This is a genomic window from Streptacidiphilus melanogenes (assembly GCF_000787835.1).
In the GTDB taxonomy this organism is placed as follows: domain Bacteria; phylum Actinomycetota; class Actinomycetes; order Streptomycetales; family Streptomycetaceae; genus Streptacidiphilus; species Streptacidiphilus melanogenes.
In genome coordinates, this window is the sequence record NZ_BBPP01000014.1 from 108,548 (window position 1) to 165,126 (window position 56,579).

The following is a 56,579-nucleotide window of genomic DNA, read 5'->3' on the forward strand; positions in this document are numbered from 1 at the left end:
CCCACCGGGCGGCGGGGAGCAGGCCCTGGCGCCTGCTCCCCGCCGCCCGGGGATTGGCCCCACCGACATGAGCAGCGTCAGCGTCGTCGTCCCCTGCTACAAGTACGGCCACTACCTGGAGGACTGCGTCCGCAGCGTGCTCGACGAACAGCCGGGCGTCGACGTCCGGGTCCTGATCATCGACGACGCCTCCCCGGACGACTCCGCCGAGACCGCCCGCAAGCTCGCCGCGCAGGACGAGCGCATCGAGGTGCGGGTGCACGAGACCAACCGCGGGCACATCGCCACCTACAACGAGGGCCTGCTGGAGTGGGCCGACGGGGACTACTGCGCCCTGCTCTCGGCCGACGACCGCCTGGTCCCCGGCGCGCTGAGCAGGGCCGCGGCCCTGTTGGACGCCCACCCCGAGGCCGGCTTCGCCTACGGCCGCCCCCTCCACTTCCAGCACGGCCGCCCGCTGCCGGCCGCCCGCACCGGCAGCGGCGGCCAGGCCGTCTACCCCGGCCACTGGTGGCTGGACCGCCGCTTCCGCGAGGGCACCGGCTGCATCACCTCCCCGGAGGTGGTCGTCCGCACCTCGCTCCAGCGCGAGGTCGGCGGCTACGACCCCGAGCTGCCGCACGCGGGCGACATCGAGATGTGGATGCGCCTCGCCGCGCACGCCGACGTCGGCTATGTCAGCGGCGCGGACCAGGCCTACTACCGCGTCCACGGTCAGAACATGTCCACCACCGACTTCGGCGGCCAACTCGACGACCTGCGCCAGCGGCTGGTCGCCTACGACTCGGCCCTCGCCAAGTGCGGCGACCGCCTGCCCGACGCGGAGCGCCTGCGCGAGACCGTCCACCGCAGGCTGGCCCGCTACGCGCTGCGCCGCGCCTACCGCGCCTACGACCGCGGCCGCACCGCCGTCGTCCCCGTCGACGAACTGGTCGACTTCGCCCGCGCCTGCACCCCCGACGCGGACACCCTCCCCGAGTTCCGCGCCCTCCGTCTCCGCCGCCGCGTCGGCCCCACGGCCATGCCCTACCTGCAGCCCCTCGTCCTCTCCGCGCTCTACGAGCGCGGCCGCGAGTGGCTCTGGTGGCAGTCCTGGAAGCGCCGCGGCCTGTGAACCGATCAGCACTCCCCGCGCCGCCCACGCAGCGCTCCCCGCAGCGGCCGGCCGCACCCGCTGCTCCGGGCGCGTGCGTCCGGGCGAACCCGCCGGGGCGTTCCGCTGCACCGGCGGGCCTGCGTGAGCAGGGGTGGGTGAGCCAAGGTATCCGCTCGCTGGGCGGCGCCTGCCCCGGCGGGAAGGCGTCAGGCCGGGGCGAGGGCCGGGCGGCGGCGCTTGGCGCGGGTGAGGAGCCAGCGGTCGGTCCAGAGGGCGGCCGTGATGCCGCCGAAGGCGCCCAGCATGGCGACGCCCACCAGGCCGCGGCTCTTCGTGCCGCTCAGCAGCGCCGCGTTCGGCGGGACCAGCACCGAGACGGTCATCCGGGCCGCGGACGGCACGTGCTCGCCGTTCTGGAGGGCGACGACGTGCGCCGTGTAGACGTCGATGACGCGCTGCGCCACGGCGTCCGCCGCGTTCGGGTCGGACTCGTCGGCGGTGATCTGCAGCGAGGGGATCAGGTACTGCGGCGTCGCGTTGGTGCCGCTGTTGCGCGGGGCCAGCGTGTAGACGCCGTGCACCCCGGCCGCCGCCAGCTCGGCCAGCCCGGCGGGCGTGCCGAGCTGCTGGACCACGTCGAAGGAGACGGTCGCCAGCGTGGGCTGGAGATTGGCGAGCTGGTTGGGCTGGTTGCCGGTGACCGGCGGCTTCAGCACGACCACCGCCGACGCGCGGTAGAGCTGGGTGGGCTTGAGCACGTGGTACGCGCCCGCGGCGGTCAGCAGCAGGGCGAGCAGCAGCACGTACCAGCGTCGGAGCAGGGCACCGACGAACGCTTCGGGCGACACGGGCTGTCCTTCCGTCAGGATCGATACTGCCAGTGCCACTTGACCACACGCCAGGCGATCGATGAGTCTGATCCCGACTTCCGGGGGGAGGAGCGACGGTGAGCCTCGCCGAGATCCTGGCGACCCTGCGCCGACGGTGGTACCTGGTGGTGCCGATCTGCGTCTTCAGTCTGCTGGCGGGCGGCTATCTGTACCGGACCGTTCCGGTCAGTTACGAGTCCGAGAGCTCCATCAGCCTGCTCGACTCCACGGACGTGGCCAAGCTGGCGCCGACCTTCGGCAATCCGATCTCCAACGCGGGCGGGCCGCTGATCGTCACCGCCGACGTGCTGATCCGCACGCTGCAGTCCGCGGACGCGGCCCGCTCGCTGCAGGACCTCGGCGTCACCGACACCTACAAGGTCGGCTTCGCCGTCGACGCCCCCGGACCGCTGCTGACGCTGAGCGTGACCGGCGTCGGCCGGACCCGGGTGCTGGACGAGACGACCACGCTCACCCGATTCGCGGGTCAGCAGCTGCACGCGCTCCAGCTCCAGGCGGACGTGCCCGCGGCGTTCCAGGTGCAGTCCACGCCCGTCGTCCTGCCGCAACAGCCCGTCTCCCAGCTCAAGACGAAGATGCAGGACGTCGCCGGAACCATCATCGTCGGGTTCACCAGCGCATTCCTGCTCTGCTTCGTCGTGGACGCCTTCGCCCGCGCCCGGCGCGCCCGCCGCGGCGGGGAGTCCCGGGTCACCGCTCCCGCACCACGCCGCCGAGGGCTGCTGCACCGCCCCTTGGACGCGACCGCCGTGCTGACGGTCTACCTGTACCTGGCGCTGTTCATCCCCTCCAACCTGGCCGTGCCCGCGCTCGGCGGGGTGGGGACGCCCGCGAACGTCTTCGCGCTGCTCGGCCTGCTGTGGTTCCTCGCCTCCTGGCTCGGCGGCCGGATCACCGCGCCCGCCGGGACGCGCTCGGCGCGGCTGGCGATGTGCGTGCTCGCGGCGGCGGTGCTGCTCAGCTACATCGCCGACGCCGCCAGGGACAGCTCGCACGAGGAACAGCTCGGCGCCGACCGGGGCGTGATCGGCCTGCTGGTCTGGGTGGGCCTGGTGGTGCTCACCACGGCCGGGATCCAGGACCGGGGCCGGCTGGAGGTGCTGATGCGCCGTCTGGTCGTGCTCGGCGCCGTCGTGGCGGCCCTCGGCTACTACGACTTCTTCTCCGGGACCAACATCGCCGACTCGATCCAGATCCCTGGTCTGCACGCGAGCGTGTCCGGGATCGAGGCGATGGACCGCGGCGACTTCGTCCGGCCCCGCTCGACGACGGCGCAACCGCTGGAGTTCGGCGGGATGCTGGCGATCCTGCTGCCCTTCGCGATCCACCAGGCCCTCGACCCGGTCCGGCGCGGGCAGCGGCTGTGGCGCCGCTGGGCGCCCGTCGCGCTGATGGCGGGCGCGCTGCCGCTGACCGTCTCGCGCACCTCCATCATCGGCGCGGCGCTGATCGCGCTGGTGATGCTGCCGCGCTGGAAGCCGCAGCGGCGCTGGACCTCGATCGCGGTGATCGGCGTCGGCGTCGCCGGACTCAAAGTGGTGATCCCCGGCCTGATCGGGACCATCATCAACCTCTTCTCCAGCTTCCTGTCCAACTCCGACAGCAGCACCCAGGCGCGGACGGTGAAGTACGCCGAGATCGTCCCCTACCTGGAGCAACGCCCGTTGTTCGGGCGCGGGTTCGGCACCTTCACGCCGGACCTGTACTTCTACACCGACAACCAGTACATGCTGATCCTGGCCGAGATGGGCGGGCTCGGCCTGGTCGCGCTGCTCGTGCTCTGCCTCACCGGGATGCACCACGGTGGCACGATCCGGCGGCTCACCCGCCGCGAGTCGGACCGGGAGCTCGGCCAGGCGTTCTTCGCCTCCTCGGTCGTGACGCTGGTGATCAGCGCGACCTTCGACTCGCTGAGCTTCCCCATGTTCGCGGGCGTCTTCTTCCTGCTGCTCGGCGCGGGCGGCCGCTACGCCGCGTTCGTCCGCGCCGAGGCCGCGTCCCGCGACTCCTTTGTCGCAGATCCTGACCCCGACGTCTCCGTTCCGCCGTCGGCCTCGGCCGAACCCGTTCTCGTGGAGGCCTGATGACCCCGACCCCCGCAGCGCCCGTGGCCGTGGTGGCCGTCACCTGGAACAGCCAGGCCGTGCTGCCCGGCTTCCTCGCTGCGCTGCCCGAGGCCATGGGGGGCACCGAGTGGCGACTGGTGGTGGCGGATAACGACTCCGCCGACGACACCGTGGCCGTGATCGAGGAGCAGGCCCCCGAGGCCACCGTCGTCCAGACCGGCCGCAACGCCGGCTACGCCGCCGGGATCAACGCCGCGCTGGCGGCCGCGGCGCAGTGGCCCGGTGGCCACGGCCCCGTCCTGGTCTGCAACCCCGACATCCGGATGGAGCCCGGCTGCGCCCGGATCCTCCTGGACGCGCTGGACGTGCCGCTGCCGGACGGCTCCAGCGTCGGCATCGCGGTGCCGCGGCTGGTCGACGAGGACGGCACCGTGGCGTACTCGCTGCGGCGCGAGTCCAGCGTCACCCGGGCGCTGGGCGAGGCGCTGATCGGCAACCGCAGGGCGGGGCGTTTCCCGCGCTGGAGCGAGCTGGTCACCGATCCGGCCGCGTACGCTGCCCCCACCCGCGCCGACTGGGCGACAGGCGCGCTGCTCGCGCTCTCCCGGGCCTGTGCGGACGCCTGCGGGGCCTGGGACGAGTCCTTCTTCCTCTACTCCGAGGAGACGGAGTACTGCCTGCGCGCTCGCGACCTGGGCTTCGCCACCCGCCTCGTTCCCGAGGCCGTCGCCTCGCACCTGGGCGGCGACTCCAAGGTCTCGCCCCGTCTGTGGACGCTGCTCACCCTCAACCGCGTCCGCCTCTTCCGCCGCCGCAACAACGCCGCCGCGTCGGCCGCGTTCCACGCGGCCGTCCTCCTGCGCGAACTCTCCCGCGCCGCCCTGGCCCGCCCCCAGAGCCGCATGGCCGCCCGGGCCCTGCTGTCCCCGGCCAAGCTCCGGGAGACACCAGGGCCATGAGACGCGCCCCGTCGGGCGGGAACCCCCGCCGGAGGGAACGCGCCGACGCTGCGGCCCAGCCGCCGACGGCGACGATCCTCACTGCGCCGGGGTTGGCCTCCGACGTGAGGCCCGCCTTCGGGCCGGGGCGGGGAGGGGCGATCCGCCGCCGCCCCTGCCCACCTGCGTGCGGGCGTCCGAGGCTCACGCCTCCGACCGGTCGCCGACGGGCCCTCGCCGGGCGTTCGGCCCCGGAGGCCCCGCGCGTCTCCGGGGACGGCTCCGGGCCCCGGGGCCTCCGTTCCGGGGCCCCGCTCCGCGGGTCAGTGCGGCTTGCGGCAGATCATCGCGGTGAAGTCGTGGCCCAGTTCGGGCAGCGCCTTGTCCTCGAAGGCGAAGCAGAGGTCCAGCAGGTCCGTCGTCTCGGCGTCGTCGGTGAGGAAGTTGTGGGCGATGCCCGAGAGGGCGATGTGCAGGACCGTGCCGCCGTACGGGCGTTCCTCGACCACGTCGAAGACGCGGCGCAGGCCCGGGAGGAGGGCGGCGGCGTCGACCGCCTCGGAGGGGTCGTCGAGGACCATCGACATGCGGCTCGGGCGGATCACCCGGTGCTTGGTGCGGCCGTCGGCGAGACGTCGGCGAGAGGCCGGGAGCTGCGCCAGCAGCTCGTTCGCGGCGGCGAGCTGGGCGTCCGTCCACTGGAATCGCGTCGGGCCGACGAACTCGTCGACGACCAGCAGCCCGTCGGGGTGCAGGAGTTCGGCCAGGCGTGGCAGGGTCGCGTCCAACTCGGCGAAGTGGTGGAGCGACTGGAGCCCGAGCAGCACGTCGAAGCGCTCGCCCTGCCGGGTCATCTCCTGGACGTCGGCGACGCGGAAGCGCAGCACCTCCGCGAGGTCCGCCTCGGCCGCCGCCTCGGTGGCGAACTCGATGCGCTGCGGGGCGACATCCACGCCCTCCAGCCGGGCGAACGCCCCGGTACGGGCCCACAGGATCTCGTTGCCGCCGGTCCCGCAGCCGAGGGAGAGGCCGTGCAGGCCGGTCCGCGGCGCGAAGTGCGGGGCGAAGTGCGAACGGGCCACGTACTGCGGGAAGGTGAGGTCCGCGTCGCCCGTCATCAGACGGTTCCATCGCCGGATCACGGCGGGTATCGCCCACCACTCCGTCATCGACGGCGCGACCTCCGACCAGTGCTCCACGACCCGGCGGCTGCCGCGCACCTTGAGTTTCGCCAGCACCGGGTCCAGGTCGAGCCGGCGCACCTTGCGCAGCAGCCGGTCGGCGTCGTGACGGTTGACCAGGTTGTTCAGCATGCGTCCCTCCAGTCGGAGAAGAAACTCGCGGGGTTGACCAGGTAGCGCACGGTCGCCTCGGGGACGTGCCGGACGCGGTGGCGGCGGGCATAGCGGCGGATCATTTCCCAGTCCTCGCGCGGCAGCACCTCCGGACGCCGCCGCAGGCGGCTGAAGTGCAGCGCCGGGGTGCGGCGGGCGACGAAGGCGTTGGTGTCCAGGAACGCCTCGTGCGCGGCGCGGCGCCGGTCGAACGGCACCGACAGCACGTCGTGGTCGCGACCGTCCGGCAGCACGCGCCGCAGCGCGGTGTAGACGCCGTCGGCGGCGGGGGAGCCGTCCCGCCCGGTGAGGGCGGCCAGCGCCCGGCTCAGGTGGTCGGGCTCCCAGAGGTTGTCGTCGTCCAGGAACGCCACATAGCGCGAACGGGTCAGCCGCACCCCGACGTTGCGCACGATCCCCGCCACGCCGATGTTCCGGGCCAGTGAGACGGCGAACAGGCGCGGGTCGTCGGGCAGTTCGGGCAGGCCAGCGCCGTCGTCGACGACGATGACCACCTGGTCGGGGACACTCTGCGCGAGGGCGGAGGCGATGGCGGCGCGCAGCGGCTCGGGACGCCGGTGGGTGGCGATCACCGTCGCGACCAGCCCTTCCGGGGGCCTGCGGAGCTGGGCGGCCAGCCGGCGCACCTCGGCGTCCTCGAAGCAGCGCAGCGGGATCGACCCCGGGGCGAGGAGGAGCTTGTTGCGCCATTCGAACAGCACCATCCAGCCGAAGCGCCGCTTCAGCGGCTCCCACAGCAGGCGGCGTGCGGTCGGGCGGGGCACGTGCGGTCTTCCTTCCGGTCAGGAGGAGGGCGGGGGGACGGGCGTTCCGTCGGAGAGGCGGTTGCCGCTCCACTGGTTGCCCGACCCCGCGCCGTTCCACGCGGTCGCGGTCCCGTAGGCGCCGCAGGAGGGGTGGTACTGGGTGGAGAAGAGGTTGTCGGCGACAGTGATGCCGGTGGCCCCGGCACCGCCCCCGTAGAGCGCGTAGGCGCCGCCCGCCAGCCAGTTGTGCTCGACGACCGTGTTGTGGACGGTGGCCGAGTCCGCGTACAGGCCGATGCTGGCGGACGCGCCCTGGGTGATGCCCACCGGGTTCAGCAGCGTGTTGTTGCGGATCACCAGCGCGCCCGCGCCGCCGCCGTCGCTGATGACCGCGTCCGCGTGCTGCCACTCGCCGCCGGCGTTCACGAAGGGCCGGATGTCGTGCACGTAGTTGTCGTGCAGGTAGCCCTGGCCCATCGACAGCGCGTTGCCGAAGACGGAGATGTCGCTCCAGCCGACCTCGACGGAGCTGGTGCCCATGTTGGACACGGCGTAGTCCTCCCCGCCGTTGTCCGGCCCCTTGCCGGGGACGCCGGTGATCGTGGAGTGCAGGACGCGCAGACCGTGGTGCCCCGGACGGAGGTTGACGCCCCACCAGTTGCTGGAGGTGATCCGGCTGTCGACGACGGTCACGTCGTCGGCGTACACGTCCAGGGAGCCGGTGATGTCCCAACCGCGGATCACGGTGCCGTTGGTGGTGATGTCGGTGGTGGCTCCCGGAAGATGATGAGGTGTCAGCGTGATGCGCGGGCCGGTGCTCGACGCGTCGGGGAAGCCGCAGGCGGTGGGGGAGGCGCAGCCACCGGCCGGGAGCGCGGTGCCCTGCGGCCCGGTACCGGACGTTCCCGAGGCCGACCCGCTCGGCTTCGGCGAGCCGGACGAGGAGCCGGAGGCGGACGCGGACGCCCCGGGAGTTGGCGAGGAGGAGGCCCCGGGCGAGGTGCTCCCGCCGGGTAACGAGTCGCCGCCGCTGCGGCAGTGGGCGGCTCCGCCCGTCGGCGTCGCGGCGGGGGAGCAGTCGGCGGCGTTCCGTCCGGCGGTGCTGGAACAGGCGGCCTCGACGGCCAGGACGAGCAGCCCGACGACCACACCGATCAGGAGCACCCGGCGAAGGCTCGGGCCGGGCCGGGCCGGTCTGCCGGGAGGGGCGGGGCTCAGGGACATCGGGATCTCCTCGCATCGGGGCGAGCGGGTGACGGCGGGCGGGCTGGGACTGGCTGGTTCCGGCTGGACCGGGTGTCATGGGAGCGGCGTGAGCGCCGCGTTCAGGGGCGGACGCCGTCCGGGCCGGTGCCGTCGAGCAGCGGCTCCGGCTCCTGCTCAGGGGAGCGCCTCGGCGGCGGCAGGGGCGTCCGGCTCGGGCCGGGCAGCAGGGCGCGGGGGCGGGCGTGGCGGCCGTGCCGGCGCTCGACCCCGAGCAGGGCGTGCCGGGTGGGCAGCACCCCGAGCGCGTAGACGGCCAACGCCCCGGCGGACGCCACCGCCAGCGCGGCCAGCGAGTGACCGAGCGCCCGGGGGAGCCCGAGCAGCACGGCCGCCATCGCGGCCCCGGCCAGGAACGGCCAGGCGCAGGCCCGGGCGACCACGCCCACGCCGATGCCGCCGCGCCGCAGCGCCAGCAGGAACGCGGGCACCACCAGGCCGCCGGCCACCACGGCGTGGCCCGCGGCGACGCCCGCGATCCCGTCCAGCCGCGCCCCTTCGAACAGCGTCGGAATCAGCGCGACCAGCCACAGCCCCTGCACGGCGAGCAACGCGTGCCGCGCGCCGATCGCGACCAGGCAGTCGTAGGCCAGCTCACAGCCGATCCGGGTGAGGCCCAACGCCATCAGCCACGGCAGCGCGCGTGCCGCGGGCAGCCACTGGTGCCCGTAGACCAGCCCGACGACCGGCGCGGCCAGCCCCGCCAGCAGCACGCACATCGGCACGGTGCCGGTCACCAGCACCCGCAACGCGCGGCCGAAGCCGTCGGCCAGGGCGGGCCCGGCCGACTCCGCGAGCCGGGAGAAGCCGGCGAAGGAGACCCGGCGGGCGGCCTCGGAGACCACGCGGACCGGCCAGCCGGACATGTTGAAGGCCAGCACGTAGAAGCCCAGCGCCACCTTGCCGAGGGTGGCGCCGACGATCAGCGTGTCCACGTTCACCACGCCGAGCGCGAGCAGACTGGCACCGGCCAGCGGCAGGCCGAAGCGCAGCAACGCCCCCGCCTCGGCCCGGTTCCACCCGAAGCGGAACGCGCCGGGCGCCGCCACGACCGCGCCGAGCAGCGACGCGGCGTTCCCGGCGAGCGCGCCGACGGCGAAGCTCATCGCGCCCCACCCGGCGAACGCCAGGCCCAGCGTCACGCCGGTGCTGAGCACGAAGTTGACGGCGTCCAGGACGAGCCGGCGGATCTGCGCGAACTCCCGGGTGATGACGCCGTTCGGCACCTGCGCCAGACCGTCGAGCACCACCGAGACGCACATGATCCGCAGCACCCAGGCCGCGTTGGGCGAGCCCAGCGCGTGGGCGAGAGCGGGCGCGGCCGTGAACAGCACCAGGTAGAGCAGGCCGCTGGAGAGGGTGCTCAGCGTCTGCACGGTCGGCGCGAAGCGCCGCAGGTCACCCTCCCAGCGGACGACGGCCAGGCCGACGCCGAGCTCGTTGGCGGACAGCAGCACCATCAGGACGGTCTGCGCCACCCCGTAGACGCCCCACTCGGCGGGGCCGAGGGCGAAGCGTGCCAGCACGATCCCGGTGGCGAAGTTGCCGAGGCGCAGCACCACCGTGTTGACGAGGCTCCACCGCGCCGCCGACCGGACCTTCCGGCCCAGCGACGCGGACTCGGCCGAGGCCATGGGGACTCCTTCGCGCCCCGTCGCGACTCGACGGGGCGGCTGGGCTCGGTCAGCTGAACAATCCAGCTGACGTCAGCTGAACCAGGACGAGGCGCGCTGCTTGGGCGGCTTCACCGCGGGGATCCGCATGGTCGGCGTGTCTCCGGCGTCACCGGCCCTCTCGTCGTCGGCTTCCTCGGCCCCGTCGGGACCTTGGGAGCCTTCGGCCGGGGCTGACGCAGCCGGAGCCGACTCCGCCGGAGCGGTCGCCGCCGCGGGGTCCTTCGCCTTGCCGCCCTTGCGGCGGCGCGAGGTCCCGTTCGCCCCGGCGAGCGTGGCTCTCCGGTCGGCCTCCGCGACGAGGGAATCCCCTGCCGGTCCGACGGTCGCGATCGGCTCCGCCGGCCCGGAGGAGCCGACAGCCTGGTCGGCGTCGGCTGCGTCCGCTGACCCCGCCGGCCCGGCAGCTTCGGCCCGCCCGGCAGTCCGACCCGGCTCCGCGGGGCCGGCCGGCGCAACCGTCGATCCGGCGTGGCGCGGGCGGCGCTTGGCTTCAACGTAGAAGGTGGCGACCAGGCTCAGGGCGAGACCGCCGAGGCCCAGCAGGACCACGTACTCGATCTTGGTCTTGAGCTGGGCCGCGGGCTGCTGTGGCGGCACGATGACGGTCATGCGGATCATCGCCGCCGGGGGCACCTGCTGGTCGCTCTGGAACTGCTGGAGCTTGCGCCCGGTGTAGTCGACCAGGATCTGGTCCGACTTCAGCACCGACTGCGGACCGGTGCCGGTGATCGTCAGCCAGAGCAGCGGCGCCTGCGCGTTGTCGGCGATCTTCGCCTCGGAGGTGCCGGTCATGCCGAGCGCCTTCAACTCCGCGAGCGACGTGTCGGAGTTGACGTTGCGGGCCAGCGAATCCGCCATGCCGGTCAGCGAGGTCTGCGTGCTCAGGAAGGGATTGCCGTTGAACGGCACCGTCGCCTTCTGCGAGTTGAGCAGTTCGACCGTCGCCTGCGACTGGTACTTGGTCGGCGTCAGCAGGTACAGCCCCGCCGCCAGGGCGAGGGTCAGCAGCAAGCCGGGCAGCAGCACCAGCCAGCGCCGCCGCATCACCCGGGCGATCTCGGCGAGGTCCACTCCGTCTCCTTGTCCGTGTGTCGGTCGGCGGCTACGGGGGACACGCGACTGACGAACGAGCTTATGGGCTAAGGCGGTCAGCCGAGAGGGCTTCGCCGCGGTTGATCCTGTGAATCGCCGGGACCGGTGGCCACGAGATCCGTCGGCCGAGGGCGACTCCCGGCGGGGCCGCCGTTCAGCAGCACCTCGGCGATGCGCTCCCCGGCCCTGCCGTCCCACAGAGCGGGGCGGCGCGCGGGCGGCGGCGCGTCGAGGACCGCCAGCGCGGTGCTGAGGATGCCCTCCGGCTCCACGCCCGCAAGGACGTTGGTCCCCTCGGTCACGGTGATCGGACGCTCGGTGTTCTCCCGCAGGGTCACGCACGGCACGCCCAGCGCCGTCGTCTCCTCCTGCACGCCGCCGGAGTCCGTCAGCACGATCCGGGCGGACGCCTGCAGGGCGAGGAAGTCGAGGTAACCGGCGGGCGGCACCAGGCGCACCCCCTCCGGGACGCCCAGCGCGGTGAGCTTGTCGGCCGCGCGCGGATGCGCCGGCAGCAGCAGCGGGCACCGCCGTGCGATCTCGCCCAGGGCCTTGAGCATGCCCCCGAGCACCGCCGGGTCGTCCACGTTGGCCGGGCGGTGCAGCGTCGCCAGGCCGTACGCGCCGGGCTCCAGGCCCAGCCGCTCCAGCGCGCCGCCGCCGCGCGCCCGCGGCAGGTTGGCCAGCAGCGAGTCGATCATCACGTTGCCGACGAGGTGGATCTGGTCCTCGCGATACCCCTCCGCGCGCAGGTTCTCCACCGCGTCCTCGGACGGCGCCAGCAGGTAGTCGCTGAGCCGGTCGGTGACGACGCGGTTGACCTCCTCCGGCATCCGCCAGTCGCGGCTGCGCAGGCCCGCCTCGACGTGGGCCAGCAGCGGCCCGGCCTTGGCGGCCACCAGTGCGCAGGCGACCGTGGAGTTGATGTCGCCGACGACGACCACGGCGTCGGGGGCGACCTCCGTCAGCAGCGGCTCGAAGCCGGTCATCACCCGGGCGGTCTGCTCGGCGTGGCTGCCGGATCCCACGCCGAGGCTGCGGTCCGGCCGCCGGATGCCGAGGTCCTCGAAGAAGACGTCGTTCATCGCCGCGTCGTAGTGCTGGCCGGTGTGGACGAGCAGGACCTCGGCTCCACGCCGTTCCAGCGCGTCCATCACCGGCTTGATCTTCATGAAGTTGGGTCGGGCCCCGACCACGCACACGATCCGCATCGGTCTCAGAGCACCTCGACCGTCGCGCAGCCCGCCGCGTCGGGCTGCTCGCCCGAGGCGTCCTGCGTCGTCAGGCGGCGTCGGCAGTCCAGCACGTAGCGGGCGTGCGCGTGCACCAGCGCGTAGTCGAAGGAGTCGTGGTCGGTCAGCAGCACCACGGCGTCGGCGGCGGCCAGCTCCTGCGCGGTCAGCTCGACCCGGGCGAGCCGCGCGTCCACCTCGGGTGGCTCGACCACATGCGGGTCGGCCGCGTGCACCTGCGCGCCCAGGTCCAGCAGGAGCTGGGCCACCCGCAGCGCGGGCGACTCCCGGGCGTCGCCGGTGTTCTTCTTGTAGGCGAGGCCGAGCAGCAGCACCCGGGAGCCGTTGACGGAGCGGCGGCGCTCGTTGAACGCCTCGATCAGCCGCCGCGTCACGTACTCGGGCATGTGGTTGTTGATGTCGTTGGCCAGCTCCACGAAGCGGAAGCTCTGGCCGAGTTCGCGCTGCACCCGCCAGGACAGGTAGGACGGGTCGATCGGCAGGCAGTGGCCGCCGACGCCGGGGCCGGGGGTGAACCGCATGAAGCCGAACGGCTTGGTCGCGGCCGCGTCGATGGCCTGCCAGACGTCGATGTCCAGATGCCGCGCGAACATCGCGATCTCGTTGACCAGTGCGATGTTGACGTGCCGGAAGGTGTTCTCCAGCAGCTTGGCCAGCTCCGCCTCCTTGGGTGAGGAGACCGGCACCACGGTGTCCACCAGCTGCCCGTAGAAGGAGCCGACCGCCTCCAGCGAGGCGGCGTCCACGCCCGAGACCACCTTGGGCGTCTGCTGGAAGCCCCAGACCGCGTTGCCGGGGTCGATCCGCTCGGGGCTGTACCCGAGGTGGAAGTCGCGGCCCGCGGTGAGCCCCGAGCCGTCCTCCAGCAGCGGGCCGAACAGGTCCTGCGTGGTGCCCGGATAGGTCGTCGACTCCAGCACCACCGTCGCGCCGGGGCGCAGGTAGCGGCTCAGGGTGCGCGCGGACTCCTCGATGTAGCTGAGGTCCGGCACGCCCTCGCGCAGCGGCGTCGGCACCGTCACCACGGCCACGTCGAAGCCGCCGCAGTCGCGGGCGGCGTCGCTCGCCCGGTAGGCGCCGGAGGTCAGGACCGCGCCCAGCCGCTCCGCCGCCACGTCCTCGACATAGGACTCACCGGCCGCAAGCCGTTTGATCCGGCCGGTGTCGACGTCGTAGCCGATCACCTCGTGCCCGACCTCGGCCGCCCGCACCGCGAGCGGCAGCCCCACGTACCCCTGTCCGACCACGACCACGCGCATCAGTTACCTCCTGCCGGTGTCGGCGGTTGCGACGGTTGAGTGGTGCGCGCGAGCATCGCCCGCGCGGTCATCAGCATGAACTGGGCGTTCGTCACCAGGTAGCGGCGGCCGAGCCGGCGCGGCTCCTGGGCCACGCGGTAGAGCCACTCCAGGCCCAGGCGCTGCCACAGTTCGGGCGCCCGTCGGGTGACCCCGGCGAGCACGTCGAAGGAGCCGCCCACGCCGTGCACGACGTGGACGCCGCTGCGCTCGCCGTAGCCGGCGGTGAACAGCTCCTTCTTCGGCGAGGTCATGCCGAGGAAGAGCAGTTGGGCGCCGCTGGCCGCGATGGCGTCGGCCACCTCGGGCTGTTCGTCGTCGGCGAAGTAGCCGTCCCTGGCGCCGGCCACCCGCAGCTGCGGATGGCGCTCGGCGAGACGAGCGAGCATCGCATCCAGCGCCTCGCGCCGGGCGCCCAGGAAGTAGACCGAAAGGCCGCGTTCCTCGGCGACCGCCAGCAGTTGCTGGAACAGGTCGATCCCGGCGACGCGTTCCGGCAGCGGGGCCCCCAGCAGCCGGGCCGCCCAGACCACCGCCTGTCCGTCGGCCAGGACCAGGTCGCAACCGGTGACGGCCTCGGCCAGCCGCCGGTCCTTGCGCATGGTCACCAGCTTGGCCGCGTTGACGACGCCGACCTCGAGACGCCGGCCCTCGCTCGCGGCGCGGGCGCACTCGTCCACCGCCTGCGTCAGGGTCAGCGGGTCGAGTGCGACGCCGAGCACCTGGCGTCTCTCCACGGTGGATGTCCGACGCGACGTCATGCTTCCTCCCCTGGGACCGATGCGGCGTCGACGTGGCCCAGCCAGGCGTGCAGCATCCAGCCGAACTCGTAGGGACGGCACTCGCGGTCCACCGCGACCGGCGGGAAGTACCGCTCGAGCGGTTCGAGCCGCAGTCCGGGGACGAGCCGGCTGCCGACGCCGCGCGCGGCGCGGACGGCCTTGCGCGGGTCGCCGCGGAACACCTTGCGCCAGGTCACCCCGAGGTCGTCCCGGATCAGCGACTCCGGCTCACCGCCGGGCGCGCCCCCACCGGGTGTGCCCCCACCGGGTGCGCCGCGCAGCTCCGGGACCTCGGTCATCCAGGTCAACCCGAGCCGGACCGCCGCCCCGTGGTCCCTTCCGCCCGCCTCCGCGAGGTCGAGCAGCGCGGTGGGGGCCATCGCATGCTGGTGGACGCTGTAGACCGGATAGCCCTCGACCACCGTGCCGTGACGGGCGTCGTAGTGCCACCACCACTGCCCGCCCTCGCCCTGGAGCTCGCAGATGCGCGCCCCGCACGCGTCGGCCGCCGCCAGCGCGGTCTCGTCGCCTCCTGCGTTCTCGCTGGAGACGTGGGCGCGGGCCAGCGCCTGCAACGGGTAGGTCTGGTCGGCGAAGCAGCCCACGTGGGAGCGGTACCAGGGCAGCAGCCCGGGAGCGGTCGCGTGCGGGAAGAGCGGGCTCGACCCCAGCCGGGCGCGCAGCAGGCGGTCCCGGGCGGTCCGCAGGCGGCGTTCGACGCCGGTCGCGTCGGTGAGGCCGCGGGCGGCGGCTAGCGCGGAGAGCACCCATGCCGCCTCGACGGTGTAGCGGGGTGTCGGCGCGCCCTCGTCGAGGTCGTCCAGCGCGGCCAGCCGGGCCAGCGCGTCCTCCAGCTTCGGGTGGCGGGTGTCGGCCGCGGCCCAGGCCACCAGCGCGGCGTCGCCGAGGTTGGTCACCCGCGGCAGCCGCTCGACCAGGACGCCGGTGTACTCCGCCGCGGTCCGGCCGCCGAAGAGCGGGCGTTGCCGCTCCTCGGGCAGCAGCCGTGCGCCGAGCACGGTGATCGCGGCGTAGCGCACACTCTCGCCGCGCGCCTCGAGAAAGACCTCCGAGCCGGGGACGGTTGGTGCGACAGCGGCCCGGGTGAAGACGAAGTTCTCCTCCTCGGGCCGGTACATCGCCGGCAGTCCGGCCTCGGCCAGCCGGAGCAGGCGCTCCAGCAGCGGGGCGAGGGCGGGATCGGCCGCCACGAGGGCCGTGGTGCGTGTGGTGGTCATCAAGTCCTTCACCGCGTCAGGGGAAGCGCCTGTCTCGCGACGGGGGTCGACGGTGCCGACCGCTTCCGCCGCGTCGTGCGAGGGCTGGGTGGAGGTGCTGGGAGAACGTGCGAACGTGCCGGGAGAACGCGCTGCCGGACGCAGCGTACGTCCACACAATAAGCACACATGTGTCCCCCTGGTGTCGGTTCGTGGAACTCAACTCGGGCACAAAGGTTTTGATGATCACTCAAAACGGCCGGATACGGGCTTGTCGAAGTGCATGTCAACCGCAGTCGGCGTCAGAAACTGTTGTTGCCAGGCCTATTGATCGTCCCCCGCGCACGGCTCTAAGTTGTGGAGACCAAGTGAAGAACGGGGGAGGTCAGATGGGGGACGGTGGATTCCGGCGCACGCTCGCGCTGGAGGTGGCGCGCCTGTACTGGGGCAACGACGCCTGGAGCGAGAACAACCGGGGGCAGCGGCAATTGTTGGCGCGTTCCCGCTCCCGGCCGGCCCTCCCCGCCGACCCGGCCGGGCGACTGCTCGCGGCCTCGGCCGAGCGGGAGGGCTTCGCCGTGCTGGACCCCGGCTACCGCCCAGGTCTGATCGACGAGGTCCGCGCGAGCTACGAGGAGCTCATCGACGACCCGACCGTGACCGTCGACATGGGCGGCCGGATCAAGGACGCGGTCCGCTACGTGCAGGACCCGGTGGACCGGGCCCCGGCCCTGCGGGAACTGCTGAACGCGCCGGTGCTGGGCGCGCTCGACGCCTACTACGGGGGCCGCTGGCGGGTGCAGCACGTGCGGATGTGGCGGATCTCCCACCTCCCGGAGCCGGAGCGCGCCTTCCACCACTACGGGAACCTCTGGCACTGCGACCAGCACCCGGTGTCCACGCTGAAGTACTTCGTCCAGATCAGCCACGGCGTCACCGCCGAGGGCGGGGCCTTCCGGCTGCACCCGGTTCCGAGCACCCGCCGTCTGATGCGCACGGGCTACCTCGGCCAGGGCTGGGCCAAGGGCCCGGCCCGCCGCCATCTGGACGACCCGGACCGCGTCGTCCCCTTCACCGCCCCCGCGGGCCACGGCGCCTTCGTGAACACCACCCGCTGCCTGCACCGCGCGGGCATCCCGCCGGAGGGAACCACCCGCGGGATGGTGCAGTTCACGTTCGTGCCGTCCCCGGGTACGCGCCGCTCGGACGACCCTCTGGCGGACCTGGCGCCGGACCCGAACGTCGCCCCGGGCCGCACCGCCTGACGCCTCGGCCTGCTACTCCCGGCGCTCCGGCGCCGGGGACCGGCGGCGGCGGATTTCGTCGAGCAGGGCGACCTCCCGGTCGCTCTCGTGGATGCCCCGGAGCCACGCCTCGTGCTCGGCCGCCCTCCGGCGGTTCCACGCCCGCACCCGCACCGCCGCCGCCGCGGCGCCACCGACGCAGAGGACCGCCACCAGGCACCCGACCGCCGTCAAGGGCTTTCTCCGTACGCAGTTCGCACCAAGGCGCCCACCGGACGCCGCCACGACGTCACCCTACCGAAACCGGACCGCCCCACTCCCCGTCGACGGGTCGCTCCGGTGCAGGCGCAGTACCGGGCACTACTGCGCCTGTACTGCCTCAGTGCCGGGCCTCAGTCATGGCAGCGAAACCGTCAGGGCCCGCACGCCAGGACAACGGGCGTGGCCTTCCGCACCCACAGCGGAACGGTCGTCATCGGCGCTGCCGCCGGTCGCGCAGCATGGCCCGCACAGCGAGTACCACCGCGAAGCAGAACGCAGTCGCGCCCGACGCGGTGAACTCCCAGGCGTTGTAGTCGTGTCCCATCTGACAGGACAGCAGGTAACCGGCCTGAACGACGGCAGGCAGCCCGACAAGGATCAGCAGGTAGCCCAGCAGGCGGCAAACGGTTCGAAGCACGCCGCGCACTCTAGCTCCGCCCCGGTGACTGGTCGACCGTCAAAAACTGGTCCTGATCTGCTGAAACGCCCCCGAAGAGGCGCGAAACGGCGACGCTTCGCCTGGCGACCAGCCCTGATGGCTTCACCGTCCGCGTGGACGAGGAGCCGCCCGTGTCACCGAATCCCGAGGATCTCTACGGAGAGCCTGCGGCGCCCCCCTGGAACGCCGTCAGGGCGATCGGACCAAACCACCGAGCCTGGGCCGATCGCCTCCTTCATGCCGTCAAAGAGGGCGTCAGTACTGGTAGAAGCCCCGGCCGGACTTGCGGCCGAGCAGGCCCGCGTCGACCATGCGCTGCAGCAGCGGCGGGGCCGCGTACAGCGGTTCCTTGAACTCCTCGTACATGGAGTCGGCGATGGAGACGATTGTGTCCAGGCCGATCAGGTCGCACAGGCGCAGCGGGCCCATCGGGTGGGCGCAGCCGGCCTCCATGCCCTTGTCGATGTCCTCGGCCGTCGCGATGCCGGACTCGAACATGCGGACCGCGGAGAGCAGGTAGGGCACCAGCAGCGCGTTGACCACAAACCCGGCCCGGTCGCGGGCGCGGATCGGGTCCTTGCCGAGGGCCTCGCGGGTGAAGGCCTCGGCGCGGGCGACGGTCTCGGCGGAGGTGGTGAGCGTCGGGATGATCTCGACCAGCTTCTGCACCGGAGCCGGGTTGAAGAAGTGGATGCCGAGCACCTGCTCCGGCCGGCTCGTCGCGGAGGCGAGCTTGACGATCGGGATGGAGGAGGTGTTCGAGGCCAGGATCGCGTCGCGGCGCTCGACGACGCGGTCCAGCGTCTCGAAGATCGCGATCTTGATGTCCTCGCGCTCGGCGACGGCCTCGATCACCAGATCGCGGTCGGCGAAGTCGGCGAGCTCGGTGGTGAAGGAGATCCGCGCCAGTGCCGCGTCGCGGTCCTCCTCGCTGAGCTTGCCGCGGCGGACGGCCGTGTCGAACGAGGTGGTGATCCGGGTGCGGCCCAGCTCCAGCGCCTCCCCGCTCGCCTCGGAGACCTTGACGTCCAGACCCGAGCGCGCGAAGACCTCCGCGATGCCCGACCCCATCAGGCCGCAGCCCACCACTCCTACTCGCGCGATGTCGCTCACGTGTGGCTTCCCCAGTCCGTTCGTCGAAGTCGAACACTTCGAAGAGTTCTATTCAAGGCAACGGCCCGACGTTACCCCCTCCCCCTGCGCGTGTCCGCCGCCGGACCTGCCAAGACCGGACCACGATGAGGTGGACGGACACGCCAACGGGAGGGAGCGGGGTCGTGGGACTCAGGAGTCTGCAGGGCCGGTCCGGCCTGGTCACCGGGGCCGGGCGCGGGATCGGACGCGAGATCGCCCTCGGCCTGGCCGCGGAGGGCATGAATCTCGCGCTGCTCGGCCGCCACAGCGCCACCCTCACCGAGACGCTGCACGCCTGCGTGCGCCACGGTGTGAAATGCGTCGCCCTCGCGGCCGACGTGGCCCACCCGGGCCAGGTCAAGGCGGCGGTCGACAGCGTCCGGCGGGATCTGGGCGGGATCGACCTGCTGGTCAACAACGCGGGCCAGGTGGACCGGGCCGAGGTGCCGTTGTGGGAGGCGGACCAGGCGCAGTGGTGGCAGGTGGTGGAGACGAACCTGCGGGGGCCGTTCAACCTGCTGCACTCGGTCCTGCCCGGCATGGTGGAGCGCGGCTCGGGCCGCGTGGTCAACCTGAACAGCGGCTTCGCGCTGCGTCCCGACGGCCGCTACACCGCGTACGCGACGTCCAAGGCGGCACTGCTGCGACTCAGCGACAACCTTGCAGAAACGTTGCGCCCGCACGGCGTCACCATCCTGGACATCAGCCCCGGCGCGGTCGCGACCGAGATGACGGCGAACATGCCGATGTTCGCGGACATGGTCCACTGGGGCAGCATCCCGTACCTGGTCGCCACGGTCGTGGACGCGGCCCGCGGCCGACTCGACCCCCTCCACGGCCGCTTCCTCCACCTCGGCCGGGACGACCTCGAAGCCCTCCTGCGCGACGCCGAACTCATCCGCGAGCGCGACGCCCGCACCCTGCGCCTGCGTCCCTACGGCGACGAGGACCCACTGGCCGCCTACTCCTGAACACGGGCGGTGATCGTCAGTAGACTTGGAGGCATGCGGACGCAGGCTGAGACCTACCGTCACCTTCGCGAGTACCGGGATGCGCTGACTCAGGAACCGCACTTCGCCTTTCCTGAGATCAGTGGCGGCCAGATCCTGATGATGATGAGCCCGTCTCCGCGCCACGACCTGAACGCGTCGCGCGTACGGAGGCAGCTTCAACCGCAGCTGTCCGAGGGGCTCCTTGCGGAGACGCTGGGTGACGTCGAGGACGAGAACCTGGGTGTCCTGCGTCGTCCCGATGTGATCGTCGTCCCGGAGGCGGCGTTCGACACCTCGGACTCCGCCCTGGATCCGGCGGAGATACTGCTGGCGGTCGAGATCGTCTCTCCGAACAACCCCGAGAACGACTATCAGGGCAAGCTCCGCGACTACCCGGCGATGGGCATCCCGCACTACGTGATCATCGATCCGCGCGACGGCACCGCACACCACTACTGGAAGCCCGTCGCCAAGGGCGGTCGCGCCGTCTACGAGGCACACGTGCCGTACGTGTTCGGCGACGTGATCAAGGTCGACGAGTGGACGATCGACACCGGCGCCCTACGCCGGTACGCGCCGGAGGACGGTGAGTAACCCCCTCTCTCCGCCTGAGTCCGTGGGGGCTCGGGCGGATATTCATGCCCTTCATTGCATGAATGTGCCAACCTCCGTATAGTTATCCCAACACGAGGAGGCAGCACATGGCAGCGAGGGCCACGTACCGCGCGGCGGTCGCCGGGGCGAGCGGGTACGCCGGGGGAGAGGTGCTGCGTCTGCTGCTGACCCATCCCGCGATCGAGATCGGGGCGCTGACCGGCGGGTCCAACGCCGGGACGAGACTCGGGGAGCTGCAGCCGCACCTGTGGCCGCTGGCCGAGCGCGTGCTGGAGCCGACCACCGCCGAGACGTTGGCCGGTCACGACGTCGTCTTCCTCGGTCTGCCGCACGGCCAGTCCGCCGCCGTGGCCGAGCAGTTGGGCCCGGACGTGCTCGTCGTCGACTGCGGCGCGGACTTCCGGCTGCACAGCGCGGAGGACTGGGAGAACTTCTACGGCTCGCCGCACGCCGGCACCTGGCCCTACGGCCTGCCCGAGCTGCCCGGCGGCCGCAAGGCGCTGGAGGGCAGCAGGCGCATCGCCGTTCCCGGGTGCTACCCGACCTCCGTCTCGCTCGCACTGTTCCCGGCCTACGCCGCCGGGCTCGCCGAGCCCGAAGCCGTGGTCGTCGCCGCCTCCGGCACCTCCGGCGCCGGCAAGGCACCCAAGCCGCACCTGCTCGGCAGCGAGGTCATGGGCTCGATGAGCCCGTACGGGGTCGGCGGCGTCCACCGCCATACGCCCGAGATGACGCAGAACCTCTCCGCGGTCGCGGGCGAGCGGATCGCCGTCTCGTTCACCCCGACGCTCGCGCCGATGTCGCGCGGCATCCTCGCCACCTGCTCCGCCAAGGCCAAGCCCGGCGTCACCGCCGCGCAGGTGCGCGCCGCCTACGCCGAGGCGTTCGACGGCGAGACCTTCGTCCACCTGCTCCCGGAGGGGCAGTGGCCCGCCACCGCCTCCGTCCAGGGGTCCAACAACGCGCTGGTCCAGGTCGTGCTCGACGAGAGCGTCGGCCGGATCATCGCCATCGCCGCCATCGACAACCTGGTCAAGGGCACCGCAGGCGGCGCCGTCCAGAGCATGAACATCGCCCTCGGCCTGCCCGAGGAGCTCGGCCTTCCGCAGACAGGAGTCGCACCGTGAGCCAGCAGCCCACCGGAAACCAGACCGGCATCGGCGTCACGGCGGCCCGCGGCTTCCGCGCGGCGGGCATCGCCGCCGGGATCAAGGCGTCCGGTGCGCCGGACCTCGCGCTCGTGGTCAACGACGGCCCCTCCCACGCCGCGGCCGGCGTCTTCACCTCCAACCGGGTCAAGGCCGCTCCGGTGCTCTGGTCGCAGCAGGTCGTCAAGGGGGGCGAGGTCAGCGCCGTCGTCCTCAACTCCGGCGGTGCCAACGCCTGCACCGGCCCGCTCGGCTTCCAGGACACCCACGCCACCGCCGAGAAGGTCGCCGACGTGCTGGGCCTGAGCGCGGGCGAGATCGCCGTCGCCTCCACCGGCCTGATCGGCGTCCGGCTGCCGATGGAGCAGCTGCTGCCCGGCGTCGAGACCGCCGCCGCCGCGCTCAGCGAGGACGGTGGCGAGGCCGCCGCCGTCGCGATCAAGACCACCGACACCGTCCACAAGACCGCCGTCGCCCAGGGCTCCGGCTGGACCGTGGGCGGCATGGCCAAGGGCGCGGGCATGCTCGCCCCGGGCCTGGCCACCATGCTCGTCGTGATCACCACCGACGCCCTCGTCGAGGCCCCCGAGCTGGACGCGATCCTGCGCTCCGCCACCTCGAAGACCTTCGACCGCGTCGACTCCGACGGCTGCATGTCCACCAACGACACCGTGCTGCTGCTCGCCTCCGGCGCCAGCGGCATCGTCCCCGACGCGGACGAGTTCGCGACGGCCGTCCGCGAGGTCTCCGCCGACCTGGCCCGCCAGCTGATCGGCGACGCCGAGGGCGCGAGCAAGGACATCCGCATCGACGTCGTGAACGCCGCCAGCGAGGCCGACGCCGTCGAGGTCGCCCGCTCCATCGCCCGCAACAACCTGCTCAAGTGCGCGATCCACGGCGAGGACCCGAACTGGGGCCGGGTCCTGTCCGCCATCGGCACCACCGCGGCCGCCTTCGAGCCGGACCGGCTGAACGTCGCCATCAACGGCGTCTGGGTCTGCCGCGACGGCGGCGTCGGCGAGGACCGCGAGCTGGTCACCATGAAGGACCGCGAGGTCGTCATCACCGCCGACCTGAACGCCGGTCAGCAGACCGCGACGGTGTGGACCAACGACCTCACCGCCGAGTACGTCCACGAGAACAGCGCCTACTCCAGCTGACGAACCGAGGACTGGGAACCGTCGTGCAGATCGCACCCAAGGGCGAACAGGCCCGCAACAACACCGCGCTCCCCAAGGCGCTCACGCTCGTCGAGGCGTTGCCGTGGCTGGAGCGCTTCCACGGCAAGACCGTCGTCATCAAGTTCGGCGGCAACGCCATGGTCGACGACCAGCTGAAGTCCGCCTTCGCGCAGGACGTGGTGTTCCTGCGCTACGCGGGCCTGCGCCCGGTCGTCGTCCACGGCGGCGGCCCGCAGATCAGCGCGCAGTTGGCCAAGCTGGGCCTTGAGTCCACCTTCACCAACGGCCTGCGCGTCACCACGCCGGAGACCATGGACGTGGTCCGCATGGTGCTCGCCGGGCAGGTCCAGCGCGACCTGGTCGGGCTGCTCAACGAGCACGGCCCCTTCGCCGTCGGCATGACCGGCGAGGACGCGCACACCATGACCGCGATCAAGCGCTACGCCGAGGTCGACGGCGAGCAGGTCGACATCGGTCTGGTCGGCGACATCGCCAACGTCGACGCGGGCGCGGTCAAGGCCTTGATCGAGGACGGCCGCATCCCCGTCATCTCCTCCGTCGCGCGCGGCTCGGACGGCCACGTCTACAACGTCAACGCCGACACCGCCGCCAGCGCCATGGCCGTGGCGCTCCAGGCCGAGATGCTGGTCGTCCTCACCGACGTCGAGGGTCTGTACGCCGACTGGCCCGACTCCGACGACGTGATCAGCCAGCTGTCCGCCTCCGAGCTGGACAAGCTGCTGCCGACCCTGGCCAGCGGCATGCTGCCGAAGATGGAGGGCTGCCTGCGCGCGGTCCGCGAGGGCGTGGGCACCGCGCGCGTGCTGGACGGCCGCGTCCAGCACAGCCTGCTGCTGGAGATCTTCACCGACGAGGGCATCGGCACCATGGTCGTGCCCGACGCCGAGACCGACACCGAACTGACCGTGATGGCTGGGGGGCTGGCATGACCGGCAACGCACAACTGACCGACCGTTGGCAGCACGCGCTGATGGACAACTTTGGCACCCCCCGCCTGCCGCTGGTCCGCGGTGAGGGCGTGCACGTGTGGGACGCCGAGGGCAAGCGCTACACCGACTACCTCGGCGGCATCGCGGTCAACGCGCTCGGCCACGCCCATCCGGCGATCGTCGCGGCGGTCACCGAGCAGATCGGCACCCTCGGCCACGTCTCCAACCTCTTCATGGCCGAGCAGCCGATCCGGCTGGCCGAGCGGCTGATCGGTTACACCGGCCACGCCGAGGCGCGGGTCTACTTCTCCAACTCCGGCGCCGAGGCCAACGAGGCCGCCTTCAAGCTGGCCCGGCTCACGGGCCGCACCCACATGGTCTCCGCGTTCGGCGCGTTCCACGGCCGCACCATGGGCGCGCTCGCGCTGACCGCCCAGCCGAAGAAGCAGGACGGCTTCCACCCGCTGCCGGGCGACGTGACCAACGTCGCCTACGGCGACGTCGAGGCGCTGCGCGCCGCCGTCACCGAGGAGACCGCCGCCGTCATCCTGGAGCCGATCCAGGGCGAGAACGGCGTCGTCGTCCCCCCGGCGGACTACCTGGTCGCGGCGCGGGAGATCACCCGGGCCAAGGGCGCGCTGCTGATCCTGGACGAGATCCAGACCGGCATCGGCCGCTGCGGCCACTGGTTCCAGTACCAGGCCTTCGAGGGCGTCGACCCGGACGTGATCACGCTGGCCAAGGGTCTCGGCGGCGGTCTGCCCATCGGCGCGACCATCGCCTTCGGCGACGCCGCCCAGCTGTTCAAGCCCGGCCACCACGGCTCCACCTTCTCCGGCAACCCCGTCGTCTGTGCGGCGGCCAACGCCGTCCTCGACACCATCGAGCAGGACGGCCTGCTGGACCAGGTCACCAAGGTGGGCGAGCGGCTGCGGGCCGGCATCACCGGCCTCGGCGACCCCCTGATCGACCACGTGCGCGGCGCCGGTCTGCTGATCGGTGTCGTGCTCACCCGTCCGGTGGCAGCCGAGCTCCAGGCCGCGCTGCAGCGCGCGGGCTTCCTGGTGAACGCCGCGACTCCGGACGTCATCCGGTTGGCCCCGCCGCTGATCCTGACCGAGCGGGACGTGGACGCCTTCCTCGCGGTCCTCCCGGGTGTGCTCCGCTCGATCAAGTAAGGGACACTTGCTCCATGACCGAACCCCATCGCGACGCGCCGGCCTCGTCCGCGGCGGCCCAGCTGCCGCAGACGCGCACCGCGCGCCACCGACGGATCGTGGAGCTGCTGACACGTCAGCCCGTCCGCTCGCAGAGCCAGCTGGCCAAGCTGCTCGCCGACGACGGGCTGACGGTCACTCAGGCCACCCTCTCCCGGGACCTGGACGAGCTCGGCGCGGTCAAGATCCGCAACTCCGACGGCGCGTTGATCTACGCCGTTCCGGCGGAAGGCGGCGACCGCACGCCGCTGGCGCCGATGGGGGAGTCCGCGTCCGAGAGCCGGATGGCCCGCCTGGCGGCGGAGCTGCTGGTCTCCGCGACGGCGTCCGGCAACCTGGTCGTGCTCCGGACGCCGCCGGGCGCGGCGCAGTTCTTCGCCTCCTCGATCGACCAGTCGGGCGTCGAGGAGATCATCGGCACGATCGCGGGCGACGACACGGTCCTGGTCATCAGCCGCGACCCGAACGGCGGCCAGGACCTGGCCCAGTACCTGCTGAGGCTGGCGCAGTCGTAGCTCAGGCGCTGCTGCGAAGCGTCGCTTCGACGGCCCGGGACGGCTGCAGTGTCAGGCCGGTGAAGGGCTTCACCTCGCCCGGGTCCGTCTCCACCCGCCACCGCTGAGCCAGCACGGCCAGCACGAGTGCCGCCTCCACCAGGGCGAACCGGGTGCCCAGGCAGGTGCGGGGGCCGCCGCCGAAGGGGAACCAGGCGTGGTCCGGGACGGGGATCGGGGCGTCGGCGTCCCAGCGTTCCGGGCGGAAGGCGTCCGGCTCGGGGTAGAGGCGGGGGTCGCGGTGGACGGACCACTGGCTCGTCCAGACCGTCGTGCCGGCCGGCACCTCGCGACCGCCCAGCCGTGCGCCCTCGCGGGCGACCGCGCTGATCAGCCTGATCGGCGGGAAGAGCCGCAGTGACTCCTTCACCACCGCCTGCGTGAACGGCAGCCGCGCGTAGTCGTCGAAGGTGGGCAGCCGGCCGTCGAGGACCTCGGCGAGCTCCGCGTCCAGACGGGCGCGGGCCTGCGGCGAGCCGGAGAGCAGGTGCCAGGCCCAGGTCAGCGTGGTCGAGGTGGTCTCGTGGCCGCCGATGTAGAGGGTGACGGCCTCGTCGCGCAGCTCCCGGTCGGACAGCGGGGCTCCGTTCTCGTCACGCGCCGCGAGCAGCCGGCTCAGCAGGTCGTCACGTTCCTCGCCTGCCGCCCGCGCGGCGTGGTGCTCGTCGATGATCCGGTGGATCTCTTCGTCCAACTCGGCTACGGCCGCCCGCAGTCGGCGACGGCCTGGTGTCGGGATCCAGGACGGGAAGAAGACGGTGACGCCCCGCAGCTCCGCACCGATCTCCTGCTGCGCGACCGCCATCGCCCGCGCGATGGTCTCCTCGCGTCCCGCGGTCTCCACCCCGAACAGCGTGCGCACTGCCACCCGCTGCGTCAGCCGGGTCATCTCCCGCTGCACGTCCACCCGTTGACCGTCGCGCCAACCCGACGCGACAGCGTCGGCGCACTCCACCATCGTCGCCGCGTAGGAACGGACCTGGCGCGGCCGCACGGACGGCTGCACCAGCGCGCGCTTGCGGCGCCAGTCGTCGCCCGTGCTGGTGACCACGCCGTTACCGAGGACGGCGCTCAGCGCCCAGCCCATGTCCGGCGGACTGAAGCTCACTTCGACCCCGGCCAGCAGCTCGTTGGCATCCTCGGGCCGGGAGACCAGCAGGCAGCGCTTGGGGCCGAGCCGCCACGGCACCCAGTCTCCGTGCTCGTCGCGCAACCGACAGAAGAAGGCCAGCGGATCGCGGGCGAAGGCGGGCAGGTTGCCCAGCAGCGGCAGCCCGCGCGGACCGCCGGTCGGCATCGTGGTGGTTCCCTTGGCAGAGGCCAGAGTTGAGGTCACCCGGCCAGAATGGCCGCACCGGCCCGAGGTCTCAAGAGAGGCCCGGCCTCCGGGCGCTCCGCGGGCGGCGAGGACAGCGCGGGCCAACTCGCTCTCCTGCCATCGGGATTGTCCGTCAGACTGGCTGAATGACAGACAGAGAGGTCCATGGCTTCTGACGGTCTGTGCGCGTACGCGATCTCCGCCGAGCTCGGCTGTCGCAACCCGACCCACGCATGTACCACCACGCCAGTGCCGCCCTGGGCCTCGAGCCAGCGCAGTGTCTGTTCCTCGACGAGGCCCGAACCGGGTGGTTGCTGCGATCAGGCTCGGTCACGAGGGACGAGTGGACTGTTACCTCACGGTCGGCATCGTGAGCGCTTCGACCCCGACCTCGTGGCAGCGGCACGAGCATCGGTGCCGCTCCGGGGACGCGGTCGGCATAGCCCGGTAGTCGTAAGTGCCTGGGCACAGCGAGTGCAGGCGGGGAAGGGTCTCTTCGTAGCAGCACCCGGAGCGGCCGTTCGGTGTACCCTCGCTCGGCCCTGCGGGCCGCACTCTGATGTGGGCCACCGTCACCACTCCTCACGCCAGGCGGGGTACAGGTCGTGCAGCACGTCGACGAGCGCCGCACCTTCAGGCTGCAACAGGCCCCGGTAGGCCGCGCGCCGAAGACGCGCCCAGACCACCCGGTCGACGACCGGGTCTGGACCCACGGGGGTCGCGGCCCGCTCGTCCTGGGCGGGGGTCACGGGGTCGTCTCCTCCGTCGCCGGGGCCTGCAGGTGGCAGGTGCAGGCACACGGCACTGCCACCCAGCCGAGGACGCGATCCTGATACCCGGGGGCGCTGCACAGCTGATGCAAGTCCGGCCATCGGGTGCCGCCGGTGCGGCATTCCGGAGTCGAGTGGGCCCGCGGTAGCGGGCCGGACCTGGAGGGGCGGCTCGGCGAGACACCCGCCGAGGATGAGGTAAAGGCCATGTGACCGACGGTAGGGAGCGGCTTGCGAGCACGCCCTGACGATTTCTCAGGATTTCTCGCGCAGCTGCCCTGATTCCCTTCACGTTCTCAAGTTCCTTGGCCATGCTGAGACTCACCGATCCGGCACCGACCGAGGGAGCACACCATGCGGCTCAAGTTCGTCGGCACAACCTCGCAGGGCGGCGGCTGCCCCACGTTGTACGAGACCGACAGCGGTGACTTCGTCGTCCAGGGTGACCGCCTCACCGACCCTGAGGCCCTCGCCCAGCTGAAGGACGTGCTCCCCGGCGAGACGTTCGTGGTCATTCCGCGAGCGCTCCTCACGCGCTATGCCCCGAAGGAGTAACCGCGTGTCCGACCTCGTCAGCGGCGACGGGTTCATCGACCTGTTCCGCAGGTTCGAGCACACGGCCTTCCGGCTGGAAGTCCGCCGCTCCTACGGCATCCTCGAGGAGGACGAGCCGTACCAGCGGTTCCTGGCGGGCGAGGACCCAGGTCTCGACTGGTTCCAGCCCTGGCTGACCCTGATGCGTCAAGTCACCTCCTCGGGCAAGCGTGTCGAGCGCGTCCGGCTGATCGACGCGCCTCCGTCGGACTACCTACGGTTCGAGCTGTGGGGAACCCAGCACAACCTCGACGCCGGCGAGGACATCCGCTACCTCCTGCACGACACCGCGGCTGGGCTGGATCTGCCTGCATACGACTACTGGCTTTTCGACGACCGCACGATCGCTCGGGTCGAGTTCGCCGAGGATGACACGTTCCTCGGCGCGACCCTGTCCGAGGACCCGGGAGACGTCATCCGTCACGTCCGCTGGCGCGACGCCGCCTGGCGGCACGCCCTTACGTTCTCCCAGTACAGGCAGGAGCGCACAGCGAGGACGTGACCAGCGACTACCAGCGCGGACGGACCGCGCTCGGGCAGCGCCTGCGGGAGCTGCGCATCCAGGCCGGGCTGAGCGGCAAGCAACTCGCCGCGCAGCTCGGCTGGCCTGCGTCCAAGGTCAGCAAGCTGGAGCACGGCCGCCAAGCCCCGACCGTCGACGACCTGCGGGCCCTGACTGACGCCGTGGCACCGGAGGCCGTGACCGAGCTCGTCGCGCGGTTGCGCGCACTGGAGACCCACTACGCCAGCTGGCGGCGTCAGCTCGCCGCCGGCACCCGCGCCCGGCAGGAAGCCTGGCAGCTCACCGAGTCCTCCGCGCAGCTTGTTCGCAACTTCGAGAGCGCGTGCATCCCTGGGCTGCTGCAGACCCCGGACTACGCCAGGTGGATGTTCGAGCGCACGACCTCGCTGCACCGCTCCCCGCAGGACATCGAGGAGGGTGTGCGCGCTCGCATACAGCGCCAGCAGCTCCTCTACGAGCCGGGCCGGAGCTTCCACTTCCTGGTGTGGGAGGCAGCGCTGCGGGTGCTGATCTGCCCCAGTGCGGTGATGGCCGCACAGCTCGACCGGCTCGCGGGCGTCGTCGGCCTCGACACCGTCCGCCTGGGCATCGTGCCGCTGGGCGTACCGCTGCCAGTCGTGCCGTCCCACGGGTTCTGGATCTACGACGACGCACTGGTGATGGTCGAGACGATCGGCGCGGAGTTGCGCCTGGTGGGCGTCGCGGAGATCGATCCTTACGTGACTGTCTGGACGGCGCTGGAAGCGGCGGCAGAATACGGAGCAGGGGCGCACCGGGTCCTCGCTCGCAGCCGGGCGGCCCTCGTCCTCTGAGCGTGGCGGTCGGACCGAGAGCTGGCTCTGGAACTCCCCGGTCCGTTCCAGGACCGCGTCTTGGCTACGGGAGTGTGGGTCTCGATCGCAACGCCGAACTCGACGTTCCCAGGCTTGGCGAACTCGCTCTTGTCCTTGGGCACCCGCGAGGCGGAGAAGTGGATGTCGCCGATGTACTGGCCAGACCGGCCGAGGAGGCTGTTGGGGTCGGTGGTCGCGGTGTAGACGATGCCCTTGACCTGTGCAGCGGTGAGGGAGCTGCTCGTGGCAACTGCGCTGGTGCTGACTCCGATCTTGGGGGTCGCGTGAGCCGTGGAGAGCGTCGACCCGGCGACGGTTCCGGAGAGGGGCCGTCAGCGAGCGGGCTCAGGACACGGCCTCGCCGCGCATGTGGCCGAAGATCAGGCTGGTTTCGGTGTGGGCCACGGCCGGGTGCGCGGTCAGGTGGTCGAGGACGAAGTCGCGCAGCGCGTCCGTGTCGGGGACGGCGACGTGGAGGAGGTAGTCGTCCGCGCCGGAGAGGTGGTAGGCGGCGATGACGCCGGGAAGGCGCGGGATCTCGGCGGTGAAGCTGGAGATCCGCTCCTTGGTGTGGGCGTGGAGCCGCACGGCGATCATGGCCTGGATGCCGAGACCGAGCGCGGCCGGATCGACGTCGGCGTGGAAGCCGCGGATGACGCCGTGCTCGCGCAGCGCCCGCATCCGGGTGAGGCAAGTGGACGGCGCGATGCCGACCGCCTCGGCGATGGCGTTGTTCGGCATCCGCGCGTCCTGCGCCAGCAGGCGCAGGATGGCGCGGTCCACGGGTGCGAGCGCGGGCTGCGGATTCTTCGGCACGAGCCCCATCGTGCCCCCAGGCCCCGAATATGTACACAATGGGATGCCACCGGTCCGAATCTTCTGCGGAACTGTGGCGTCGAATACGTCGGATCTTCATCCTTGGGGCCATCGCCGAAGCCCCGACCTGGGCCGTCGGCTCCGCAGCCCTCGACGAGGAGGACTCCCCGATGTTGTCCGACGCCACCCGCGCCGACACCCGTGCCGTCCACGCCGGCCGCACCGACCTGCGCCACCTGGGCGTGCACGTCCCTCCGATCGACCTGTCGACCACCAACCCGCTGCCGGGCGTCGGGAGCGGGGGCGACAGCTACGAGTCGCTCGCCACCGGCGGTCTGGTCCCCGAGGGCGGCAGCGCCGTCTACCAGCGCCTGTGGAACCCGACCACCGCCCGCTTCGAGCAGGCGCTCGCCGAGCTGGAGGGCGCGGAGGCGGGCATCGCCTTCTCCTCCGGCATGGCCGCCATCAGCGCCTGTCTGCTCGCGGCCCGCGCCGCGGGCAAGGGCCACGTCGTCGCCGTGCGGCCGCTCTACGGCGGCAGCGACCACCTGCTCGCCACCGGCCTGCTCGGCACCGAGGTCACCTGGGCGACGGCGGACGAGGTCGACGCCGCGATCCGTCCCGACACCGGGCTGGTCGTCGTCGAGACCCCGGCCAACCCGACGCTGGAGCTCGTCGACCTGAGTGCGCTGGCCGCCCGCTGCGGCGACGTCCCGCTCCTGGTCGACAACACCTTCGCCACCCCCGTGCTGCAGCAGCCGATCCGGCACGGCGCCACGATCGTCGTGCACAGCGCGACCAAGTACCTCGGCGGCCACGGCGACGTGCTCGCGGGCGTCGTCGCCACCAACGACGCCTGGGCGCGGAGGATCCGCCCGGTGCGTGCCGTGACCGGCGGCATCCTGCACCCGCTCTCCGCCTACCTGCTCCACCGTGGCCTGCAGACCCTGCCGCTGCGGGTGCGTCACCAGTCCGAGAGCGCGGGCAAGCTGGCCCTGTGGCTGGGCGAACAGCCCGGCGTCGACCGCGTCTTCTACCCCGGCCTGCCCGACTGCGACCCGCTCGGCCTGATCGGCAAGCAGCAGTCCGCGCCGGGCTCGGTGCTGGCCTTCTCGCTCGGGGGCGGCTACGACGCCGCGGCGCGTGCGGCGGAGCGCTGCAAGCTGATCACCCACGCGGTCTCCCTCGGCGGCGTGGACACCCTGATCCAGCACCCGGCCTCGCTCACCCACCGCCCCGTCGCCCCGGAGGCCCGTCCGCACGCGTCGGTGCTGCGCGTCTCGGTCGGCCTGGAGGACGTCGAGGACCTCTACGAGGACTTGGCCCAGGCGCTGGCCTAGTTCGCCGGCCCGGAGTGCGGGCGCTCGCTGCGCCGGCCGGGTGGACGGGTACGACTGTTCGGCGGGGCGGCGGCGCGCCGCGTTCCGGCGGGCCCGCGGTTCGTTGGCAGCCTGCTGAGGGGGCTATCGCGAAGCGAAGGGCAGGCGTGCCGGTGAAAGAGGTCCAAGGTCCACGAACGGTGCGTCTCCGCGGCCTGCTGGCCGCGGCGTGCGTGGCGGCCGCGCTCGTCCCGCTTGCGACCGCCCCCGCCGGCGCCTCGGCGGCGCAGGGGGCGGTCGCGGCGCGTCCGGCGGTCGTGGCCTCCGGAGAGGACGGCCGCGGGCTCTCCCCGGCGCTGGAGCGGGAGCTGGACCGCGTCATCCGGACCTCGATGCACACCTACGGCATTCCCGGGGCGATCGTCGGGATCTGGCTCCCGGGCCACGGGCGCTACGTACGGGCCTTCGGCGTCGCGGACAAGAGGACCCGCGAGCCGATGCGGACCGACATGAACACCCGCATCGGCAGCGTCACGAAGACCTTCACCGTCACGGCGCTGCTGGAGCTGGTCGACCAGGGCCGGGTGCACCTGGACGACCCGATCTCCAGGTACGTCGCGGGGGTTCCCGAAGGGGACCGGATCACCCTGCGGGACCTCGCCGACATGCGCAGCGGCCTGTACCCCTACACCGCGGACACCGCCTTCGAGAAGGACTTCCTGTCCCACCCCACCAGGTCGTTCACCCCGCAGCAGCTGCTCTCCTACGGGTTCAGGCACCCGAACCTGTTCCCGCCCGGCACCCAGTACCTCTACTCGAACTCCAACACGGTGCTGCTGGGGCTGGTCATCGAGAAGCTGACGCACACGTCGCTGAGCGACTACGTCTGCCGTCACGTCATCGCGCCCAGCCACCTGGACCACAGCGTGATGACGCCGACGACCTACCTGCCCCGGCCCCGCCCGCACGGCTACACCGCGCAGACCCTCAACGGCACGATCGCTGACGCCACCGGCTGGAGCACCAGCTGGGGTTGGGCCGACGCCGACATGGTCTCCGACCTCAGGGACCTGCACGCCTGGGCGTACGACCTCTACCGCGGCACTCTGTTGTCGCGTCACACGCAGGCCGAACGGCTGACGTTCATCCCCACGGGTCAGCCGGGCCTGGGCTACGGGCTCGGCGTCGCGGACTTCGACGGCTGGATCGGGCACAACGGCGAGGTGCCGGGCTACGAGACCGTGGACGTCTACCTGCCGTCGGCGCGGGCCACGCTCGTGGTCATGGTGAACACGGACGTCCCGTACCAGAACAACGTCGCCAACGCTCCCGGGGACCTGCTCGCGACGGCGGTGACGTCCGTGATCACCCCGAAGAACGTCTACCCCTGACGGGCACGACGCCGGGCACTCAGCGCTCGTAGATCCCGTCCAGCCTTCCGCGGGCCAGGACCGGGCCGCCGACGGAAGTGAACACCTCGCGGGGCCGCGCCTTCGCCAGGGCGGCCCCGTCCAGCGGGTCACCGAGGGCGAACAGCTGGAACACGTACCGGTGCGGGCCGTGGCCCTTGATCGGCTCCGGGCCGTGGTAGCCCGAGCTGAAGGTCGAGCGCAGGATCTGCACGCCCTCGCCCGGGGTCTTGGCGTCGAGCGCCCCGGCGGGCAGCGCGGCGAGCTTCGGGTCGATCAGCGCGACGGTGTGGACGGCTGGGCTGCTCATCGGGACGTCCGGGTCCTCCATGACGAACAGCAGCCGGGCCGTCCCGGCGGGCGGGAGATTCCAGGCGAGGGCGGGGGAGAGGTTCCGGCCCCCGACCCGCCGCCCGGCGTGCTCGGTCGGCATCGTCGCGCCGTCCGCGAAGGCCTCGCTGTGCAGGTCCAGGGTGTCGGGGCCCTGCAGGTTCGGGCGGTGCCAGACGACATGCTCCTCTCCGGCCCGCCTGTTCTTGAGCAGTCGTCCGATGATCGCCACGGTGCCGATCCCCTCTCCTGGTTCTGCGATCGCTGTTCGCAGTATTGTTCCGCCTAAGATACTGCATACAGCGTTCGCAGAAAAGAAGGGTCCGTTCTGTGGCGGAGCAGTCGGAACAGCAGTCCGAGCAGTCCGAGGTCAGCATCTGGCTCCGCCCGGCGCGTTCCGGCCGCGGGCCCGCGCCCGCCTTCGACCGGGACCGCCTCGCGGAGGCGGGCGTCGCGCTGGCCGACGCGCAGGGCCTCGCGGCGGTCACCATGCGCGCCGTCGCCCAGTCGCTCGGGTCCGCGCCGGCATCGCTGTATCGCTATGTCGCCACCCGCGACGAGCTGGTAGAGCTGATGACCGACCGGGTCAACGCGGAGATCTCGTACGCCGGCCTGGGCGCGGGCGACTGGCTCGACGACCTGCTGGTGCTCGCCCGCGAGGCCCGGGCGGTCTGCCTGCGGCATCCGTGGCTGCTCGACGTCTTCGCCTCGAGCGCGCCGGTCGGCCCGCGCACCCTGGCCTACCTCGACCGCTGCCTCGCCTGTCTCGACGAACTGCCGCTCGGAGGCAAGGACAAGCTGGAGGCGATCGCCGTCCTGCAGTCCCTGGTCGCCTCGCTCGCCCGCGCCGAGCTGGCCAAGCAACTGGACGCCACCGAGCCCCCGCCCTGGCGCCGCGCGCGCGACGAGTACCTGCGCCACGCGGCCGCCACCGGGGAGTACCCGCATCTGACCACGGTCCTGAAGGACGCAGGCCCGGCGGGCTCCAAGTCGGCGGACGAGCTGTTCGACCGCATCGTCACCCGCGCCCTGCGCGGGTTGCTCCTGGCTCGCTAGCGCTAGCGCTAGCGCGGAACGGCTTTGAATTTCATACGGAGGCATGCATAATTATGCCTAGGAGACGCGAGGTGCCCTGCGCACCCGCAACTCATGCCTTCAGCGGCCCTGGATGCATGCCCCGCCTGCCCTGTGAGTGATTGGAGATAGCCGTGACCGAGCGCGTCGTACTCGCCTACTCGGGCGGTCTGGACACGTCCGTCTGCATCGGCTGGATCGCCGAGGAGACCGGCGCCGAGGTCGTCGCCGTCGCCGTCGACGTCGGCCAGGGTGGCGAGGACCTGAACGTGATCCGCGAGCGCGCCCTCGCCTGCGGCGCCGTCGAGGCCGAGGTCGCGGACGCCCGCGACGAGTTCGCCGACGAGTACTGCCTCCCGGCGATCAAGGCCAACGCGCTGTACCAGGGCGAGTACCCGCTCGTCTCCGCGCTGTCCCGGCCGGTCATCGTCAAGCACCTGGTCGCCGCCGCCCGGAAGCACGGCGCCACCACCGTCGCCCACGGCTGCACCGGCAAGGGCAACGATCAGGTCCGCTTCGAGGTCGGCATCGCCAACCTGGCGCCCGAGCTCAAGTGCATCGCCCCGGTCCGCGACTACGCGATGACCCGGGACAAGGCCATCGCCTTCGCCGAGGCGAAGAACCTCCCGATCGCCACCACCAAGAAGTCCCCCTACTCGATCGACCAGAACGTCTTCGGGCGTGCCGTCGAGACGGGCTTCCTGGAGGACATCTGGAACGCGCCGATCGAGGACATCTACGACTACACCCAGGACCCGGCCGTCCAGCGCGACGCCGACACCGTGGTCATCTCCTTCGAGGCCGGCGTCCCGGTCGCGATCGACGGCCGCAAGGTCACCGTGCTCCAGGCCATCGAGGAGCTGAACCGCCGGGCCGGCGCCCAGGGTGTGGGCCGCCTCGACATGGTCGAGGACCGTCTCGTCGGCATCAAGTCCCGTGAGATCTACGAGGCTCCCGGCGCCATCGCGCTGATCACCGCACACAAGGCGCTGGAGAACGTCACCGTCGAGCGTGAACTGGCCCGCTACAAGCGGCAGGTGGAGCAGCGCTGGAGCGAGCTGGTCTACGACGGCCTGTGGTTCTCCCCGCTCAAGCGCGCCCTGGACGGCTTCGTCAACGAGGCCAACCAGCACGTCACCGGCGAGATCCGGCTGGTCCTGCACGGCGGCCGCGCGGTCGTCGACGGCCGGAAGTCCTCCGAGTCGCTCTACGACTTCAACCTCGCCACCTACGACACCGGCGACACCTTCGACCAGTCCATGTCCAAGGGCTTCATCGAGATCTTCGGCATGTCGTCGAAGATCGCGGCGAAGCGGGACCTGCAGGGCTGATCGCGATGGCTGACAAGCAAGATGTCCGGCTCTGGGGTGCGCGGTTCGCCGACGGTCCGTCGGAGGCGCTGGCCGCGCTGTCGGCCAGCGTGCACTTCGACTGGCGGCTCGCGCCCTACGACATCGCCGGCTCCAAGGCCCATGCCAAGGTCCTGCACCGGGCCGGGCTGCTCAGTGACGACGAGCTGGCCCGGATGCTGGAGGGCCTGACGGTCCTGCTCGCCGACGTCGAGTCGGGCGCCTTCACCGGCACCGTCGCCGACGAGGACGTGCACACCGCGCTGGAGCGCGGCCTGCTGGAGCGGCTCGGCCCCGAGCTCGGCGGCAAGCTGCGCGCCGGCCGGTCCCGCAACGACCAGATCGCCACGCTCGGCAAGATGTACCTGCGCGACCACGCGCGGATCATCGGCGGGCTGCTGCTGGAGCTCCAGCAGGCGCTGGTGGGCCTCGCCGAGGCTCACCCGGCCACGGCCATGCCGGGCCGCACCCACCTCCAGCACGCCCAGCCGGTGCTCTTCGCGCACCACATGCTGGCCCATGTCCAGGCGTTCGCCCGGGACGCGGAGCGGCTGCGGCAGTGGGACGAGCGCACGGCCGTCTCGGCCTACGGCTCCGGCGCGCTGGCCGGCTCCTCGCTGGGCCTGGACCCGCAGTACGTCGCCGCCGAACTCGGCTTCGAGGGCGGCTCCGCGGCCAACTCCATCGACGGCACCGCCTCGCGCGACTACGTCGCGGAGTTCGCCTTCATCACCGCGATGATCGGCGTCAACCTCTCCCGCGTCGCGGAGGAGGTGATCATCTGGAACACCAAGGAGTTCGGCTTCATCACGCTGCACGACGCCTTCTCCACGGGCTCCTCGATCATGCCGCAGAAGAAGAACCCGGACATCGCGGAGCTGGCCCGCGGCAAGTCGGGCCGCCTCATCGGCAACCTGACCGGCCTGATGGCCACGCTCAAAGCCCTGCCGCTGGCCTACAACCGCGACCTGCAGGAGGACAAGGAGCCGGTCTTCGACTCCTGCGACACCCTCGAGGTCCTGCTGCCGGCCTTCATCGGCATGATGGCGACGCTGACGGTCCACGAGGAGCGCCTGGAGGAGCTGGCCCCCGCCGGGTTCTCCCTCGCCACGGACATCGCCGAGTGGCTGGTCAAGCGGGGCGTCCCGTTCCGGGTCGCCCACGAGGTCGCCGGCGCGTGCGTCAAGTTCTGCGAGCCGCGCGGCCTGGAGCTGTGGGACCTGACGGACGAGCAGTTCGCGGAGATCAGCCCGGAGTTGACTCCGGAGGTCCGTGAGGTCCTCTCGGTGAAGGGCGCGATCGCGGCCCGCAACGGCCGCGGCGGCACCGCGCCGGACGCGGTCGCGGTCCAGTTGGCGGAGGTCAAGTCGAACCTGACGCTGCAGCAGGAATGGCTGGACGCCAAGCGCTGAGCCGACGCGCTGAGTGTCACAGGGACACGACAGGGTTCAGGGGCGCGGGGAACGGTTTCCCGCGCCCCTGACGTTGGAGCCCTCGTGCACCCTGTCTTCGTTGATTTCTCCACCGCCGCCCCCCGGACCTGCAACGCCGCGATCGAGTCCGAGGGGGCCCGCTTCGCGCGGGACCACTTCGCCCTGGGCCCCGGCGCGACCATGACGATCTCGTTCGAGGTGCCCCAGGAGGGCGTCAAGGACGAGCTCACCGTGAAGATCCGAGCCCTCGTCTCCAAGCTCGGCTCGCGACCCGGCCACGCGCCGCTGGGGCTCGCCGTCAACGCCACGGTGGTCGTCGGCGACCACCGCATACCCGGCGGGGGAGACCTCCCGCAGGAGATCACCTTCGCCGTTCCCGCGGACCTGCTCAAGCCCGGCCGGACCAACACGCTGACGCTCCGCACCGCCGCAGACGCGCGCTCGCAGCTGTGGCTCTACCGTGTGCTCGCCGAGCCCGTCTGGGACCGCGACGCGGCCGAACGGGCCTGGCTGGCCGAGTCGTTCGCGCAGTCCCTGCTGACCTACCGCACCGATCGGCGCGCACCGGGCGCGCAGGAGTGGGAGCCCGCGGCGACCTGGCGCCTGCACCTGGACTCCGGCGAGGGTGCGATGCCGTCCCGCCTGGACTGGCGCGTGCGGTCCGGCGCCGAGGCGTCGGTCGAGTTCGCGCTGGAACTGCACACCTTCTACGGCCACACCCGCGACGCCGACGGCCGGTGGTACGAGCTGCGCGGCGCGCTGATCGATCGTCAGGCCTTCCCCGGCGACGCCGACCCGGCCGGAACGCAGGTCTTCGCCACCGAGGCCGGCTGGGGCGGCCGTTGGCACCAGGGCGGACCGCTCACCTTCCACCTCGCCACCGGGGAGGAGACCGAGTTCGAGCGGGTCGGGTGGACCGACCAGCGGGCCTGCTCGGCGTCCGTCGGGTTGGCGGAGGACGGGAGTTCGTTCCAGGGCTGGTCCCAGCGCGTCCACGAGGGCCCGGTCGGCTACCGGGGCACCGTCGTCCTGCCGGAGCCTGAGACGGCGCAGGGCCCGTCGGAGCGACGCGACCCGAACACCTTCGCCGAGGACCTGGACGAGCTCGGCCAGGCGTTCGCCAACCTGGCCGACACCGCGGCGAAGTCGCTCGGCTCGTTCCTGCGCCGGTTCTGAGCCCGGCCGTCCGGCCGTCCGGCCGCCCGGCTACTCCGGCTCGACCAGAAGACGGGCGTAGTTCGCCATGGACCGCTGGTAGCGCGGCAGATGAGGGGCCAGGGCGGAGAGGGCGACCGAGACGGCCTCCCGCTCGCGGCCCACGTCGGCGAGACACAGCGCGAGCGTGGCGGCGACGGCGTCCGCCAGCACCGCCGCGTCCGGGTCGTGGTTGTCCCGCTCCGCCGTGAGCAGGTCGACGGCCTCGGCCACCCGGCCGATGTTCCGCAGCGAGCTGGACATCTGCACCACGGCCCGGCGTCGGCGCATGCCCGTCAGGCCGCGGTCCAGGGCCTCCCAGTAGAGCGGAACGGCCTGGTCGGAGTGGCCGGTCGAGTCCCAGGCGCAGGCCCGTTCGAAGACCGCGACCGGACTGTCCGACGGCAGCTCGCCCGCCAGCCGGTCGATCCGCTCACGGAACTCGGCCTCACCGGCCTCGCCGCGCGCGTCGTAGCCGTCGATCTCGGCCCAGGCCCGGGCGCTGCGGAGCTCCCAGTCGTTGATGTCGATCTTCTCGTGCATGCGGGCAGCCTGGCACGCCGCTGCGGACAGGTCCAGGCTGCGTCCTCTAGGCGGCGTCCTTCAGCTTCTGCCGACCGTCCTTCGGGGTCTCCGCCTTGGCCGCCTTCGCGGCCAGCAGCTTGGCCTTCGTGGCGTACATGTCGACGTACTCCTGGCCGGAGAGGTCCAGGATCGCCGAGACGATCTCGTCGGTGACGGCGCGAAGCACGAAGCGGTCGCGCTGCATGCCCTCGTAGCGCTCGAAGGTGAGCGGCTTGCCGAAGTGGATCTCCGGGCGGACCCGGAACGGCCTGCGCCAGCGCATGCTGCCGTTCGCCTGGACCTGGTCGGTGTTGACCAGTCCCACCGGGATGACCGGCGCGCCGCTGGCCAGCGCCAGGTGCGCGACACCCGTGCGGCCGCGGTGCAGCCGGCCGTCGGGGGAGCGGGTGCCCTCGGGGTAGATCCCGAAGAGGCGGCCCTTGTCCAGCTGGGCCATGCCGGTGTCGATCGCGGCCATCGACGCGCGTCCGCCGCTGCGGTCCACCGGGACGGCGCCGACGCCGGTGAAGAACCACGCCATCAGCCGGCCCTTGACGCCCTTGCCGATGAAGTACTCCTCCTTGGCCACGTAGTGCACCTGACGCGGCGCCGCGAGCGGCAGGAAGACGGAGTCACAGAAGGAGAGGTGGTTCGGCGCGATGATTGCCGGGCCGTCGACGGGGACGTTCTCCAGACCTGTGACCCGGGGCCGGTACAGGGTGCGGACCAGCGGGCCGACAATGATCTTCTTGAGCGTCCAGTAGAACACCGTGCCTCCGTCGTGGCCGAGCGCGATCGCGGGCGGGTTACGCGAAACGGGATGCAGTGATCCTAGTAGCCATCTGTTACCGCCCGGTACGCGGCAGTCGGTGGTCTGGGTTACATTCCGTTGATCATCTGGTGACACGCAGTCCGCCACGTGGGTGAAACCGGCCGCTGACGGCAGCCGGGGACGCGTCGCGGCACGTCCCCACGGGCATGGTCAACGCCGAGATCCCCGCCGGCCTACGGCTTCCCCGCACCGCCGTCTGCCCGGAGACCCACCACCTCGCGCGGGAGCGCGCGGCGCGGCTGCGCGCCGCGGTCGCGCGCCTACCCGCCCGCTGCGGAGCGCTGCTCGCTGCGCTCCTTGACGATCCGACGGCGGACTACAGCACTCTTGCGGCCCGTCTCGGCACGCCGCGCGGCAGCATCGGGCCGACGCGCTCCCACTGTCTGGAGTGCCTCCGCCGCCGCCTGGGCCCGGACATTTAGGGCCTCCAGGGGCGCGGGAAACTGCACCCACAAGCCACTGACGTCCGGATGGTCCTCACGGAACAGGGCCATCCGCACAGGGTGGTTTCTCGCGCAGTTCCCCGCGCCCCTGGGGTGGGTGCAACTCGATCAGTTGCCCAACCAGGCCGTCAGGCCGGTGCGGACCTGGGTCGGGGTGGGGTTCTCCGCGGCCCAGGCGATGTAGCCGTCGGGGCGGACGAGGAGCCACTCGGAGGTGAGGCTCGGGGCCGTGGCGGTCACGACGCGGTCGGACCAGTCGGCGGGGAAGTCCTCGCCCGAGGTGGTTGCGTCCGGTCCGACGAGGACGAAGCGGCCCTCGCGCAGGGCCTCGTAGAGGCGGGTCGGACCCTTGCCGTCCGCGGGGGCGGCAAGGGCGACGTCCGCGGCGCGGTCGCCGACGAGGCGGTGGGAGCCGGCAGGGGCCTGGTCGCGGTAGGAGACGGAGATGCCGGAGACCTCCATGCCGCCGCGCCGCGCCAGCGGCGCGAGGTGGGAGCCGAGGGCCTTGGCGAGCCCGCGGGCGAGCCGCAGCGGGGCGCTCTGTCCGATCGAGAGGCGCAGCAGGCCGCCTGACGTCCGCAGGACGTGCGCGCCGACGGGGTGCCGCTCGGCCTGGTAGCTGTCGAGCAGGCCCGGCGCGGCCCAGCCGCGCACCGCGGCGACGAGCTTCCAGCTGAGGTTCGCAGCGTCCTGCAGGCCGGTGTTCATGCCCTGGCCGCCTGCGGGGGAGTGGCAGTGCGCCGCGTCGCCGGTGAGGAAGACCCGGCCGACCCGGTAGCTGGTGGCCTGTCGTTCGTCGCTGTGGAAGCGCGAGGTCCAGCGGGGGTCGTGCAGCCCGTGGTCCTTGCCGAGGACCGAGGTGACCAGCCGGCAGAGCGCCTCGAAGTCGACGGGCGCCGAGTCGGGGAGCTGCTCGGCGTGGTCCCAGGCGATGACGCGGTACCAGCCGTCGCCGTAGGGGGCCATGAAGGCGAAGCCCTGCTTGCTCGCGCCGACGGCCAGCACGTCCTCGGGCGGGGTGTCCAGCCGGACGTCGGCCAGCATCACCGAGGAGATCGCGGACTCGCCCGGGTAGTCGACGTCGAGCAGCCGCCGCACGGTGCTGCGTACCCCGTCGCTGCCGACGGCGTACGCGGCCCGGAGGGTGACGGTCTCGCCGTCGACGAGGGCGTCCACCTCGACGGCGTCGGCGTCCTGGCGGAGGCCGGTGACCTCGGCGCCGCGCAGCAGGGTCGCCCCGGCGTCCAGCGCCCGGCGCAGCAGCACGCGTTCGGTCTGGTACTGAGGGGTGATCAGCAGCTCGGGGAACCGGCTCGGCAGCTTGCTCATGTCGACGTGCACAGCCCCGAAGATGCTCAGGTCGGACAGCCGCGCTCCCGTCTGCAGCAGTTCGTCGGCCAGGCCGCGGGCGTCGAGCTCCTCCAGCGTGCGGGCGTGGACGGCGAAGGCGCGGGTGAGCTTGGACTCCTCGCGGCGCTTCTCCAGCAGGGCGACCCGCAGCCCGGCGGCCGCGACGTCACCCGCGAGGAGCAGACCCGTCGGTCCGGCGCCGACGACCAGGACGTCGTAGTCACGGTTCTGAGCGCTGTTCATCGTGTTCATCGTCGTGCTCCCCCATCGCTCGGTGATGGTCACGGGCCCGTGCCGGCCCCATGACTCGAAGCTAATTCATCGCTTGATGAATTACAAGTACCCGAGCCCGCTCGAGGGGGGATCGCGGCCGGCTCGCGCCGCGAGGTTGCAATCCGGAGGCCGCTGGGTAAAGGGGACTGGAACGTACGCCGATGACGACGCATGATCGTCAGGCAGACCACACCTCCGGTCAGGGCACACCCGGGCGCACTCCCCTCGCACATCGCGCGGCCGGGCTCACGAGAAAGGGAGGAAGCGCGTGGGCATGAGCGTGACCACCTCGGTGGCCACCGAGGACGACGCCGAGCGGATCCTGAAGTTGCAGTTCCTCTGCTACCAGGGCGAGGCCGAGCTCTACGGTGACTGGGCGATCGACCCGCTGACGCAGACGCTGGAGAGCCTGCGCTCGGAGCTGAAGGAGCACCATGTGCTGGTCGCCCGTCTGGGCGACGAGGTCGTCGGCAGCGTCCGCGGCTGGGTCGACGCCGACGGCGTGGGCCGGATAGGGCGCCTGATGGTCCACCCCCGGATGCAGCGGCACGGACTCGGCAGCCGACTGCTCAGCGCCATGGAACGGCAGCTCGCCTCCGGGCCGCGGCCGCCCACCGGCTACCGGCTCTTCACCGGCCACCGGAGCATCGGCAACCTGCGCCTCTACCAGCGCCTCGGCTACCGCCAGACGCAGGTCGAGGAGATCAACACCAAGCTCAGCTTCATCGTGCTGGAGAAGCCGGCCGCCCAGCCGGCGGAACAGCTGGCCGCCACCGCGTGACGCGCGCCGCCCCGGGCTCTCCCCACGTCCCCGGGGCGGCACGACCCCGACCCTGTCGACCGCGTTGAGCAGCTCTCTTTCCTGCGCCGTCCCACCATTCGTCTCATACTTCGGACATCCCTTTTGGGCGATCCGCAGGCCGTGTGTTTAGCTGGCTCCCATGACGACGACCACGCACACCCACCTCACCGGCGCGATGCCGGCAGGTGGTCGTGGCATGCGCAGCATGATGCGCTGTTGTCGAATGTGCGGCTGCTGAGCCTTCCCGCCCAGCGCACGACCCGCCCGTAGAGCTCCGCTCCGGGCCGCCCCCGCACACCCTTCCCGCGCGATCAACGCCGCACGGACGGCCTCGCGCGCCGACCCACGGAAACACTGTGATCACCACCTCTGACCTGCGTAAGGTCTACCGTGCCCAGGGCCGCCCCGGCTCGACCACGGAGATCGCCGCACTCGACGGAGTCGACCTGCACGTCCGCCAGGGCGAGGTCTACGGCGTCGTCGGCACCAGCGGCGCCGGCAAGTCCACCCTGATCCGCTGCGTGAACCTGCTGGAGCGCCCCACCTCCGGCAGCGTCCGCGTCGACGGACGCGAGCTGACCGCGCTCTCGCCCGCCGAGCTGCGCGAGACCCGCCGCTCCATCGGGATGGTCTTCCAGCACTTCAACCTGCTGGCCCGCCGCACCGTCGCCGAGAACGTCGAACTGCCCCTGGAGCTCACCGGCCTGAGCCGCCGTGAGCGCGCCGCCAAGGCGCGCGAGTTGCTGGAGCTGGTCGGCCTCGCCGACAAGGCCAAGGCCTACCCGGCGCAGCTGTCCGGCGGCCAGAAGCAGCGCGTCGGCATCGCCCGCGCCCTGGCCGGGGACCCCAAGGTGCTGCTCTCCGACGAGGCCACCTCGGCGCTGGACCCCGAGACCACCCGCTCCGTCCTCCAGCTGCTGCGCGACCTCAACCGGCAGCTCGGCCTCACCGTGCTGCTCATCACGCACGAGATGGACGTCATCAAGTCCGTCTGCGACTCCGCCGCGCTGATGCGGGACGGCCGCGTCGTCGAGTCCGGCACGCTGCACGAGCTGCTGGAGCGACCCGGCTCCGAGCTCGCCCGCGAGCTCTTCCCGCTCGGCGAGGGCGAACCCCTCCAGGGCAGCACCCTCCTCGACATCACCTTCCAGGGCGAGGCGACGGCCCAGCCGTTCATCTCGCAGCTGGCCCGCACCTACAACGTCGACGTCAGCATCATCGGCGCGGCCGTCGAGACCCTGGGCGGCCGTCAGGTCGGCCGGATGCGCGTCTCGCTGCCCGGCAGCTTCGACGAGAACGTCGTCCCCATCGGCTACCTGCGCGAGCAGGGTCTCCAGGTGGAGGTGGCGGCCTGATGACGTGGAACGACATGCAGCCCCTGCTGTGGCAGGCCACCTGGGAGACCGCCTGGATGGTCGGCCTGGCCACCCTCGCCACCGTCCTGCTCGGCCTGCCGCTCGGCCTGCTGCTCGCAAGCACCCGGCGCGGCGGCCTGCTGCAGAACGCGGGCGTCAACAAGCTCGTCGGCACGGTTGTGAACGTCGGGCGCTCGCTGCCCTTCGTCATCCTGATCGTGGCGATTATCCCGTTCACCCGCTGGGTCACCGGGACCACGCTCGGATGGCAGGCCGCGACCGTGCCGCTCGCCGTCGGCGCGATCCCGTTCTTCGCCCGGCTCGTGGAGACGGCCGTCGCCGACGTCGACGGCGGACTCGTCGAAGCGGTGCAGGCGATGGGCGGCTCCGCCTGGACCGTCGTCCGCAAGGCACTGCTGCCCGAGGCGCTGCCCGCGCTCGTCTCGGCGCTGACCACCACCGTGATCGCGCTGGTCGGCTACTCGGCCATGGCCGGCACGGTCGGCGGCGGCGGACTCGGCACACTCGCCATCAACTACGGCTACATGCGCTTCGAGACCACCTTCATGTGGGTCATCGCCGCCGAGCTGGTCGTCCTGGTGACGCTCGTCCAACTGGCCGGCGAGGGCCTCGCCCGCGGCCTCGACCACAAGCGGCCAGCGACCGCCTCCCGTTGGACGCTCCACCGGACCGTCCCCACCCAGACTTCCGCCGCCCCGAAGGCCGCGGAGACCCCCGCGCCGGAACCGGAGCTCACCGGCTCCGCCCAGCGCTGATCCACCTGCACCAAGCACCGAAGCAAGGAAGGGCACTTTTCGTGCGTACCTCCGTGAAGTTCACCACCACCGCCGTTGCCGCCAGCGCGCTGGCCCTCACCCTCGCCGCCTGCGGCTCGTCCGCCTCGACCTCGTCGAGCGGCTCCGGTTCGTCGAACGACGCGAGCAAGCCGCTGGTCGTCGTCGCGAGCCCCACCCCGCACGCGCAGATCCTCGAGTACATCCAGAAGAACCTGGCCGCCAAGGCCGGCCTGAACCTCCAGGTGAAGGTCGTGACCGACTACGTCACGCCGAACCTCGCGGTCCAGGACGGCTCCGCCGACGCCAACTACTTCCAGCACCAGCCCTACCTGGACGACTTCAACAAGACCCACGGCACGAACATCGTGTCCGTCGAGGCCGTCCACCTGGAGCCGCTGGGCCTGTACTCGCACAAGGTGAAGTCCGCCGCCGCGCTCGCCGACGGCGCCACCGTCGCCATCCCCAACGACGCCACCAACGAGGGCCGCGCCCTCCAGCTGCTGGCCGCCAACGGCCTGCTCAAGCTCAAGAGCGGCGCCGGGACCACGGCGACCCCCGACGACGTCACGGACAACCCCAAGCACCTGAAGTTCCAGGAGATCGACGCGGCCCAGCTGCCGCGCACCCTCGGCGACGTCGACGCGGCCGTCATCAACGGCAACTACGCGATCGACGCCAAGCTGAACCCGAAGAAGGACGCCCTGCTGCTGGAGAAGGCGCAGGGCAACCCCTACGCCAACATCCTTGCCGTCAAGAGCGGCGAGCAGAACGACCCGCGGGTGAAGAAGCTGGCCGAACTGCTGCACTCGCCGCAGGTCAAGCAGTACATCGAGGAGACCTTCTCGGGCTCGGTCATTCCGGCCTTCTGAGGGAGCGAGTAGCCTCGTTCTCCCACACGCCGTCACCTCCGCGTCCCGGCGCGCCGCGGCAAAGAGGTGACGGCGGCCCCCACCCTGGAGCATGATCGTTCCATGAGCAGCAGCGATGCGGCGGCGGTGTCCGGACCGAAGGGATGCGCGCCGGTGTTCCCGGAGATCACGATCAACACCGATCGCCTGGTGCTGCGTGCGTTCGACCCCGACGACGCCCCCGCGCTCGCCGAGATGTTGAACGACGATCTGGTCCACCAGTGGACCACCGCGCCGCACCCCTATGCCCTGCGCGACGCGCAGGCCTGGGTCCACACCCGCGCGTTGGGCGAGCGCGTCGCCGGCCGCGGCCTGGCGCTCGGCGCGGTGGAGTTCCTGACCCAGCGTCTGATCGGGACGGTGCGCCTGCGCGCGACGGACTGGCGCCTGCGCAGCACCGAGCTCCAGGTCGTCACGGCCCCCTGGGCCCGCGGCGAGGGCTACGCGGGCGAGATCGCCCACGCGGTGGCTCGCTGGCTCTTCGAGGACCAGAAGTTCGAACGCCTGGAGCTCCGGACGGCGGCGGGCAACATCGCCGCCCAGCAGGTCGCCCAGAAGCTGGGCGCGATCAGCGAGGGCGTCCTCCGCAACGCCTGGCTCGTCCGCGGCGCGGACGCGGAACACACCACCCGCTCCGATCTCATCGTCTGGAGCCTCCTCCCGGAGGACCTCGACCCGATCTGGTCCTGAAGATTCGGTCCTGCATGTCCCTGCACCCTCCGGGGGCGTGAGGAACTGCGCGAGAAACCACCGGCGTGCGGACGGCCCTGCGCGTTCGGCCCGCCATCTGCGTGGGTGGCTTGCCGCCCAGTTCCCCGCGCGCCCGGTGGGTGCAACCGCCCGGGGGAGGGAAGCCTCGCCCGGTCGTGCCCCGCGCGGCGGAGCCGCGCATCGGCGCAGCCCAGCGCCCCCGGAGGGTGCAACCGCCTGGGGATCGAAGCCCCGCCCGGTCGTGCCCCGCGCGGCGGAGCCTCGCATCGGCGCAGCCTCGCGCCCCTGAGGTCAGTGCAATCCCAGGTGGGAGCGAGCGGGCAGCGAGCAGGGGGGTGCAGCTGGCCCGGCAAGGGCTGGGGGGCTAGCCTGTGCGGGGCCCGGGTGGAGGACGACGGTGGGGGAAAAGGTGCGGAGCGACCGCCATGGCTGACCGGGTGACCGTGATCGGCTGGGACGGCTCGCCGCTCGGCGACGCCGCGCGCGCCGCTTTGGACGCGGCCACACTCGTCGCCGCGGGAAGCGTCCCCCTGCGGGCCCTGCGGCTCGCGCCCAGCGTCGAGCGGATGGCGCTCGGCAGCGTCGAGCTCGTGGCGAGGCGCATCGCCGAGCACCGCGGGACCGCCGTCGTGGTCGCGGACGGGGACCCCGGCTTCTTCGGCGTCGTGCGTACTCTGCGGCGGCCCGAGTACGGCCTGGAGATCGAGGTGCTGCCGGCGGTCTCCGCCGTCGCCGCGGCCTTCGCCCGCGCGGGGATGCCCTGGGACGACGCGCAGATCGTCTCCACCCACGGGCGCGGGCTCCGCCGCGCCGTCAACGTCTGCCGGGCCCACCCGAAGGTGGCCGTGCTGACCGCGCCGGGCGCGGGGCCCTCCGAGCTCGCGCTGATGCTGCGCGACGTGCACCGGACCTTCGTGATCTGCGAGTCCCTCGGCACGCCCGAGGAGAACGTCACCGTCCTCACCTCCGACCGGGTGCCCGACCACCTGTGGCGGGACCCGAACGTGGTGCTGGTCATAGGCGGTTCAGGGAACGGCGGGACGGTGCCGCCCTCGGGGTGGCTCGCCGGGCGGCCCGTCGACTTCCCCGGCAAGGCCGGACGCGGCTGGGCGCAGCCCGCCGAGTCGCCGTCGTCCGAGCAGGGCACACAGGCGTCCGAACTGCCCCCGCCCGTGCGGGCGCTGGCACTGGCCCGGCTCGGGCCGCGGCCGGGCGACCTGGTGTGGGACGTCGGCGCCGGCGACGGCGCGCTCGCGGTGGACGCCGCGCGCTGCGGTGCGGCCGTCATAGCCGTCGACGAGGACCCCGACGCCTGCGCCCGACTCGACGTCAGCGCCCGCCGCGCGGGTGTGGAGGTGCAGACGGTTCTCGGGGCCGCGCCGGCCGTGCTCGCCGACCTGCCCGAGCCGGACGTCGTGCTGGTGCGCCAAGGGGCCTCGGTGCTCCAGGCGTGCCTGACCCGGCGCCCGGAGCGGATCGTCGCGCTGCCGCGCACCACGGCGGAGCTGGAGGAGCTCCGGCGCGCGTTCGCGCGGTCCGGTTACCGCGCCGAAGGCAGCCTGCTGCAGTCTTCTTCGCTGGACGCGGAAGGGGAGTTGGGCGCCTCCGCACCCCGGTGGGTGCTGTGGGGGGACCGGGCGTGAGGGCTTCGTGGACGAGCCGGGGAGTCTGTCCACCGCGCAAGACCGTGGCGTCCGGCGTCACTGACGACAGGTAGGCTGACGCCGTGTCCCGAGGGGCGCGATGCAACGTGGCGGAAGCCACAGCATCGTCGGGCGTGCGCGTTGGCCATGGGCCCCGGTGGGACGGAAGAATGCCGGTGTGGCCGGGGCGATCGTGCCGGTTGCCCCGGTTCTGTCGTTCTTCTTGTGGCGGGCGGGGTGTGCACCGGTCCGCCGCAGTGAGGCGAGGACCGGAACGGTGGGTGTCGTGGCCGCAGCCGCGGTGCCGTGGACGCCAGGCGGCCCTGGAAGGAGCCAGTGACATGAGCGAGACCGGCAACGTCCCCCCCGGGGGCCAGGTACCGGGCCTCGAGCCGGAGCAGGTGCCGCAGCACGTCGGCTACGCCGCCGAGCAGGGCCCCGTCCAGGGCGTCCGGCCTGCTTACACCTTCCTCGACGATGTCGACGAGGAGGAGGACGAGCTGCTCATGCCCGGACCGCAGGGCGCGTGGAACGAGACCGCCCGCGGCCAGGAGTACCCCCAGGCACAGAACCTTCCGCCGGTCGTCTCCGTCGTCCCGGGACAGCCCGGTGGCACTGGGGCGGAGATGCCGGGCATCCTGGGCTCCTACGAGCCGGGCGTGCAGATGCACGCACCGGCGCACGGTGAGCCGCCCGCGCCGTCCTGGCCTCCCATGGCGCCCCCCGGGGCCGAGGCTCCCCACGCCGCCGTGGCGCAGCCGCACGCGCCGGTGGCGATCGACCCGTTGACCGATCCGCTGTCGTCCGTCCTCGGGCAGGCGGCCCAGGCCGGTCAGCACGTCCCGGGCGTCCACCCGGGCATGCCGGTCGAGGCGCCGGCCGGCGACCCCTACGTCGCCCAGGGCTACACCACCGACCCGTACCTCGCCGCCGCCGGCATGCCCGGCCTCCCGGTCGAGACCTTCGCGCCGGCCGAGCAGGCCGGGCCGACGGAACTGGCCGAGCAGTCCGGGCAGGCGGTCCCCGCCGCCGAGGCTGCGGCCCCGGCTGTCGAGCCCGTTCCGTCCCCGCAGGCCGACGAGTTGTCCGCCGCCGACGGCGCGGACGCGCAGGCGCAGCAGACCGCGCCGCGGCGCCCGCTGCACGCCGGTCCGCCGATCCCGGACCCGTCCCTGATGACCGGCCAGGTGCCGGTCCGCTCGCTCGCCGACCGCGGCCCGAGCAGCCACGGCGGCAACGGCTCACTCCCGGCCGGCACGCCTCCCTACGGCGTCACCACGTCCAACGGGCCCACGACGCTGGGCGGCGCGCCCGAGTACCTGGACCAGTCCGCGTCCGCCGTCCAGGCCGCGGCGGCCGGCACCACGGTCACCGTGACGGCGACCGTCCCGATGCAGATGCCGTCCCCGGACAGCACCCTGGGCGGCTCGGCCGCCCAGGTCGAGACCGCCCTCCAGAACGGATCGGCCGTCCCCGCCGAGCCCGCTGTCGAGCAGGTCGTCGAGCAGGCCGAACCCGCCGCGCCGACCGCCTCCGGGCCGTTCGTCATGGAGCCGGTCCCGGCCGAGCCGATCGCCGTCGAACCGGTTTCTGTCGAGCCGATCGCTGTCGAGCCGACCGAGCCGGTCGCCGAGCCGGAACCCGAGCCGAGTGCCGAGTCGTCCGTCGCGTCCGAGCCGGTGGTCCCGGCGGAGCGCGGGGCCGTTGAGGGGGCGCCCATGCGCATCGCCTCCTTCATCGCCCCGCCGTCCCAGAGCCACTCGCCGGTCCAGCCCGAGGAGACCGCGCAGGGCATCGGCGTGCTGACCGGTCAGCCGCTGGTCGAGCCCGTCGCCGTCGACCCTGCGGCCGAGGCCGAGCAGCCCGTCGCCGAGCAGCCCGACCAGGTTGCGGCTGAGGCCTCGGCGTCGGCTGAATCCGTCTCGGAGACGGACCCCCAGACCCCCGCCCAGTCGGTGAGCGAGCCGGTCGATGAGCCCGCGTCCGAGCCGAGTGCCGAGGCGCCCGCGGACGTCGCGGCCGAACCGGTCGCCGAGCCGGTCGCCGAGTCGGTCGACCGGCCGGTGGGGGAGCAGGGCGCGGTGTCCGGCGCGCAGCCGGGCACCGAGGCGCCGGGGAAGTCGGACGTGGTGGAGGCAGAGATCGTGGCGGAACAGGCCGTCGAGCAGGTGCCGGAGACGCAGGAAGCCCAGTCGGTCCAGGAGCCGCCGCAGGCGGTGGCGGCCGAGCCGACCATCCCGCACCAGACGTCAGAGGCCGTGGTCCCGGCCGCCGGAGACGAGCCGGCTCCGGCCGCCCCGGGTGCGGACACCGCGGAGACCGAGACCGCCGAGCCCCAGGCCGAGGCTGAGCTCGAAACCGAGTTCGAGGAGCTGGGCGACGCCGCCCCCGGTTACGACGAGGACATGCGCGAGGCCGTGCACCGCGTGATGCGCGAGCGCCGTGACATCCGCAACGGCTTCCGCTCCGACCCGATCCCGCACGAGGTGCTGATCCGGGTCCTGGAGGCCGCGCACACCGCGCCCAGCGTCGGCTACTCGCAGCCGTGGGACTTCGTCGTCATCCGCTCCGCCAAGACCCGCACCAAGATGCACGAGCTGGCGGAGCGTCAGCGCGACATCTATGCCGAGTCGCTCCCCAAGGGCCGCGCCAAGCAGTTCAAGGAACTGAAGATCGAGGCCATCCGGGAGACCCCGGTCAACATCGTGGTCACCGCCGACCGCACCCGGGGCGGCCGCCACACCCTCGGCCGTCACACCCAGCCGCAGATGGCGCCGTACTCGGCCGCCCTCGCGGTCGAGAACCTGTGGCTCGCCGCGCGCGCCGAGGGCCTGGGCGTCGGCTGGGTCAGCTTCTTCGACGAGGAGGAGCTGGTCCGCGAGCTGGGCCTGCCGGAGCACCTGGAGGTCGTCGCCTACCTCTGCGTGGGCTACGTCAACGAGTTCCCGGACGAGCCGGAGCTGGCGCAGGCCGGCTGGGCGAAGAAGCGCCCGCTCTCCTGGGTCGTGCACGAGGAGACCTACGGCCGCCGCGCCCTCCCGGGCGAGGAGCCGCACAGCGTCCTGCAGGAGACCCTGCGCGGCATCCGCCCGCTGGACGCCAAGGCGCTCGGCGAGGCGTGGGACCGTCAGAAGCGGATGACCAAGCCGGCCGGTTCGCTGGGCATGCTGGAGATAATCTCCGCGCAGCTGTGCGGGCTCTCCCGCAAGTGCCCGCCGCCGATCCCGGAGCCCGCGTGCGTCGCGATCTTCGCGGGCGACCACGGCGTGCACGCCCAGGGCGTGACCCCGTGGCCGCAGGAGGTCACGGCGCAGATGGTCGGCAACTTCCTGGCGGGCGGCGCGGTCATCAACGCGTTCGCGAGCCAGCTGGGGGCCGAGGTCTGTGTGGTCGACGTGGGCGTCGCCTCCGAGCTGCCCCCGGCGCTCGACTCCGGCCGCACCACGGGCCTGCTGCCGCGCAAGGTCCGCCCCGGCACCGGCGACATGACGCAGGGCCCCGCGATGACCCGCGAGGAGGCCATGCGCGCGCTGGAGGTCGGCATCGAGACCGCGCGCGACCTGGTCGCCGCCGGCAACAAGGCGCTGGTCACCGGCGACATGGGCATCGCCAACACCACGGCCGCCGCCGCGCTGATCTCCGTCTTCACCGGCGAGGACCCGGCGGCCGTCACCGGCCGCGGCACGGGCATCGACGACGAGACGCACGCCCGCAAGGTCGCCGTCATTCGTCAGGCCCTCGAACTGCACCGCCCGGACCCGTCCGACCCGATCGGCGTCCTGGCGGCGGTCGGCGGCCTGGAGCACGCCGCCATCGCGGGCTTCCTGCTGGGCGCGGCGTCGCTGCGCACGCCGGTCATCCTCGACGGCGTGATCGCGGGCTCGGCGGCGCTGGTCGCCAAGGCGATCGCCCCCGAGGTACTGGCGGCGTGCGTCGCCGGCCACAGGTCGGCGGAGCCGGGCCACAAGGCAGCGCTGGCGAAGCTCGGTCTGCGTCCCCTCATCGACCTCGACCTCCGCCTCGGCGAGGGCACGGGCGCGCTGTTGGCGCTCCCGCTGGTCCAGTCGGCGGCGCGGGCGATGCACGACGTGGCGACGTTCGACTCGGCGGGCGTCACCGAGAAGCACTAGGCCCTACCCGGGCGAATCGCTTCTGCAGCCCGAGTGAGTTGCAGCACCTTTAGGGGCGCGGGGAACTGCGCGAGAATCCCCCATGTGCGGATGGCCCTGCTCGTTCGAGGGGTCACCTCCCGGGGTGGCTTGTCGCGCAGGCCCCGGCGCCCCTGGAGGGTGCAACCGAGTGCGTTGCCCATGTCCCATCGATCACGGAGTGCCCATGCCCACCGCCCCGCTCGACGACGACGCGACCCCGCCGTACCCCGTCGGACTGCGACTGGTCGGCCGACGTGTGATCGTCCTCGGCGGCGGTGTGGTGGCGCAGCGACGCCTGCCCGCGCTGCTCGGCGCCGGGGCGGACGTGGTCCTGATCGCTCCCGAGACCACGCCCGCCGTGCAGGCCATGGCGGACGCCGGCGAGCTGCGCTGGGAGCAGCGCGGGTACCGGGCCGGGGACCTCGCCGACGCCTGGTACGCCATGATCGCGACCTCGGACCCGGAGACGAACGCCGCCGCCGCGGCCGAGGCGGAGTCGCGGCGGATCTTCTGCGCCCGCAGCGACGACGCCTCCGGCGGCACCGCGTGGACCCCCGCCAGCGGGCGGGCGGAGGGGACGGTTGTGGCCGTCCTCTCCGGTGACCCGCGGCGTTCCGTCGCCCTGCGCGACGCGATCGTGAGCGGTGTGCGCGACGGCAGCCTCGCGGCCGCGCACCACCGCGGCCGCACGGCCGGTGTCGCGCTCGTGGGGGGCGGGCCGGGCGACCCGGAGCTGATCACGGTCAAGGGCCGCAGGCTTCTCGCCGAGGCGGACGTCGTGGTCGCCGACCGCCTCGCGCCGCGTGAGCTGCTGGACGAGCTGCCGCCGAACGTCGAGGTCATCGACGCGTCGAAGATCCCCTACGGCCGGTTCATGGCCCAGGAGGCGATCAACAACGCGTTGATCGAGCACGCCCGGGCGGGCAAGTTCGTGGTCCGACTCAAGGGCGGCGACCCGTACGTCTTCGGACGCGGCATGGAGGAGCTGATCGCCTGCGCCGAGGCGGGCGTGCCCGTCACCGTGGTGCCGGGCATCTCCAGCTCCATCAGCGTCCCGGCCGCCGCCGGGATCCCGGTCACCCACCGGGGCGTGACGCACGAGTTCACCGTGATCTCCGGTCACGTCGCGCCCGAGGACCCGCGTTCGCTGGTCAACTGGGACGCTGCCGCGAAGATGCGCGGCACGCTGGTGCTGCTCATGGCCGTCGAGCGGATCGCCGCCATCTCCGCCGCGCTGGTCGCGGGCGGGCGTGCCCCCGAGACGCCGGTCGCGGTGATCCAGGAGGGCACCACCGCCGCGCAGCGCGTCGTGCGGGCGACGCTCGCGACGGTCGCCGACGTGGTCGCCGCCGAGGGGATCAGGCCGCCGTCCATCGTCGTGATCGGCGACGTCGTCGCCTTGGCAGGCTGAGCCCGAGCGGGCAGGATTCGACCGTGGCCGAGCTCATCACCATCGAGGACCCGGAGGACCCGCGCCTCCACGACTACGTCGCACTCACCGACGTGGACCTGCGCCGCCGCCGCGAGCCGGAGGAGGGCCTGTTCATCGCCGAGGGCGAGAAGGTGATCCGGCGCGCCCGGATCGCCGGGTACCGGATGCGGTCGATGCTGCTCTCGGCCAAGTGGATCGACCAGATGAAGGACGTCATCGACGAGGTCCCGGCGCCCGTCTACGCCGTGACGCCCGCCGTGGCCGAGCAGGTGACCGGCTACCACGTGCACCGCGGCGCGCTGGCCTCGATGCAGCGCAAGCCGGCCGTGCCGGTCAAGGACGTGTTGGCCGGCGCCCGTCGGGTCGCGGTCTTCGAGGACCTGGTCGACCACGCCAACATCGGCGCCGCGTTCCGCAACGCCGCTGCGCTCGGCGTCGACGCCATCCTGCTCAGCCCGCGCTGCGCGGACCCGCTCTACCGACGCGCCGTCAAGGTGTCGATGGGTGCGACCCTCAGCCTCCCCTACGCCGAACTCGACCCCTGGCCGGACGGGCTCACGGAGCTGCGCGACGCCGGCTTCACCATCGCGGCCTTCTGCCTAGCGGACAACGCGATCTCCCTGGACGAGTTCGCCGCCCGTCGGCACGAGCGCGTCGCGCTCGTCTTCGGCACCGAGGGCAACGGCCTCAGCACGGCGGCGCTGCGGGCGGCGGACGAGTGGGTCACCATCCCGATGTCGAACGGGGTCGACTCGCTCAACGTCGCCGCGGCCTCCGCCGTGGCGTTCTACGCCACCCGCCCCTGAGCGGGACCTGCGCCGACGCGCCCAGCTTCACGTCTCCCGCCGCTACGACTGCCCTGGGCTGCTGGTCTTCATCATCGAGCACGCCCGTGGCCGTCTGACCCACGACAGCATCGAGGACCCCCGGTACGAGGACATCGACTACGACGACGAGCACGACCCGCGCAACAGCCCCGTCCGCCCTCACGACGGATTCGGCTGCCTCGAAGTCGGCGTCTACCGGTCCCTCCGGAACTTCCTCGGGGTCCGCAGCGCCCCGGTGTGGCGGAGGTTCACCACCTCGCCTCAGGCGTCCGCGCGAACGGACGGATGACGCGGCCCTACACCACCAGGCCCCGCCCTGGCTTCCAGTCCGGGTCGCGGCCGGTCAGGGCCAGCAGGCGGTGCAGCACCGGTGCGTCGTCCGGGACGGTCACGGGTGGCCCGAAGAGGCCGGGCACGCCCTCCGGGTTCTGCGCCGCGACGGAGCCGACCCAGGCGTAGGCGGTCTCCACGGCCTCGGTCAGCGCGCCGTCGGCGGGATAGGGCTGCCGGGTGGCGGCGGCCAGGTCCCAGCCGTGGACGAGCACCTCGTCCAGCCCGGAGGCCCCGGCGATCGGCGCGGGCAGATCGAGGCCGCCGACGGTGGTCACCCCCTCCCACGCCGCGCCCGGCACCCAGGCGTCGGCCAGCGCGTCCAACCCGGCAGGCAGGCGGTCACGCCACGCGTCCCCGAGGCGCGACGCATCCGGCTCCCGCGCCCGGCCGCCGTCGGGCAGCGGCTCCTTGCGGGCCGCCGCAGCGAAGGCGAGGCTGAGCCCGTCGATGTGGTCCAGCAGCCGCCCGACCGAGATTCCGCCGCAGGGGGTCTCCAGGTCCAGCTGCTCCTCGCGCACACCGCGCACGAGCGCGGCGAGCACGTCCGTCGCCGGGCGGAAGTCGACGGGGCCGAACGCCGCCGCTCCCAGGTCCGGTGCTGTCATGTCCGTCCCTCCTCCGAGCCGTCACGGACGAGTCTCCCCTCAACCGCCCGCGACCTGCGGGATCGCGACCGGCCCCGGCGCGTCGGGGTGACCCGCGCTCACCGGCCGATCCGCCGGACCGGCCTCAGGAGCGGACGCGTTTCACGCCGATCAGGACGCGGTAGCGCATCCGGGCCCGGAAGGCGGCGAGGGGCCACACGGCCGGGTGGCCGACCTCGCGGGAGAGGTGGAGGACCTGGTCCGGGCCGAGCCAGAGGCCGACGTGGGCGCCGTACGGGTTGTCGGTCGGGGCGAAGAGCAGCAGGTCCAGGGGCCCGGGGGTGGGGACGATGCGGGTGGCCGCGCGGTCGGCCCACAGTTCGGCGGAGCGCAGCGGCGGCATCCGGAGGCCGAAGTGGGCCAGGACCGCGTAGGCGTAGAGCTGGCAGTTGGCGCCTTCCGCGAGGCCGGGGCGGGCGGCCACGGCGGGGGAGCCGGGATGGCGGGCGCCGGCATAGGGCACGCGGAGGAACTCGGGCGGCAGGACGGTCGCGAGGTCCGGGAAGGCAGCGCGGGCGGGGTGCTGCGGGGGTTCCGGAGCGTCCACGCTGCTCCCCGTGGCGGGTTCAGCCGTGCGCCGGGGAGGCCGACGCGGGGGAGCCGAGGGCCTGGGCAGCGGGCGAGGCGGACTCCGGGGCCGTCGCCGAGGGGGAGGGGACGGCCGGGGAGGACGCCGCGCCCGTACCCGGCCAGGTCTCGGTCATCGTGCCCTTCGCGGCGACGGTGTAGCGGGTGGTGCTGACCGTGCGGCCGCCGCTCTGCGGCGTGCGCTCCTGGCGCAGCACCGCGCCGTTCTGGATCTGCCAGACGCTGGTGCCGTTGGGGTCCCCGGTGGTGGCGTGCGCGGCCAGCAGAACCGGTTCTGCGCCGCTGCGGACCCGGTAGAGCTCGATCATGTCCTCCGGAACGGCCCGGTCCCGGCGGGTGAGCACGACGACCGCCGCGGCCTCGCCCTGGTAGCGGGCGGCCAGCACGGTGGTCAGCGTCACCGGCGCGCCCGGCGCGGTGCCGTGACCGTTCGACAGGTCGATGCGCGAGCCGTCGGCGGGGTCCTGGTAGGAGCGCGAGCCCCAGTCCACGGCCGCCACCGCACGGGCCGCCGGGTCGCTCGCGGCGACCGCCGTCAGGCCCGCCGAGGCGTCCTG

53 protein-coding genes are annotated in these 56,579 nt (G+C 72.5%); 30 read left to right on the forward strand and 23 right to left on the reverse strand.

The window, feature by feature from the left end; all coding sequences use genetic code 11:
- On the forward strand, window positions 1-1,114 hold a 1,114-nt coding region (locus TR49_RS17600), incomplete at its 5' end, for a glycosyltransferase family 2 protein (protein ID WP_369405319.1).
- Between the two features lie 188 nt (window positions 1,115-1,302).
- On the opposite strand, the gene TR49_RS17605 is transcribed toward TR49_RS17600, so the two are convergent.
- Entirely contained in the window at window positions 1,303-1,944 is a 642-nt protein-coding gene (locus TR49_RS17605) for a hypothetical protein (protein ID WP_042382787.1), read from the reverse strand.
- 98 nt (window positions 1,945-2,042) lie between these two features.
- Between TR49_RS17605 and TR49_RS17610 the strand changes: the two genes are divergently transcribed.
- Window positions 2,043-4,070 carry an O-antigen ligase family protein gene (locus TR49_RS17610; RefSeq protein WP_052434379.1) on the forward strand — a complete coding sequence of 676 codons (2,028 nt, stop codon included), beginning with the start codon at window positions 2,043-2,045 and terminating at the stop codon, window positions 4,068-4,070.
- On the forward strand, window positions 4,070-5,011 hold the full coding sequence (locus TR49_RS17615) for a glycosyltransferase (protein ID WP_042382789.1): 942 nt from the start codon (window positions 4,070-4,072) through the stop codon (window positions 5,009-5,011). The genes TR49_RS17610 and TR49_RS17615 overlap by 1 nt, the downstream gene beginning before the upstream one ends.
- Window positions 5,012-5,313: 302 nt before the next feature.
- On the opposite strand, the gene TR49_RS17620 is transcribed toward TR49_RS17615, so the two are convergent.
- The 9 genes from TR49_RS17620 to TR49_RS17660 form a co-directional block, all read right to left on the reverse strand.
- Window positions 5,314-6,303 (reverse strand): class I SAM-dependent methyltransferase, encoded by a 990-nt coding sequence (locus TR49_RS17620; RefSeq protein ID WP_042382791.1) that lies wholly within the window; start codon window positions 6,301-6,303, stop codon window positions 5,314-5,316.
- A complete protein-coding gene (locus TR49_RS17625; protein WP_236653411.1) occupies window positions 6,297-7,109 on the reverse strand; it encodes a glycosyltransferase family 2 protein in 813 nt (270 codons plus the stop codon). Before TR49_RS17625 ends, TR49_RS17620 begins: the two co-directional genes overlap by 7 nt.
- 18 nt (window positions 7,110-7,127) lie before the next feature.
- Window positions 7,128-8,315 (reverse strand): hypothetical protein, encoded by a 1,188-nt coding sequence (locus TR49_RS17630; RefSeq protein ID WP_176572839.1) that lies wholly within the window; start codon window positions 8,313-8,315, stop codon window positions 7,128-7,130.
- Window positions 8,316-8,416: 101 nt separating this feature from the next.
- Window positions 8,417-9,988, reverse strand: a complete 1,572-nt coding sequence (locus TR49_RS17635) for an oligosaccharide flippase family protein (RefSeq protein WP_084724975.1) — start codon at window positions 9,986-9,988, stop codon at window positions 8,417-8,419.
- Window positions 9,989-10,060: 72 nt separating this feature from the next.
- The gene (locus tag TR49_RS40060) at window positions 10,061-11,101 is read right to left on the reverse strand and encodes a Wzz/FepE/Etk N-terminal domain-containing protein (RefSeq protein ID WP_052434380.1); all 1,041 of its coding nucleotides are present in this window, start codon (window positions 11,099-11,101) and stop codon (window positions 10,061-10,063) included.
- Between the two features lie 77 nt (window positions 11,102-11,178).
- Window positions 11,179-12,333: a non-hydrolyzing UDP-N-acetylglucosamine 2-epimerase gene (wecB, locus tag TR49_RS17645; protein WP_042382793.1), complete on the reverse strand. Its 1,155-nt coding sequence runs from the start codon at window positions 12,331-12,333 to the stop codon at window positions 11,179-11,181.
- A gap of 5 nt (window positions 12,334-12,338) precedes the next feature.
- Window positions 12,339-13,634, reverse strand: coding sequence for a nucleotide sugar dehydrogenase (locus tag TR49_RS17650; protein WP_084724976.1), 1,296 nt, complete (start codon window positions 13,632-13,634; stop codon window positions 12,339-12,341).
- Entirely contained in the window at window positions 13,634-14,434 is an 801-nt protein-coding gene (locus TR49_RS17655) for a WecB/TagA/CpsF family glycosyltransferase (RefSeq protein ID WP_042382794.1), read from the reverse strand. The genes TR49_RS17650 and TR49_RS17655 overlap by 1 nt, the downstream gene beginning before the upstream one ends.
- Window positions 14,431-15,693: a hypothetical protein gene (locus TR49_RS17660; RefSeq protein ID WP_042382795.1), complete on the reverse strand. Its 1,263-nt coding sequence runs from the start codon at window positions 15,691-15,693 to the stop codon at window positions 14,431-14,433. The genes TR49_RS17655 and TR49_RS17660 overlap by 4 nt, the downstream gene beginning before the upstream one ends.
- A 368-nt stretch (window positions 15,694-16,061) precedes the next feature.
- Here TR49_RS17660 and TR49_RS17665 point away from each other — a divergent pair, with 368 nt between their 5' ends.
- Window positions 16,062-16,937: a hypothetical protein gene (locus TR49_RS17665; protein WP_042382797.1), complete on the forward strand. Its 876-nt coding sequence runs from the start codon at window positions 16,062-16,064 to the stop codon at window positions 16,935-16,937.
- A gap of 12 nt (window positions 16,938-16,949) precedes the next feature.
- Here TR49_RS17665 and TR49_RS17670 read toward each other — a convergent pair whose 3' ends face one another.
- The 3 genes from TR49_RS17670 to TR49_RS17680 all read right to left on the reverse strand — a co-directional run bounded on the left by TR49_RS17670 (window position 16,950) and on the right by TR49_RS17680 (window position 18,729).
- The gene (locus TR49_RS17670) at window positions 16,950-17,150 is read right to left on the reverse strand and encodes a hypothetical protein (RefSeq protein WP_042382799.1); all 201 of its coding nucleotides are present in this window, start codon (window positions 17,148-17,150) and stop codon (window positions 16,950-16,952) included.
- Window positions 17,151-17,388: 238 nt separating this feature from the next.
- Complete coding sequence (locus TR49_RS17675) at window positions 17,389-17,595, reverse strand: hypothetical protein (protein WP_152627325.1); 207 nt, start codon at window positions 17,593-17,595, stop codon at window positions 17,389-17,391.
- 276 nt (window positions 17,596-17,871) lie between these two features.
- Window positions 17,872-18,729, reverse strand: coding sequence for a 3-hydroxybutyryl-CoA dehydrogenase (locus tag TR49_RS17680; RefSeq protein ID WP_042382802.1), 858 nt, complete (start codon window positions 18,727-18,729; stop codon window positions 17,872-17,874).
- Between the two features lie 164 nt (window positions 18,730-18,893).
- Here TR49_RS17680 and TR49_RS17685 point away from each other — a divergent pair, with 164 nt between their 5' ends.
- The 7 genes from TR49_RS17685 to TR49_RS17715 all read left to right on the forward strand — a co-directional run bounded on the left by TR49_RS17685 (window position 18,894) and on the right by TR49_RS17715 (window position 25,368).
- Window positions 18,894-19,721: an SDR family NAD(P)-dependent oxidoreductase gene (locus tag TR49_RS17685; RefSeq protein WP_042382803.1), complete on the forward strand. Its 828-nt coding sequence runs from the start codon at window positions 18,894-18,896 to the stop codon at window positions 19,719-19,721.
- Between the two features lie 33 nt (window positions 19,722-19,754).
- Window positions 19,755-20,336 (forward strand): Uma2 family endonuclease, encoded by a 582-nt coding sequence (locus TR49_RS17690; protein ID WP_042382805.1) that lies wholly within the window; start codon window positions 19,755-19,757, stop codon window positions 20,334-20,336.
- Between the two features lie 107 nt (window positions 20,337-20,443).
- The gene (gene argC, locus TR49_RS17695) at window positions 20,444-21,484 is read left to right on the forward strand and encodes an N-acetyl-gamma-glutamyl-phosphate reductase (protein ID WP_042382806.1); all 1,041 of its coding nucleotides are present in this window, start codon (window positions 20,444-20,446) and stop codon (window positions 21,482-21,484) included.
- 29 nt (window positions 21,485-21,513) lie between these two features.
- Window positions 21,514-22,665 (forward strand): bifunctional glutamate N-acetyltransferase/amino-acid acetyltransferase ArgJ, encoded by a 1,152-nt coding sequence (gene argJ, locus TR49_RS17700; RefSeq protein ID WP_042382883.1) that lies wholly within the window; start codon window positions 21,514-21,516, stop codon window positions 22,663-22,665.
- Window positions 22,666-22,688: 23 nt separating this feature from the next.
- Window positions 22,689-23,636, forward strand: coding sequence for an acetylglutamate kinase (argB, locus tag TR49_RS17705; RefSeq protein ID WP_084724977.1), 948 nt, complete (start codon window positions 22,689-22,691; stop codon window positions 23,634-23,636).
- Window positions 23,633-24,814: an acetylornithine transaminase gene (locus TR49_RS17710; protein ID WP_084724978.1), complete on the forward strand. Its 1,182-nt coding sequence runs from the start codon at window positions 23,633-23,635 to the stop codon at window positions 24,812-24,814. The genes argB and TR49_RS17710 overlap by 4 nt, the downstream gene beginning before the upstream one ends.
- Before the next feature lie 14 nt (window positions 24,815-24,828).
- On the forward strand, window positions 24,829-25,368 hold the full coding sequence (locus TR49_RS17715; protein WP_042382885.1) for an arginine repressor: 540 nt from the start codon (window positions 24,829-24,831) through the stop codon (window positions 25,366-25,368).
- A 1-nt stretch (window position 25,369) separates the two neighbouring features.
- Here TR49_RS17715 and TR49_RS17720 read toward each other — a convergent pair whose 3' ends face one another.
- Both TR49_RS17720 and TR49_RS43905 read right to left on the reverse strand, forming a co-directional pair.
- Complete coding sequence (locus tag TR49_RS17720; RefSeq protein WP_042382809.1) at window positions 25,370-26,704, reverse strand: cytochrome P450; 1,335 nt, start codon at window positions 26,702-26,704, stop codon at window positions 25,370-25,372.
- A 593-nt stretch (window positions 26,705-27,297) separates the two neighbouring features.
- The gene (locus TR49_RS43905) at window positions 27,298-27,474 is read right to left on the reverse strand and encodes a hypothetical protein (protein ID WP_160311615.1); all 177 of its coding nucleotides are present in this window, start codon (window positions 27,472-27,474) and stop codon (window positions 27,298-27,300) included.
- A 375-nt stretch (window positions 27,475-27,849) separates the two neighbouring features.
- Between TR49_RS43905 and TR49_RS17725 the strand changes: the two genes are divergently transcribed.
- The 3 genes from TR49_RS17725 to TR49_RS17735 are packed head-to-tail and all read left to right on the forward strand — an operon-like array spanning window position 27,850 to window position 29,424.
- Window positions 27,850-28,050 carry a hypothetical protein gene (locus TR49_RS17725; RefSeq protein WP_042382810.1) on the forward strand — a complete coding sequence of 67 codons (201 nt, stop codon included), beginning with the start codon at window positions 27,850-27,852 and terminating at the stop codon, window positions 28,048-28,050.
- Window positions 28,051-28,054: 4 nt separating this feature from the next.
- Window positions 28,055-28,591 (forward strand): DUF6879 family protein, encoded by a 537-nt coding sequence (locus tag TR49_RS17730; protein ID WP_042382811.1) that lies wholly within the window; start codon window positions 28,055-28,057, stop codon window positions 28,589-28,591.
- Window positions 28,588-29,424, forward strand: a complete 837-nt coding sequence (locus TR49_RS17735; RefSeq protein WP_042382814.1) for a helix-turn-helix domain-containing protein — start codon at window positions 28,588-28,590, stop codon at window positions 29,422-29,424. The genes TR49_RS17730 and TR49_RS17735 overlap by 4 nt, the downstream gene beginning before the upstream one ends.
- A gap of 366 nt (window positions 29,425-29,790) precedes the next feature.
- Here TR49_RS17735 and TR49_RS17740 read toward each other — a convergent pair whose 3' ends face one another.
- Window positions 29,791-30,270 (reverse strand): Lrp/AsnC family transcriptional regulator, encoded by a 480-nt coding sequence (locus TR49_RS17740; RefSeq protein WP_042382815.1) that lies wholly within the window; start codon window positions 30,268-30,270, stop codon window positions 29,791-29,793.
- A gap of 161 nt (window positions 30,271-30,431) precedes the next feature.
- On the opposite strand from TR49_RS17740, the gene TR49_RS17745 reads away from it, so the two are divergent.
- Both TR49_RS17745 and TR49_RS17750 read left to right on the forward strand, forming a co-directional pair.
- On the forward strand, window positions 30,432-31,601 hold the full coding sequence (locus TR49_RS17745) for a trans-sulfuration enzyme family protein (protein WP_042382816.1): 1,170 nt from the start codon (window positions 30,432-30,434) through the stop codon (window positions 31,599-31,601).
- A gap of 179 nt (window positions 31,602-31,780) precedes the next feature.
- Window positions 31,781-32,971 carry a serine hydrolase domain-containing protein gene (locus tag TR49_RS17750; protein ID WP_063770115.1) on the forward strand — a complete coding sequence of 397 codons (1,191 nt, stop codon included), beginning with the start codon at window positions 31,781-31,783 and terminating at the stop codon, window positions 32,969-32,971.
- Window positions 32,972-32,990: 19 nt separating this feature from the next.
- Here the strand turns inward: TR49_RS17750 and TR49_RS17755 are convergent, their stop codons facing one another.
- On the reverse strand, window positions 32,991-33,551 hold the full coding sequence (locus TR49_RS17755) for a YbhB/YbcL family Raf kinase inhibitor-like protein (RefSeq protein WP_042382817.1): 561 nt from the start codon (window positions 33,549-33,551) through the stop codon (window positions 32,991-32,993).
- Between the two features lie 98 nt (window positions 33,552-33,649).
- On the opposite strand from TR49_RS17755, the gene TR49_RS17760 reads away from it, so the two are divergent.
- The 4 genes from TR49_RS17760 (at window position 33,650) to TR49_RS17775 (ending at window position 38,351) form a co-directional block, all read left to right on the forward strand.
- Window positions 33,650-34,375, forward strand: a complete 726-nt coding sequence (locus TR49_RS17760; protein ID WP_052434381.1) for a TetR/AcrR family transcriptional regulator — start codon at window positions 33,650-33,652, stop codon at window positions 34,373-34,375.
- 152 nt (window positions 34,376-34,527) lie between these two features.
- Entirely contained in the window at window positions 34,528-35,724 is a 1,197-nt protein-coding gene (locus tag TR49_RS17765) for an argininosuccinate synthase (protein WP_042382818.1), read from the forward strand.
- A 5-nt stretch (window positions 35,725-35,729) separates the two neighbouring features.
- Window positions 35,730-37,154 (forward strand): argininosuccinate lyase, encoded by a 1,425-nt coding sequence (gene argH, locus TR49_RS17770; protein WP_042382819.1) that lies wholly within the window; start codon window positions 35,730-35,732, stop codon window positions 37,152-37,154.
- An 84-nt stretch (window positions 37,155-37,238) separates the two neighbouring features.
- Window positions 37,239-38,351, forward strand: coding sequence for a hypothetical protein (locus tag TR49_RS17775; protein WP_052434382.1), 1,113 nt, complete (start codon window positions 37,239-37,241; stop codon window positions 38,349-38,351).
- Between the two features lie 30 nt (window positions 38,352-38,381).
- Here the strand turns inward: TR49_RS17775 and TR49_RS17780 are convergent, their stop codons facing one another.
- Together TR49_RS17780 and TR49_RS17785 are read right to left on the reverse strand one after the other, a co-directional pair.
- Window positions 38,382-38,912, reverse strand: a complete 531-nt coding sequence (locus TR49_RS17780; RefSeq protein WP_042382820.1) for a tetratricopeptide repeat protein — start codon at window positions 38,910-38,912, stop codon at window positions 38,382-38,384.
- A gap of 46 nt (window positions 38,913-38,958) precedes the next feature.
- Window positions 38,959-39,702: a lysophospholipid acyltransferase family protein gene (locus TR49_RS17785; protein ID WP_042382822.1), complete on the reverse strand. Its 744-nt coding sequence runs from the start codon at window positions 39,700-39,702 to the stop codon at window positions 38,959-38,961.
- A gap of 209 nt (window positions 39,703-39,911) precedes the next feature.
- On the opposite strand from TR49_RS17785, the gene TR49_RS17790 reads away from it, so the two are divergent.
- Window positions 39,912-40,187 carry a hypothetical protein gene (locus TR49_RS17790; RefSeq protein ID WP_052434383.1) on the forward strand — a complete coding sequence of 92 codons (276 nt, stop codon included), beginning with the start codon at window positions 39,912-39,914 and terminating at the stop codon, window positions 40,185-40,187.
- A gap of 129 nt (window positions 40,188-40,316) precedes the next feature.
- Here TR49_RS17790 and TR49_RS17795 read toward each other — a convergent pair whose 3' ends face one another.
- Window positions 40,317-41,801, reverse strand: coding sequence for an FAD-dependent monooxygenase (locus TR49_RS17795; protein ID WP_042382893.1), 1,485 nt, complete (start codon window positions 41,799-41,801; stop codon window positions 40,317-40,319).
- Window positions 41,802-42,099: 298 nt separating this feature from the next.
- Here TR49_RS17795 and TR49_RS17800 point away from each other — a divergent pair, with 298 nt between their 5' ends.
- The 9 genes from TR49_RS17800 to TR49_RS17840 all read left to right on the forward strand — a co-directional run bounded on the left by TR49_RS17800 (window position 42,100) and on the right by TR49_RS17840 (window position 54,436).
- Window positions 42,100-42,612: a GNAT family N-acetyltransferase gene (locus TR49_RS17800; RefSeq protein WP_042382823.1), complete on the forward strand. Its 513-nt coding sequence runs from the start codon at window positions 42,100-42,102 to the stop codon at window positions 42,610-42,612.
- 377 nt (window positions 42,613-42,989) lie between these two features.
- Window positions 42,990-43,988 carry a methionine ABC transporter ATP-binding protein gene (locus TR49_RS17805; protein ID WP_042382825.1) on the forward strand — a complete coding sequence of 333 codons (999 nt, stop codon included), beginning with the start codon at window positions 42,990-42,992 and terminating at the stop codon, window positions 43,986-43,988.
- Window positions 43,988-44,764 (forward strand): methionine ABC transporter permease, encoded by a 777-nt coding sequence (locus tag TR49_RS17810; RefSeq protein WP_052434384.1) that lies wholly within the window; start codon window positions 43,988-43,990, stop codon window positions 44,762-44,764. Before TR49_RS17805 ends, TR49_RS17810 begins: the two co-directional genes overlap by 1 nt.
- A gap of 41 nt (window positions 44,765-44,805) precedes the next feature.
- Window positions 44,806-45,654 carry a MetQ/NlpA family ABC transporter substrate-binding protein gene (locus TR49_RS17815; protein ID WP_042382826.1) on the forward strand — a complete coding sequence of 283 codons (849 nt, stop codon included), beginning with the start codon at window positions 44,806-44,808 and terminating at the stop codon, window positions 45,652-45,654.
- Between the two features lie 102 nt (window positions 45,655-45,756).
- Window positions 45,757-46,383 carry a GNAT family N-acetyltransferase gene (locus tag TR49_RS17820; protein ID WP_042382827.1) on the forward strand — a complete coding sequence of 209 codons (627 nt, stop codon included), beginning with the start codon at window positions 45,757-45,759 and terminating at the stop codon, window positions 46,381-46,383.
- A gap of 446 nt (window positions 46,384-46,829) precedes the next feature.
- Entirely contained in the window at window positions 46,830-48,047 is a 1,218-nt protein-coding gene (gene cbiE / locus TR49_RS17825; RefSeq protein WP_042382830.1) for a precorrin-6y C5,15-methyltransferase (decarboxylating) subunit CbiE, read from the forward strand.
- 341 nt (window positions 48,048-48,388) lie between these two features.
- A complete protein-coding gene (gene cobT / locus TR49_RS17830; RefSeq protein WP_042382832.1) occupies window positions 48,389-52,177 on the forward strand; it encodes a nicotinate-nucleotide--dimethylbenzimidazole phosphoribosyltransferase in 3,789 nt (1,262 codons plus the stop codon).
- 205 nt (window positions 52,178-52,382) lie between these two features.
- Window positions 52,383-53,609, forward strand: coding sequence for a uroporphyrinogen-III C-methyltransferase (gene cobA, locus TR49_RS17835; RefSeq protein WP_042382833.1), 1,227 nt, complete (start codon window positions 52,383-52,385; stop codon window positions 53,607-53,609).
- Window positions 53,610-53,632: 23 nt separating this feature from the next.
- A complete protein-coding gene (locus TR49_RS17840; RefSeq protein WP_042382834.1) occupies window positions 53,633-54,436 on the forward strand; it encodes a TrmH family RNA methyltransferase in 804 nt (267 codons plus the stop codon).
- Window positions 54,437-54,753: 317 nt separating this feature from the next.
- On the opposite strand, the gene TR49_RS17845 is transcribed toward TR49_RS17840, so the two are convergent.
- The 3 genes from TR49_RS17845 to TR49_RS43910 form a co-directional block, all read right to left on the reverse strand.
- Window positions 54,754-55,395 carry a TIGR03086 family metal-binding protein gene (locus tag TR49_RS17845; protein ID WP_042382836.1) on the reverse strand — a complete coding sequence of 214 codons (642 nt, stop codon included), beginning with the start codon at window positions 55,393-55,395 and terminating at the stop codon, window positions 54,754-54,756.
- Window positions 55,396-55,519: 124 nt separating this feature from the next.
- Complete coding sequence (locus TR49_RS17850; RefSeq protein ID WP_439654107.1) at window positions 55,520-55,981, reverse strand: NlpC/P60 family protein; 462 nt, start codon at window positions 55,979-55,981, stop codon at window positions 55,520-55,522.
- Window positions 55,982-56,000: 19 nt separating this feature from the next.
- A partial coding sequence (locus tag TR49_RS43910) for a hypothetical protein (RefSeq protein WP_042382838.1) occupies window positions 56,001-56,579 on the reverse strand: 579 nt, incomplete at its 5' end.

Bases quoted from the DNA above. Each gene is read 5' to 3' on its own strand.
- TR49_RS17615 (WP_042382789.1), top strand. From the start codon at position 4,070: ATGACCCCGACCCCCGCAGCGCCCGTGGCCGTGGTGGCCGTCACCTGG.
- TR49_RS17620 (WP_042382791.1), bottom strand. From the start codon at position 6,303: ATGCTGAACAACCTGGTCAACCGTCACGACGCCGACCGGCTGCTGCGC.
- TR49_RS17630 (WP_176572839.1), bottom strand. From the start codon at position 8,315: ATGTCCCTGAGCCCCGCCCCTCCCGGCAGACCGGCCCGGCCCGGCCCG.
- TR49_RS17635 (WP_084724975.1), bottom strand. From the start codon at position 9,988: ATGGCCTCGGCCGAGTCCGCGTCGCTGGGCCGGAAGGTCCGGTCGGCG.
- wecB (WP_042382793.1), bottom strand. From the start codon at position 12,333: ATGCGGATCGTGTGCGTGGTCGGGGCCCGACCCAACTTCATGAAGATC.
- TR49_RS17650 (WP_084724976.1), bottom strand. From the start codon at position 13,634: ATGCGCGTGGTCGTGGTCGGACAGGGGTACGTGGGGCTGCCGCTCGCG.
- TR49_RS17655 (WP_042382794.1), bottom strand. From the start codon at position 14,434: ATGACGTCGCGTCGGACATCCACCGTGGAGAGACGCCAGGTGCTCGGC.
- TR49_RS17660 (WP_042382795.1), bottom strand. From the start codon at position 15,693: ATGACCACCACACGCACCACGGCCCTCGTGGCGGCCGATCCCGCCCTC.
- TR49_RS17665 (WP_042382797.1), top strand. From the start codon at position 16,062: ATGGGGGACGGTGGATTCCGGCGCACGCTCGCGCTGGAGGTGGCGCGC.
- TR49_RS17690 (WP_042382805.1), top strand. From the start codon at position 19,755: ATGCGGACGCAGGCTGAGACCTACCGTCACCTTCGCGAGTACCGGGAT.
- argC (WP_042382806.1), top strand. From the start codon at position 20,444: ATGGCAGCGAGGGCCACGTACCGCGCGGCGGTCGCCGGGGCGAGCGGG.
- TR49_RS17710 (WP_084724978.1), top strand. From the start codon at position 23,633: ATGACCGGCAACGCACAACTGACCGACCGTTGGCAGCACGCGCTGATG.
- TR49_RS17715 (WP_042382885.1), top strand. From the start codon at position 24,829: ATGACCGAACCCCATCGCGACGCGCCGGCCTCGTCCGCGGCGGCCCAG.
- TR49_RS17720 (WP_042382809.1), bottom strand. From the start codon at position 26,704: ATGCCGACCGGCGGTCCGCGCGGGCTGCCGCTGCTGGGCAACCTGCCC.
- TR49_RS17725 (WP_042382810.1), top strand. From the start codon at position 27,850: ATGCGGCTCAAGTTCGTCGGCACAACCTCGCAGGGCGGCGGCTGCCCC.
- TR49_RS17740 (WP_042382815.1), bottom strand. From the start codon at position 30,270: ATGGGGCTCGTGCCGAAGAATCCGCAGCCCGCGCTCGCACCCGTGGAC.
- TR49_RS17745 (WP_042382816.1), top strand. From the start codon at position 30,432: ATGTTGTCCGACGCCACCCGCGCCGACACCCGTGCCGTCCACGCCGGC.
- argH (WP_042382819.1), top strand. From the start codon at position 35,730: ATGGCTGACAAGCAAGATGTCCGGCTCTGGGGTGCGCGGTTCGCCGAC.
- TR49_RS17780 (WP_042382820.1), bottom strand. From the start codon at position 38,912: ATGCACGAGAAGATCGACATCAACGACTGGGAGCTCCGCAGCGCCCGG.
- TR49_RS17790 (WP_052434383.1), top strand. From the start codon at position 39,912: ATGGTCAACGCCGAGATCCCCGCCGGCCTACGGCTTCCCCGCACCGCC.
- TR49_RS17795 (WP_042382893.1), bottom strand. From the start codon at position 41,801: ATGAACAGCGCTCAGAACCGTGACTACGACGTCCTGGTCGTCGGCGCC.
- TR49_RS17810 (WP_052434384.1), top strand. From the start codon at position 43,988: ATGACGTGGAACGACATGCAGCCCCTGCTGTGGCAGGCCACCTGGGAG.
- TR49_RS17820 (WP_042382827.1), top strand. From the start codon at position 45,757: ATGAGCAGCAGCGATGCGGCGGCGGTGTCCGGACCGAAGGGATGCGCG.
- cbiE (WP_042382830.1), top strand. From the start codon at position 46,830: ATGGCTGACCGGGTGACCGTGATCGGCTGGGACGGCTCGCCGCTCGGC.
- cobT (WP_042382832.1), top strand. From the start codon at position 48,389: ATGAGCGAGACCGGCAACGTCCCCCCCGGGGGCCAGGTACCGGGCCTC.
- cobA (WP_042382833.1), top strand. From the start codon at position 52,383: ATGCCCACCGCCCCGCTCGACGACGACGCGACCCCGCCGTACCCCGTC.
- TR49_RS17845 (WP_042382836.1), bottom strand. From the start codon at position 55,395: ATGACAGCACCGGACCTGGGAGCGGCGGCGTTCGGCCCCGTCGACTTC.